The organism is Paraglaciecola sp. L3A3 (genome assembly GCF_009796765.1).
Classification (GTDB): Bacteria; Pseudomonadota; Gammaproteobacteria; order Enterobacterales; family Alteromonadaceae; genus Paraglaciecola.
In genome coordinates this window covers 727,501-785,171 of the sequence record NZ_CP047023.1, presented here as the reverse complement: position 1 = coordinate 785,171, position 57,671 = coordinate 727,501, and the positions used below count along the sequence as shown (strand labels likewise).

General features: G+C 38.6%; 49 protein-coding genes and 3 pseudogenes (1 of these 52 running past the window's edge). 32 read left to right on the top strand and 20 right to left on the bottom strand.

Features of this window, described 5'->3' with window-relative positions; genetic code table 11:
- The 3 genes in view from GQR87_RS03290 to GQR87_RS03280 are tightly spaced (at most 30 nt apart) and all read left to right on the top strand, a layout consistent with a single transcriptional unit that may run on beyond the window.
- Positions 1 to 824, top strand: partial view of an NAD(P)-dependent oxidoreductase gene (locus GQR87_RS03290; protein ID WP_158966517.1) — the 3' portion only. It extends 214 nt beyond the left edge of the window; the window shows 824 of its 1,038 coding nt (coding positions 215-1,038); its start codon lies beyond the left edge, outside the window; its stop codon occupies positions 822 to 824.
- On the top strand, positions 821 to 1,396 hold the full coding sequence (gene rfbC, locus GQR87_RS03285; RefSeq protein ID WP_158966515.1) for a dTDP-4-dehydrorhamnose 3,5-epimerase: 576 nt from the start codon (positions 821 to 823) through the stop codon (positions 1,394 to 1,396). Before GQR87_RS03290 ends, rfbC begins: the two co-directional genes overlap by 4 nt.
- A gap of 30 nt (positions 1,397 to 1,426) precedes the next feature.
- On the top strand, positions 1,427 to 2,065 hold the full coding sequence (locus GQR87_RS03280; protein WP_158966513.1) for a PIG-L deacetylase family protein: 639 nt from the start codon (positions 1,427 to 1,429) through the stop codon (positions 2,063 to 2,065).
- A 1-nt stretch (position 2,066) separates the two neighbouring features.
- Here GQR87_RS03280 and GQR87_RS03275 read toward each other — a convergent pair whose 3' ends face one another.
- Genes GQR87_RS03275 through GQR87_RS03260 form a run of 4 tightly spaced genes read right to left on the bottom strand, consistent with a single transcriptional unit; the run spans position 2,067 to position 6,109 of the window.
- Positions 2,067 to 2,831 carry a sugar phosphate nucleotidyltransferase gene (locus tag GQR87_RS03275; RefSeq protein WP_158966511.1) on the bottom strand — a complete coding sequence of 255 codons (765 nt, stop codon included), beginning with the start codon at positions 2,829 to 2,831 and terminating at the stop codon, positions 2,067 to 2,069.
- Positions 2,832 to 2,880: 49 nt separating this feature from the next.
- The gene (locus tag GQR87_RS03270) at positions 2,881 to 4,191 is read right to left on the bottom strand and encodes a DUF4910 domain-containing protein (protein WP_158966509.1); all 1,311 of its coding nucleotides are present in this window, start codon (positions 4,189 to 4,191) and stop codon (positions 2,881 to 2,883) included.
- A 40-nt stretch (positions 4,192 to 4,231) separates the two neighbouring features.
- A complete protein-coding gene (locus GQR87_RS03265) occupies positions 4,232 to 5,152 on the bottom strand; it encodes an NAD-dependent epimerase/dehydratase family protein (protein WP_158966507.1) in 921 nt (306 codons plus the stop codon).
- Positions 5,153 to 5,206: 54 nt separating this feature from the next.
- The gene (locus GQR87_RS03260; protein WP_158966505.1) at positions 5,207 to 6,109 is read right to left on the bottom strand and encodes a glycosyltransferase family A protein; all 903 of its coding nucleotides are present in this window, start codon (positions 6,107 to 6,109) and stop codon (positions 5,207 to 5,209) included.
- 270 nt (positions 6,110 to 6,379) lie between these two features.
- On the opposite strand from GQR87_RS03260, the gene GQR87_RS03255 reads away from it, so the two are divergent.
- Positions 6,380 to 7,330 carry a glycosyltransferase gene (locus GQR87_RS03255; RefSeq protein ID WP_158966503.1) on the top strand — a complete coding sequence of 317 codons (951 nt, stop codon included), beginning with the start codon at positions 6,380 to 6,382 and terminating at the stop codon, positions 7,328 to 7,330.
- 18 nt (positions 7,331 to 7,348) lie between these two features.
- Here the strand turns inward: GQR87_RS03255 and GQR87_RS03250 are convergent, their stop codons facing one another.
- The 6 genes from GQR87_RS03250 to GQR87_RS03225 form a co-directional block, all read right to left on the bottom strand.
- On the bottom strand, positions 7,349 to 8,164 hold the full coding sequence (locus tag GQR87_RS03250) for a hypothetical protein (protein WP_233267385.1): 816 nt from the start codon (positions 8,162 to 8,164) through the stop codon (positions 7,349 to 7,351).
- A 259-nt stretch (positions 8,165 to 8,423) separates the two neighbouring features.
- Positions 8,424 to 9,278 (bottom strand): prephenate dehydratase, encoded by an 855-nt coding sequence (gene pheA / locus GQR87_RS03245; protein WP_158966500.1) that lies wholly within the window; start codon positions 9,276 to 9,278, stop codon positions 8,424 to 8,426.
- Between the two features lie 233 nt (positions 9,279 to 9,511).
- The gene (locus GQR87_RS03240; protein ID WP_199271682.1) at positions 9,512 to 10,909 is read right to left on the bottom strand and encodes a sulfatase; all 1,398 of its coding nucleotides are present in this window, start codon (positions 10,907 to 10,909) and stop codon (positions 9,512 to 9,514) included.
- A gap of 35 nt (positions 10,910 to 10,944) precedes the next feature.
- Positions 10,945 to 12,765 (bottom strand): right-handed parallel beta-helix repeat-containing protein, encoded by a 1,821-nt coding sequence (locus tag GQR87_RS03235; protein ID WP_233267384.1) that lies wholly within the window; start codon positions 12,763 to 12,765, stop codon positions 10,945 to 10,947.
- A 206-nt stretch (positions 12,766 to 12,971) separates the two neighbouring features.
- A complete protein-coding gene (locus GQR87_RS03230) occupies positions 12,972 to 14,468 on the bottom strand; it encodes a sulfatase (RefSeq protein WP_158966496.1) in 1,497 nt (498 codons plus the stop codon).
- A 194-nt stretch (positions 14,469 to 14,662) separates the two neighbouring features.
- Positions 14,663 to 15,697, bottom strand: coding sequence for a LacI family DNA-binding transcriptional regulator (locus GQR87_RS03225; RefSeq protein WP_158966494.1), 1,035 nt, complete (start codon positions 15,695 to 15,697; stop codon positions 14,663 to 14,665).
- Between the two features lie 189 nt (positions 15,698 to 15,886).
- On the opposite strand from GQR87_RS03225, the pseudogene GQR87_RS03215 reads away from it, so the two are divergent.
- The 3 genes and pseudogenes from GQR87_RS03215 (at position 15,887) to GQR87_RS03205 (ending at position 20,204) form a co-directional block, all read left to right on the top strand.
- Positions 15,887 to 17,245: pseudogene (locus tag GQR87_RS03215) on the top strand (MFS transporter).
- 191 nt (positions 17,246 to 17,436) lie between these two features.
- Positions 17,437 to 18,756 carry a cytochrome c gene (locus GQR87_RS03210; protein WP_158966480.1) on the top strand — a complete coding sequence of 440 codons (1,320 nt, stop codon included), beginning with the start codon at positions 17,437 to 17,439 and terminating at the stop codon, positions 18,754 to 18,756.
- Positions 18,756 to 20,204, top strand: a complete 1,449-nt coding sequence (locus GQR87_RS03205; RefSeq protein ID WP_158966478.1) for a PQQ-dependent sugar dehydrogenase — start codon at positions 18,756 to 18,758, stop codon at positions 20,202 to 20,204. The genes GQR87_RS03210 and GQR87_RS03205 overlap by 1 nt, the downstream gene beginning before the upstream one ends.
- Before the next feature lie 69 nt (positions 20,205 to 20,273).
- On the opposite strand, the gene GQR87_RS03200 is transcribed toward GQR87_RS03205, so the two are convergent.
- The 4 genes from GQR87_RS03200 to GQR87_RS03185 form a co-directional block, all read right to left on the bottom strand.
- Positions 20,274 to 20,552 (bottom strand): hypothetical protein, encoded by a 279-nt coding sequence (locus GQR87_RS03200; RefSeq protein ID WP_158966476.1) that lies wholly within the window; start codon positions 20,550 to 20,552, stop codon positions 20,274 to 20,276.
- Entirely contained in the window at positions 20,549 to 21,034 is a 486-nt protein-coding gene (locus GQR87_RS03195; RefSeq protein WP_158966474.1) for a DUF4405 domain-containing protein, read from the bottom strand. The genes GQR87_RS03200 and GQR87_RS03195 overlap by 4 nt, the downstream gene beginning before the upstream one ends.
- A gap of 81 nt (positions 21,035 to 21,115) precedes the next feature.
- Complete coding sequence (locus tag GQR87_RS03190) at positions 21,116 to 21,844, bottom strand: siderophore-interacting protein (RefSeq protein WP_158966472.1); 729 nt, start codon at positions 21,842 to 21,844, stop codon at positions 21,116 to 21,118.
- 12 nt (positions 21,845 to 21,856) lie between these two features.
- Positions 21,857 to 22,330, bottom strand: a complete 474-nt coding sequence (locus GQR87_RS03185) for a DUF2798 domain-containing protein (protein WP_158966470.1) — start codon at positions 22,328 to 22,330, stop codon at positions 21,857 to 21,859.
- A gap of 101 nt (positions 22,331 to 22,431) precedes the next feature.
- Here GQR87_RS03185 and GQR87_RS03180 point away from each other — a divergent pair, with 101 nt between their 5' ends.
- Entirely contained in the window at positions 22,432 to 22,845 is a 414-nt protein-coding gene (locus GQR87_RS03180) for a MarR family winged helix-turn-helix transcriptional regulator (RefSeq protein WP_158966468.1), read from the top strand.
- Between the two features lie 62 nt (positions 22,846 to 22,907).
- Positions 22,908 to 23,078 (top strand): hypothetical protein, encoded by a 171-nt coding sequence (locus GQR87_RS22130; RefSeq protein WP_199271681.1) that lies wholly within the window; start codon positions 22,908 to 22,910, stop codon positions 23,076 to 23,078.
- Positions 23,079 to 23,831: 753 nt separating this feature from the next.
- Here GQR87_RS22130 and GQR87_RS03175 read toward each other — a convergent pair.
- On the bottom strand, positions 23,832 to 26,006 hold the full coding sequence (locus GQR87_RS03175) for a glutamine synthetase III (protein WP_158966466.1): 2,175 nt from the start codon (positions 26,004 to 26,006) through the stop codon (positions 23,832 to 23,834).
- A gap of 408 nt (positions 26,007 to 26,414) precedes the next feature.
- Here GQR87_RS03175 and GQR87_RS03170 point away from each other — a divergent pair, with 408 nt between their 5' ends.
- The 14 genes from GQR87_RS03170 (at position 26,415) to GQR87_RS03105 (ending at position 42,584) form a co-directional block, all read left to right on the top strand.
- Entirely contained in the window at positions 26,415 to 29,390 is a 2,976-nt protein-coding gene (locus GQR87_RS03170) for a PAS domain S-box protein (RefSeq protein ID WP_158966464.1), read from the top strand.
- 3 nt (positions 29,391 to 29,393) lie between these two features.
- Positions 29,394 to 29,798, top strand: a complete 405-nt coding sequence (locus GQR87_RS03165) for a response regulator (protein ID WP_158966462.1) — start codon at positions 29,394 to 29,396, stop codon at positions 29,796 to 29,798.
- Between the two features lie 35 nt (positions 29,799 to 29,833).
- On the top strand, positions 29,834 to 30,724 hold the full coding sequence (locus tag GQR87_RS03160) for a GGDEF domain-containing response regulator (protein ID WP_158966460.1): 891 nt from the start codon (positions 29,834 to 29,836) through the stop codon (positions 30,722 to 30,724).
- A gap of 78 nt (positions 30,725 to 30,802) precedes the next feature.
- Positions 30,803 to 31,708, top strand: a complete 906-nt coding sequence (locus tag GQR87_RS03155) for a hypothetical protein (protein WP_158966458.1) — start codon at positions 30,803 to 30,805, stop codon at positions 31,706 to 31,708.
- 72 nt (positions 31,709 to 31,780) lie between these two features.
- The gene (locus GQR87_RS03150; RefSeq protein WP_158966456.1) at positions 31,781 to 33,682 is read left to right on the top strand and encodes a tetratricopeptide repeat protein; all 1,902 of its coding nucleotides are present in this window, start codon (positions 31,781 to 31,783) and stop codon (positions 33,680 to 33,682) included.
- A gap of 157 nt (positions 33,683 to 33,839) precedes the next feature.
- Positions 33,840 to 34,310 (top strand): hypothetical protein, encoded by a 471-nt coding sequence (locus tag GQR87_RS03145; protein ID WP_158966454.1) that lies wholly within the window; start codon positions 33,840 to 33,842, stop codon positions 34,308 to 34,310.
- Positions 34,310 to 35,047 (top strand): lytic transglycosylase domain-containing protein, encoded by a 738-nt coding sequence (locus tag GQR87_RS03140; RefSeq protein WP_158966452.1) that lies wholly within the window; start codon positions 34,310 to 34,312, stop codon positions 35,045 to 35,047. Before GQR87_RS03145 ends, GQR87_RS03140 begins: the two co-directional genes overlap by 1 nt.
- Positions 35,048 to 35,127: 80 nt before the next feature.
- Positions 35,128 to 36,690 (top strand): hypothetical protein, encoded by a 1,563-nt coding sequence (locus GQR87_RS03135; protein WP_158966450.1) that lies wholly within the window; start codon positions 35,128 to 35,130, stop codon positions 36,688 to 36,690.
- Complete coding sequence (locus tag GQR87_RS03130; protein WP_158966448.1) at positions 36,683 to 37,225, top strand: hypothetical protein; 543 nt, start codon at positions 36,683 to 36,685, stop codon at positions 37,223 to 37,225. The genes GQR87_RS03135 and GQR87_RS03130 overlap by 8 nt, the downstream gene beginning before the upstream one ends.
- 70 nt (positions 37,226 to 37,295) lie before the next feature.
- Positions 37,296 to 38,459, top strand: a complete 1,164-nt coding sequence (locus GQR87_RS03125) for a hypothetical protein (protein ID WP_158966447.1) — start codon at positions 37,296 to 37,298, stop codon at positions 38,457 to 38,459.
- Positions 38,459 to 40,987: a YdbH domain-containing protein gene (locus GQR87_RS03120; protein WP_158966445.1), complete on the top strand. Its 2,529-nt coding sequence runs from the start codon at positions 38,459 to 38,461 to the stop codon at positions 40,985 to 40,987. Before GQR87_RS03125 ends, GQR87_RS03120 begins: the two co-directional genes overlap by 1 nt.
- A 20-nt stretch (positions 40,988 to 41,007) precedes the next feature.
- Positions 41,008 to 41,166 (top strand): YnbE family lipoprotein, encoded by a 159-nt coding sequence (locus GQR87_RS03115; protein ID WP_158972864.1) that lies wholly within the window; start codon positions 41,008 to 41,010, stop codon positions 41,164 to 41,166.
- Positions 41,167 to 41,186: 20 nt separating this feature from the next.
- Positions 41,187 to 41,513 (top strand): YdbL family protein, encoded by a 327-nt coding sequence (locus GQR87_RS03110; protein WP_158966443.1) that lies wholly within the window; start codon positions 41,187 to 41,189, stop codon positions 41,511 to 41,513.
- A gap of 45 nt (positions 41,514 to 41,558) precedes the next feature.
- Positions 41,559 to 42,584 (top strand): GGDEF domain-containing protein, encoded by a 1,026-nt coding sequence (locus GQR87_RS03105; protein ID WP_199271680.1) that lies wholly within the window; start codon positions 41,559 to 41,561, stop codon positions 42,582 to 42,584.
- Positions 42,585 to 42,630: 46 nt separating this feature from the next.
- Here the strand turns inward: GQR87_RS03105 and GQR87_RS03100 are convergent, their stop codons facing one another.
- Positions 42,631 to 43,062, bottom strand: coding sequence for a YqaA family protein (locus GQR87_RS03100; RefSeq protein ID WP_158972862.1), 432 nt, complete (start codon positions 43,060 to 43,062; stop codon positions 42,631 to 42,633).
- A gap of 159 nt (positions 43,063 to 43,221) precedes the next feature.
- On the opposite strand from GQR87_RS03100, the gene GQR87_RS03095 reads away from it, so the two are divergent.
- From GQR87_RS03095 to GQR87_RS03060, 8 genes are all read left to right on the top strand, one after another.
- Positions 43,222 to 43,779: a hypothetical protein gene (locus GQR87_RS03095; protein WP_158966441.1), complete on the top strand. Its 558-nt coding sequence runs from the start codon at positions 43,222 to 43,224 to the stop codon at positions 43,777 to 43,779.
- 14 nt (positions 43,780 to 43,793) lie between these two features.
- The gene (locus GQR87_RS03090; protein WP_158966439.1) at positions 43,794 to 44,657 is read left to right on the top strand and encodes a hypothetical protein; all 864 of its coding nucleotides are present in this window, start codon (positions 43,794 to 43,796) and stop codon (positions 44,655 to 44,657) included.
- Positions 44,658 to 44,695: 38 nt separating this feature from the next.
- A complete protein-coding gene (locus tag GQR87_RS03085) occupies positions 44,696 to 45,082 on the top strand; it encodes a hypothetical protein (RefSeq protein ID WP_158966437.1) in 387 nt (128 codons plus the stop codon).
- Positions 45,082 to 45,564 (top strand): hypothetical protein, encoded by a 483-nt coding sequence (locus GQR87_RS03080; protein ID WP_158966435.1) that lies wholly within the window; start codon positions 45,082 to 45,084, stop codon positions 45,562 to 45,564. The genes GQR87_RS03085 and GQR87_RS03080 overlap by 1 nt, the downstream gene beginning before the upstream one ends.
- A gap of 3 nt (positions 45,565 to 45,567) precedes the next feature.
- The gene (locus GQR87_RS03075; protein ID WP_158966433.1) at positions 45,568 to 46,074 is read left to right on the top strand and encodes a DUF2730 domain-containing protein; all 507 of its coding nucleotides are present in this window, start codon (positions 45,568 to 45,570) and stop codon (positions 46,072 to 46,074) included.
- Between the two features lie 89 nt (positions 46,075 to 46,163).
- On the top strand, positions 46,164 to 46,826 hold the full coding sequence (locus tag GQR87_RS03070) for a hypothetical protein (RefSeq protein WP_233267383.1): 663 nt from the start codon (positions 46,164 to 46,166) through the stop codon (positions 46,824 to 46,826).
- Positions 46,827 to 46,916: 90 nt separating this feature from the next.
- Entirely contained in the window at positions 46,917 to 47,534 is a 618-nt protein-coding gene (locus GQR87_RS03065) for a hypothetical protein (protein WP_158966429.1), read from the top strand.
- A gap of 56 nt (positions 47,535 to 47,590) precedes the next feature.
- Entirely contained in the window at positions 47,591 to 51,802 is a 4,212-nt protein-coding gene (locus GQR87_RS03060; protein WP_158966427.1) for a thrombospondin type 3 repeat-containing protein, read from the top strand.
- Positions 51,803 to 51,879: 77 nt separating this feature from the next.
- On the opposite strand, the gene GQR87_RS03055 is transcribed toward GQR87_RS03060, so the two are convergent.
- Both GQR87_RS03055 and GQR87_RS03050 read right to left on the bottom strand, forming a co-directional pair.
- Positions 51,880 to 52,857 carry a hypothetical protein gene (locus tag GQR87_RS03055; protein ID WP_158966425.1) on the bottom strand — a complete coding sequence of 326 codons (978 nt, stop codon included), beginning with the start codon at positions 52,855 to 52,857 and terminating at the stop codon, positions 51,880 to 51,882.
- Between the two features lie 477 nt (positions 52,858 to 53,334).
- Positions 53,335 to 53,547 (bottom strand): annotated as a pseudogene (locus GQR87_RS03050) (transposase); the annotation flags it as partial.
- 62 nt (positions 53,548 to 53,609) lie between these two features.
- Here GQR87_RS03050 and GQR87_RS03045 point away from each other — a divergent pair.
- Positions 53,610 to 54,687: pseudogene (locus GQR87_RS03045) on the top strand (IS630 family transposase).
- On the opposite strand, the gene GQR87_RS03040 reads toward GQR87_RS03045, so the two are convergent.
- Positions 54,647 to 55,682 (bottom strand): IS630 family transposase gene (locus GQR87_RS03040; RefSeq protein ID WP_158966423.1). Its coding sequence is split into 2 segments (ribosomal slippage): positions 54,647 to 55,222 and positions 55,224 to 55,682, totalling 1,035 coding nucleotides; the frame shifts between segments, so codons are not numbered across the junction. The pseudogene GQR87_RS03045 and the gene GQR87_RS03040 overlap by 41 nt on opposite strands.
- 445 nt (positions 55,683 to 56,127) lie before the next feature.
- The gene (locus tag GQR87_RS03035; RefSeq protein ID WP_158972858.1) at positions 56,128 to 57,636 is read right to left on the bottom strand and encodes an IS66 family transposase; all 1,509 of its coding nucleotides are present in this window, start codon (positions 57,634 to 57,636) and stop codon (positions 56,128 to 56,130) included.
- Between the last annotated feature and the right edge of the window lie 35 nt (positions 57,637 to 57,671).

Sequence of the window (57,671 nt, the reverse complement as noted above, 5' to 3'; positions counted from 1 at the left end):
TTATTCACCTTGCTGAACTGTCCAACGATCCTCTAGGTGAGCACAACCCAGAAGTCACTTATGAGATAAATCATTTAGGCAGTGTGCACCTTGCTCAAGCAGCACGTAAAGCTGGGGTAAAACGATTTATATATGCATCATCTTGCAGCGTTTATGGTGCGGCGCAAACAGATTTTGTCGATGAATTATCACCTGTTAATCCTCAAACTGCCTACGCCAGATGTAAAACTATGGTTGAAAAAGACCTGATATCTATGGCTAGTAATGACTTTAGTGTAGTTTTTTTACGCAATGCAACGGCTTATGGCCCATCTCCAAGAATGCGATTTGATATAGTACTTAACGACTTATGTGCTTTAGCTTGGACCAAAAAGAAAATTGCCATGTTAAGTGACGGCAGCCCTTGGCGACCTATTGTTCACATTGAAGATATATGCGAAGCAATGAGGTGTGCCTTGATAGCACCGATAACCTCTGTAAATGGCGAAATTTTCAATGTAGGGCACAGCGACGAAAACTATCGAATTCGTGACATCGCAAATATGATTGCATCTGTATTCACCGATTGCCAAGTCACTTCAGGTCCGACGAGCGGAGATAACCGCAGTTATCGCGTTTCATTTGAAAAAATAAAAAATCAATTACCTGGTTTTAAATGTAAATGGCAAGCGAAAGATGGAGTAATAGAGCTAAAGCATTTATTTGAGCGCATTGATATGCACGAAAGTATGTATCAATTTAGAGCATTCACTCGCTTGAACCAACTGACCTACTTACAACAAACAAATCAAGTAGACGAAAAATTATTTTGGTTAAATAAATGAAGATATCAACAACGCCTATCAAAGATTTATTGCTTATCACAAGCGATGCATATATCGATAATAGAGGTTCTTTTTCTCGTGTGTGGTGTGCAGAAGCGTTCGAAAAGCAACAGCTAAAAACACAGTTTGTACAATCTAGTATTTGCCATAATGATAAAAAAGGCACCATACGGGGGCTTCACTTTCAATGGCCACCATCAAACGAAGGTAAACTTGTGCGTTGTGTAAATGGTAGCGTTTATGATGTAGCTGTAGATTTAAGGCCAGATTCAGCTACTTTTACCCAGCACTTTGCTTTGACCTTAAATAGCGCACAAAATAATGCCTTATACATTCCAGCAGGGTTTGCACATGGCTATCAAACCTTAGTCGATAATAGTCTGCTTTTATATATGATGTCAGACACTTACCAACCAAAATTAGCGGGTGGGGTTCACTATAACGATAAAACATTCGCAATAGATTGGCCTCTGCCAATCACCCGTATATCAGAGCGGGATGAGAACAATCTTGATTTCGACATGAATTTCTATATATCCAAGTATAATCAAGCGAATACTCGTGATCTTTAATTAACCCATAACAAAAGTTGTACATAACTGATGTCCATTATCGATATGAAAAACATTAATCAATTGCTTTGTATTGGAGCACACTGTGACGATATAGAAATAGGCGCTGGCGGCACCATAATGCGGTTGATTAAAGAGAATCCTATGCTCAATATTCACTGGGTAATATTGACTGGTGCAGATCCAGTTAGAGCTGAAGAAGCGAAACAATCGGCAGCTCTATTTACTGATAACTGTCACAATGTACAAATAGAAATACTCGGTTTCAAAGATGCATTTTTACCTTCACAAAGCACCGAACTTAAACATGAATTTGAGCGCTTAAAACACTCTTTTTCACCAGATCTAATTTTCACACACTACAGCAATGACAGACATCAGGATCATCGAATTGCCGCCGAACTAACATGGAATACATGGCGCAATCACACTATCCTTGAATACGAAATATTGAAATGGGATGGTGATCTTGGTCAACCAAATATTTTTATGCCAGTAAGCCAAAAACACGTTGATAGTAAAGTTGATAATATATATCAGATATTTAAAACCCAACACGGTCGCCAATGGTTTGAGAAGGAGACGTTTCGTTCCTTAATGAGAGTAAGGGGCGTCGAGTGTAACGCTAAATATGCTGAAGCCTTTTATGCTAGGAAAGTAGTTTGGTAGCCTAACGCCACCATACTCGCCAATATTTTAATTTTTCTGTTACCAGCTTATCAAAAATAATTTTATCTTTTAATGTATCCATACAAGCCCAGAAGCCTGTATGCGGATAAGCTAATAATTTTTGTTTACTAATCAGCCTCTTAAATGGTGCTTCTACCAGTTCTTCGCCCTCTTTAATATAACTAAAGATATTTTCCCTGAGTATAAAAAACCCTCCGTTTATCCAAAAATCTGATTCATTAGCCGGACAAATATCATCGACTAAATTGTTCGCATCCATTGAAACAGCATGGAAACTATTAGTCGGTTTAACACTTGCGAAGCTCGCAATTGCATCATTTTTGTGAAAATAGTCGATATAGTCATTAAGCGGTAAGTCTGACAAGCCGTCGCTGTAATTTGCCATAAAGACACTTTCAGAAGTTAAAAATGGTCGCACTAAACAAAGACGTTGAGCAATATTAGATTCTAGTCCTGTCTCTACCAATCTAATTTGCCAGTCATTACCTTCTTCTTGCTTGAGAGTGACGAGATCCTCACACACTGAACCACCAGCTAGTTGCACTTGGTCAACAAAGTACTGTTTTATGATATGACCTTTGTAGCCTAAGCAAAGTATGAATTCATTATGTCCAAAATGTGCATAATATTGCATCAAATGCCACAGAATAGGTCGGTCACCGATCACCACCATAGACTTAGGTACCGTTTCTGTATATTCACGCAGTCTAGAACCTAATCCTCCGCAGAAAAACACTACTTTCATTTGAAATCCTTATCGGCCTTAATTAATTGTGTCGTTAAACATAAGCTAGTCATATTGCCTCATTAAGCAGACCTTTATCTAACAACACTTGCGCAATCTGCGTGAGTTGCTCAAATAAAATTCCTGACTTTATTGCTATGTCTAATAAACTCTTAGTACCATCAGCAAGGTTGAGTATCCACAAAATGGCCATTTGTGATTCACGACTTTCTTGTAAACCACCGATTGATGAATATAACCCATACTTTGATAACTGGGGTTCACCTTTTGCTTGGGTATTAACGTAGTAGCGATTATTTTCAAGAATATCGATAATATTAATACAGGTTTTCATAGATTTTTCGAGTTGTTGAGCATCCACAAAACTCAAATTATCATTTGAAGTATGATATTCGGCAAAGGTTCCAAACGGACTTCTTGATAAACGTCCCACAGCTAAATCAAAACCAGGTGAACAATATTGTCGCTCATCATAACCATAAGGTGAGAAGTCAAATATTTGATGTGAGGCTTGTTGAGCTAGAACATAGCTGGCAACTTTGTCAATTTCTGCATTATGTTGTCGGCTGCGTTTGTAGGTCAAACCAGCTGAATCGCCTAATCCAGTTAACACTAATCCATGCTTAATATTGGCAACCTGATCCTCGTGTGAGGCTAACCAAGTAATGGCCCCTATGGTGCCAGGAATAAAAAGCACGCGGTAGGAATAATAAAGTGATTGTTCACTTAAAAACTTGGCTAAAAAGGCCGCTACCGATATGCCGGACAAATTATCATTCGCTAAAGAAGGGTGACAAATATGGGTAGAAATTAACACTTCTTGTTTTGACTGCCCCGGAATAAGCAGTTCGCCATAAGTTAATGCGCCCTTTGTCAAACTAGCGTCAATACAAACTTCATATTCACCATCAGGCATTGCATCAAGTTGATTTTGAGTTAAACAAAACCCCCAACTTTCTTTATAATAAGATGTACGATAAGGGATAACATTTGGTTGTTCTGGCAATGTAAAAATATGTTCTTTGAGTTCATCAAGGCTTAACAAACCTGAGAAAGGTATACTGTAATTCAGCACATGTAAGTTAGATTGATGAAAATCTACGATTCGATTTCCATGTATATCTTTTACATAAGCATCGTAAATATTCCACTCCCGAGGCACAGACCAATCCAATACCTGTGTGCCACTTGGTACTTCAATTACCTCAAGATCGATCAATTTATTGATGATCATTAATGTCTGACGTACACCATTACCAGTAATACTTCGACAAATGGGAAATAGCTCCTCCACTAAAGCAAAAAGCTTCTTGCCTAGTCGCTGTTCACTTGTTTGTTCATAGAGCTTTTTTACTAGCATATTTGTTCCATTATTTATTGGCCATTGATTAAACGACAATTCAAGATTGAGAATTTTTATACCAATTGATAGTTTCAATTAAGCCTTGATCAATATTAACTTTGGGTTGCCAGTCTAAAAGCTCATTTGATTCCATCACGTTAGCTAAAACTTGTTGCTCGTTCATTCTGTCAGGAAGATCGCCTATTGATGGCTGAAGATGAGGCGCCGAATGGAGCAATATTTTTTCAACAAGTTCTAACACTGTATGAAATTTTCCAGACCCTATATCTATTGTTTTCCCCAAAATATCAGACGTTGTCCCTAGTTTTAATAGACCGTCAATAACATCATCAACAAAGATCCAATCAATTTTGCGTTTTCCGCTAGTAATTTGTGGTGACTCATTAGCCAATGCACTAAGGATTGTATGGGGTACTAATTTCTTTTTATCATTTTGCCTTGGACCATACACCATAAACACTCGAGCAATCACAACCGGCAAATCATATAGCGAATGAAACATTCGTGAATATGCACTGGCTGCATATTTTGCAGCAGCGTAAGGAGAACAAGGCACTGATTCTTTACTTTCAGATGTAGGTTCTTCTTGGGAGTTAGTCAGCACCAAGCGTTTAAGCGAAGACAATTGGTTAGAGGCTTTTAATATATTGACCGTAGCAATAAGGTTGTTTTCTAACGTTGTTTGGACAAAATCAACCTGACGATTACCATCTACTTTAGCGGCTAAATGAAAAATATACTCGGGTTGCAGAGCTTGAATAACATTTGAGATGGCTGCGGAGTCACTTACATCTAGCTTTACCCAATTAATTTGAATGTCAGCAGGTAAGTTACGCCAATAAGTGCCCGTTATTTCAGCCCCTAACTCAAGCAGCTTAGAACATAAGTGGCTGCCTATAAATCCATTCGCACCGGTAATAAAAACCTTGGCTGATTTGTATAAAATGTCAGATTTCATCTTGCTCATTTAACACATAATTTAGCTTGAGATAATAGAGCATGAACCGGTTCCTTAAGGTCGTATAATACGCTTAATTTTTCTAAATAAGTCATATCGAAGCAATGCAATACGATTTAACAAATATAGATATATTATTAGTTTTTCTTTGGTACTAATAGCTGACTTTCCAGTGCTAACAAACCGATATGTGTGTAAATTCAGTCTCGCGTATAGACTCGGACCCATTTGCATTTTTTTTAGCTTTGCAGTTTCTTTGGTCATTAATAAACTAGCAGTTTGTGCATCATGACGCCGAACAAAGAGGCGTTCTCGAACTTCAAAAAATTTACCTAATAAAGACAACTCAGCCACCATACTTATATCCGAACCAGGGAAATGCCTATGTAAGCTTGTCTGGCGTAAAGCACTCACTCTAATTATGCCATGCATAATATTGTTTAGTTTTTCACGATTTAAGTATTTAATAAATCGATGTGAAGGTCGTTCATCTTCTATATTCAAGTCATCGAAATATTCTATTGCCGATTCAAACCCCATATAATCAGTGGTTAACAAGAAAGCTTGTGGGTAGGCAATAACCACATCTGGTCGACTATCAAGCACCTCTATACACTTTTCAAAAAAGCCAGGCAGACAGAAGTCACTATCCGCAGCCCATTTAAAATATTGCCCTGAAGACAACTCGAAAGCCTTATTAAAGTTTCTAAACACACCAATATTTTGCTGGTTTCTTACGTATTTAACCCGCTTGTCTATTGCAGCAAAATGTTTACATAAAGGCTCAGTTTCGTCATTTGAGGCATTATCTACAATGATTAGCTCAATATCTTGAAAACTTTGTTCCAGCATAGATTCTATTGCATCCACAATCCATCGAGCCCCGTTATATACAGGGAGACCAATACTTAATTGAGGTACATTTTGTGATGCTTTTGATAAAGAGGTGCTTCCCAAGAAACAATCCTTTGTTAGTTCTGTTATTTAATAAATAATAATATTTGAAAGTCACAGAATAATAATAAGTGATCAAAGTAAATAGTAAACAATCTGCTTTATGCATTCAAGTTTACCCAGTTCTATTTTATCTAAGCCCCACAAAACACGAATTATGCCTTCGGACCGTTTTGTTTAATCTTTTTATTTTGTATACTCAAACATAGTTGTTGCTAATTACCTGTAATATTTCAACTAATCGCTATTTCAGAAGCGGAGAACAGACAAGTTATGCCTAAACATATTACTGCAAAGCCTGAATTTACCGTTACCCAAATCGCAAAAACAACTAAAGCCCCTTCATGGCATATTGCCATTTTTGCACACAATGAAGTCACAACAATTGATGCAGCTATGCAAAGTGTTGCATCTGCTACAGCAGGCAAAGATGCAGCTGTTTATGTGCTGGCTAACGGCTGTAAGGACTCTACAGCAAGTTTAGTGAAACAAAATAATGCTCAGTTAGAAAACCTTTACATACTCGAAACATCCGTTGCAGATAAAGCAAATGCTTGGAATTTATTTGTGCATAGACTTTTAACAACCAATCATACACATGAAAACCATACCTACTTTTTTATGGACGGTGATGTTATTTGTAATTCAGATACGTTCTCGCTGTTAGCTGAAGAATTTAATTTAGTTGAACGAGCAGAAGCCGTTGGAGCTATGCCTGCCAATGGCCGAGACCGAGACGCATGGCGACGAAGAATGGTTTCGTCAAATATGTTGGCTGGAAATTGTTATGCGTTACGTGGCCGGCTTGTAAAATATTTACAGCTTGAAAAAATACTTATTCCTATTGGGTTAATAGGCGAGGACTTTTTTGTCTCTTGGCTGGTGCAAAGCAATGTTTGGCGAAAAGAACAATTAGAGAATGAAGGAAACCGTTGCGTATTTCATAACAAAGCGGAATTTTCATTTCGGTCACTTTCGATATTTAAATTATCTGATTACTCTTTGTATATAAGACGCAAATGGCGCTACACCTTAAGAGGTATACAGCATCAAATGTTGCTTTTTTTAATGCATCAACGAGACGCAAAGCTTCCCGAAAATGTGATTCAGTTGTATAACTTGGTTCCCCCACCACCTCGATTAAAATGGCGAGGATTAGATACACCTTTCTGGATTTTAATAGTCGGCAAAATTAAACGATTACATAATTCAATTATCTTGTAGCAGCTTAGCTAAGGCTTTTTATCTGGTTATTATCTGTGTCATTTCACCTTTTTTAAATTGTTTAATTTCAGCTAAATCAGCTTTATACAACAAAGGTGCACTGTTATTTCTATAGGCCTGTAAATAATAACGTGTTGGCCATGCATGAGGTGGAACATCCGCATCTTTAGTTGTTTGTTGTTGTGTCACATCAAAGGTATACGAATTAGCTAAGGCTTGGTTGCTGCCAGGTACAGTGTCTCGGGTATCGATATAGTTATCACTAAAATCCCCACAACTGCCAAAATGCTCTATACCGTAATTCCAAAAGACTCCAGAATAAACAGACACAGGATCTAAATAAGTAGTTTGCACCATAAGCTGTGGATTAACGGATTTTGCTCCTTCACAAATACCTAAAGTAATAAAAGAGCCACAACTATGACCAATAGCGTGAATAGCTTTTAGGCTAGGCATAGTCGCCAAATGTTTACCCATTTCGATGCCTATCTTTTTACCTGCAACCGAGCACATAAACACATTACTTGAGAATTTTTGCCAATCGATACTGTGATTTTGTTGTACAACATTAGCAAGTTGTGAGTAAGGCGAAGTTGCCATCAGCTGTTGTAGTTCATCACTCCAACTGGCTGTGGTGTCGTTCACACCATGGGCTGACAAAGTAATATATTCCACATTTTTGACCAAGGGAAATTCTGTAACAGAAGAAAAGTCCCGAGGCCAATAAACATAAATACTGATAGCTAATGAAATAACTACAAAGGGGATACCTGGCAATACAACCAGCCCCCAGAAAAGTAGGCGGATGAGTTTTTGTTTAGTTAGATAAAACACCAACTGAAGGTATCCAATGAATTGTTAAAGCGACTTAATATTGAACCACAAATAATACCGAAATAAAAAAACTTAACAAGAATGAAGGGATTTGAAGGCAGGTAAACTATCTACTTTTCACAGTTTTAAAATGCTTAGCCTGATATATTCTGCTTCCCTTTGTGCACACAGTGGTGAAATTATTTTGCTCTGATCTTTTGCTTCTTTGCAACTCGAACCTCGTAGCTGTCTTCTTCTGCTATTTCCTATCTACTGCTTTTTAAACTGCCACCGCTTTTACATATACCTTAGCCGCAGGATAAGAGCCCATGTTTTTTACTTTTGCTATTTGATTAATTTCATCAATAGCTTCGGCGACGGCTTTCTCAGCGAAGTGGCCTTGGATATCGATTAAAAAATTATATTGGCCAAATTCAATCTTGGTTGGCCTAGAGATAATAGACGTTAAGTTCACATTTCTGGATGCAAAAGAGGTTAACACCTCGGCTAATAAGCCGGGTCTATCATGATCATCAAATACTACTAAACTGGTTTTCCAATTAGCATTTTGACTAATATCAGCCGTTCTTTTTTCGTTACACAGCACTAAGAAACGAGTTTGATTATTTTTATAATCGTTGACGTTTTCAACCACATGCTTAAAGTCACCCAAGTCAAATGAGCCTGCCGGCACAATAGCTGCGCTATTGCCCCCGTGTTGTAACACCAGGTTCAAAGATTCAATATTACTTTGAGTAGAGATAATGTCTGCTTGAGTTAGAGTGTCGATATACTCTGCGCACTGCCCTTTCGCTACAAATTGCGCAAATAGTTTATCTACGCAGTCAACAGAGTCGGCGTTAGTGACAAAAGAAAAATGAATAGGTAAAACAATTTCAGACACTATAGTCAAATCACTATCAATCAGGTGATCCAGCACCAAAGAAACATAACCTTCTGAAAAATTTTCAATGGGTAATACAGCAATATCACAGCCCTGGCCTACCGAATCCAGTACCTTTTTTATGGTACTTAAATATTCAATTTCGTAGTCTGTGTCACAAGAGTCTATATATTTTAATGCTGCCGATTCAGAATAGGTGCCTTTAGGGCCAAGTGTTGCTAATTTATTCATATTTTTAGAAAAAGATTCCATCTAGTGGGACACAGCAGCCGGATGTTTTAATAGGTATAGAGACATAATTTAATCTCATTGCTTGCTGCTGTAAATGACACTAAAGGCATAATATATCTCACTAACTATATTATTCTGCGACGCCATGGGTAAAGCCAGCACTAAAGCCATGTTTTTTAGCCCAACTCTTTACCCCAACTCTTTACCCCAAAAATACAAAGCCGTAATAAATTTTACTGCACACCTGAATATTGTTGCAGTTGCATGTCTTTTTCCCAAGCCACTAACTTTTTGCTGAGCTTAGCCACTATTCTTGGATGTTGCTTCGACACATCATTTTTTTCGCCAATATCTCGTTTAATGTTGTACAACTTAATGGTACCACTGCGATAGGCCAGTAATTTCCAATCGCCTTCCCTTACCGAGGCATATAAATCTTGATAAGCGCGATAACCGTATAAAGGTTCGCCACGTAGCAATGTATCGTTTTGTTTAATGGTCGTTAACAACGACACACCATCTAGGTTGTGATATTGACTAGGATCACCACCGGCTAGCTCTACTAAAGTCGGAAATAAATCAGTGGATTGCACTAAACTCTTATTGGTAGTGCCCGCTTTTGTCACACCCGGCCAACTGATAATAAAGGGGACTCGCGCACCACCTTCGTATAAGGTGTCGACCATTTTGCCACCATGAAAAGGTTTGTTTTCAAATATGCCGCCTTGGTCTGACAAGAAAATAATCACAGTATTTTTATCCAAACCCTTTTCTGCAAGGGCGGCCCGTACTCTTCCAATCGACTCATCGATACCACTCACCAAAGCGGCGTGTTGTGCGTAGTTACCCGTTAAACCTTTTTGTTCAAAATGCTTGACGAGATCTTTACGGCCTTGAAAGGGTGTATGAATAGCGTAGTACCACATAGACAACATAAAGGGTTTTGCCTGATCATATGTATTGATAAAGGCTACCGCATCATCAGTTAATTGGTCGGTTAGATAACGGTCTTTTACCTCTTTGTACACCTCGGAATGTTTAAAGTAGGGTGGGTAATAAGAATGGGGATGCCCCCAGTTTGATGCTCCAATTTCTTTATCGAAACCTTGATCGATTGGATGATACCCTTCGTGACCTAAATGCCATTTTCCCACAAACATATTGTAGTAGCCTTGTTGTTTCAGGGCCTCTGCGTAAGTGACATATTCGGTATCTAACCAATTCACACTGGGCACTTGTGCAGGATCTTTCGCCCAAAGGTTATGGCTTGTTTCAGTACGGCCGTATTTATCAAAACCAAATTCTTTAGTTTGCGGAATATGCCTAGGCATACCAATACGGGCCGGATGTAGCCCGGTTAACAGTGTAGCGCGACTTGGACTACATGTAGGCGTCGGAATGTAAGCATTTTCAAACTCTAGTCCGTCTAAGGCAATTTTATCGATATTAGGAGTTTCATAAACAGGATCTCTTAAAGTACGAGATGACCAGCCCATATCATCAGCAAAAAACAGCACAATATTTGGTTGGGTCTGTGCTTTGCTTAAGCTGGTCGCGGCTTGACTAACTGAACTTGTTGTCAATGCTAAGGCAATAGCTACTTTAATTAATCTTGTTATATAATTTTTCACATTCTTTCTCTTTTTAAATGGGTGACGCAATTGCATCAATTGGCAATTGAACCGTCATCTTTTAAGGTTTTTTGGCTATGGGCATCTGCTTTGACCGCCATAACCTTATCCCCTTGATAACTATTGTTTTTTAATACTAGGTTATTGCTATGCATAAACTCAAATAATGGACGATTTGGGTGCAACACTGGTTTATCTATTGATTGTTCGATGGTGTTGTTTTGGATCAATAAACCATCCACTCGGTCCGCCCACACAATGCGCGTACCAAAGGTTTTAATAGTGTTATTTTCAAAACGTATGTTCTTATCGAAAACCTCGGTTTGATCAAAGGTTTTGCCTAATCGAGGGGTAATGTATAACACCGCATGCTCAGCCCCAGCATAAGCCACGTCTTCGAACACATTGTTGCGTATGGTCACGTCTTCTACTATGCCTGATTCAAACCAAAAGTAACTTTCACCCCGGAAAAAAATTGACGACATCATGGAAGAGAAGTGATTGTTTTCTATGACCGTTTTTAATGGTGTTTTTAACACTATATTACGCGCTCTATGGTCACGAATAGTCGTCCCGCGCATGGTAAATGTTGGATTCCAGGTTTTGTTTTCTAACAAATCCCCTGGCTTAATTTGTGTCGGTAATGCTTTGGTAAAACTCAGCTCAGTGTATTTTTCGTTAAGCATCCGTACTTTTTCAACCGTTGCTACACTGGCTCGTTTAACACTAGGCTGATGCACAAACCACATTTCATCGCCTACTCCAGCGAACTCAAATCCCATCTGTTCAAAATGGCCAAATTTAACTAACAGAGTTTTGTCATCTACGATTTTATCGACTACGGCATAAGTACCATGCACATTGGTGCCGTCGTCTAACATATTTTCGAAACGGCTATTTTCAATCAATATGTCACCTTTACAATTTGCAAAATGGGTAGCATCTGCGGTAGACGATATTAACCGTTGAGCGCCTTCTCTAAGGTAAACGCCTGAGTTTAGTATTTTGATGTTTTCACTACGCTCGAATAAAAAGCCCATACCTAAAGCGTGATGAATTGTGACATTGTCAAATACCACATTATGTGAGTTTTTCACCTGAAAGGCCGGAGCATAGCGGTCGTTATGGCGATCGCCTTTAGAACTAGTGAGTGAGCCAACAGGGGGATAACGCTTTGATTTTTCGTGAATACGTAAAACTCCCTTACCTAAACTTTCTACTTTAGTCGGCTCGCTGTGTCGATCAAACCCGCCGTGCACAACCCGTTTTTGTTCTTTTTCAAAAGCCAGTGTTGAGCCCAAATAGGGATAATTAAAGCCATCTATATCAGGAAACAGTATTTTACCCTTAGCTAATTTCCAACTATGACTGCCGACCCAAGGTTTCACATCCATATAAGCTTGTTGTTGATTCACCGCCAGTACTTCAGCCACAAAAGTAAAAGGAATATCCCAGTCTATGGTTAGGTTATTCACAGTAACATTTTGGTTGTTATAAAGTTGAAAGGGAGCCGTTTGCCCATGGAAGATAAATTCAGAACCATTGCCTTCGATCTCTATGGATGCAAAACCAGATAAGGGGAATATAATCTTTTTAAGACCATTTCCATGATTCGTTACCGTACTATATCGGCTTAAGGCATATTCGGGAGAAAATTTATAAATACCTTTTTCAAAGACAAGTTTCACTTCATCTTCGGTCACTTTTTCTAAGGCTTGACGAATAACAGGTGTCATGTCATCTGCGCTTGCCGTGAAAACTAAAGTTTGTTTAGCAAACAATGTTGAACTAAAAATACTGCAGATACTGACTGCAAGCATCATTAATAACCGAATTAGACTAGAACTTGATTTCACTTATTTGACTCCTGTAATTATCCTTTCTGTCCAATTATGATTTTATTTGACAGACAAAAAAAGCAAAAAGGGATAACGTTATCCCTTTTGGCCAAAATAGTATCTGCTGAGTTAGCAAAAGTCTACAATTTGCTAACATCTTCACTACATTTCACTTTGGCTTTGGCCGATACAAATGAATAAATAGAGACCTGTCTAAATTGCCTTTATTGAAAGCTTTTACGATACAATTTTTCTATTTTGGTTAAATCTGGATGCTCTGGCCTAGGTAAATATTCTGGCCACTGTAAAGGCTGGTAAACTTGCTCACCGGGTAATTGCAACGTATCTTGATGATTTTTCCGATATTCAATACATTGTTGACTGACACAAGATTTACCCCATAAATCTAAGGTTTCTTTAATGGCAGTCTCAGACTCAGGGTAAGCACCTTTATCATCTGTGGTCACTATCCAGTCTTGCAATAGTTTTCTATGACGCAACAATTCTGAATTAAAATCACTATTCGTTGCTAAATTATTAATTTGATGGGGATCTTTTTGTATATCATATAATTCTTCAACAGGTTTAGTAGCATTAAAATAACGGGCTTGAACAGGGCTTAACTTCCCTTGCTTAAATAATCTAACTAACTCAAGACTAAAGGCTTTACTGTCTCGGTACTGAGGTTGATTACGAGGAATTTCGGGATGAAAATTACGTATATAGCGATATTGCTCTGTACGCACGGCACGTGAACGATCAAAACTAAAATCCATTCTATCTTTGGCTGAAATAACGTACTCACGGCCATTGAAATCATCAGCGAATATATTTCTACCGTCAAAATGTGCAGGAATAGGAATACCCGCAAGGCTTAAACTAGTAGCAGGTATATCTAAACCACTTATGAGATCATCACGCACCTTGCCCTTTTTACGAAGTAGATGGTTTCCAGCAGGCCAGTTCACAATAAAAGGCACCTTAACCCCACCTTCGTAGAGATCTTGCTTATGCCTTAATAAAATCATGCCATGATCCGAAAACCAAAACACAGCCGTATTTTCTAATAAACCGTTTTCATCAAGCTGAGCTAGAATATCTGCTAATTCTTTATCTGATTGTTCTTGAGTGGCATAGTGCTTGGCCCATTCTTTTCTATGTTCAGGAGCATCAGGATAATAAGGTGGCACTGTCATGTTATCTGGATTAATTCTATCGATGGCTTCTTTAGTGACCTTATGTTTACCACCTTTAAGCTGAATTTGGCCAAAAAATGGCTTGTCTTTAAGCGTTTTTGCCCAATCGAATTTTTCACCATCGTACGCCCCTTGCCAACCTTTAATACCTTGCTGAGCGTTATAAAGTTTGCTTCTGTCGTATTTAAAATTGTAATCGTCTTTACCAATATTAAAGGTTTGATAACCCACCTCTACAAATAACTCAGGGACCGTTTTGTATCCTTCAGGTAAAAAAATACCATTATAACGACTGCGGTTTGACCTGTGTTGGTGTAGTCCTAGGGTTGTTTGATACTGGCCTGTAATCAACGCTGAACGGGTCGCTGAACAAACCGGTCCAGGTTGTATCGTATTATTAAAACGCACGCCATTTTCGGCAAACTGTTTAATGGTTGGAGTATTAACTGTGTTATCACCATAAGCATTATTCCAAGCATTTTGATCTTCAATGTAAATCCACAAAATGTTAGGGGGCGTTTTCATTTTTTTTGCTGTTAATTCGTCAAGGGTTTGCTTTGATTGGGAGCAAGCAGTCAACCCTGCGAATACAAGTATAACCATCAATACTCTATACATAACGATACATTCCTTTTTCAAATTGCTACATGGATTGCTATTGATTGATAACGCCGATAAATTACTTTCAGTTAAATCTAGAGGCTGATTTTTTATTTAAATTAGGATAGTGGACTAATATTTTTGACCGATTTTCGTTCGACAAGTGTGGGCATAAACAGGTGGGTACGCTCAAAACTTTCGGGGGCCTCAGAGCTTAGTTGTAACGATAATTTAGTCCCATACTCTGCCATATCTACAATAGGATAACGAATAGTCGTTAAAGCAGGACGGCATATTCTGGCGATGTCTAAATCATCAAAACCAATAACAGATACATCATTTGGCACATTTTTACCCAAGTCAAACAGGGTATTCATTATCCCAATTGCCATTTCATCGTTGTAGGCAATAATGGCAGTAAACTCAGCACCTTTTGCATACAACTCCTTCACTGCGCTGACACAATATTCAAGCATGTTAAAGTTATCTATATGTTCAGGGTGAGGAAACAAAATATTCTGCTCTGGGATGGTAATACCTTTAGCGGCGAACCCTTGCTTAATCCCTTGAATGCGTTGTTCTTGATCTTGATTATTAGAATTAAAACTAACAATGGCTATCTGTGTGTGACCATTTTTATACAAATAATCTGCTGCGATACGCCCACCAGACACATTATCTAACCATACACATCGAGATGCGATACTCGGCATAAAACGATTAATAAAGACTAAGCCTGGAATATCTCTAGTTAATTCAGCAAAGGTTTCTTCATCACCAAATTTCGAATGTACTATGATGTTTTGACAACCATGCTCTTGCAAAGAATGAATTCCGTTGATTTCGGCTTGAGTGTCATTAAGTGAATTAAGAGTCATCACTTTAAAGCTATGCTTATTTGCCTCACGCTCTGCACCATGTGCAATACTGCCAAAAAAAGGTTTATGTAAAGCTGGGCTTACCACACCCACTAGTGCTGAGCGTCGACTTACTAATGCTCGGGCATTGGTATTAGGCCGATAACCCATTTCATCAATGACTTTTTGCACTTTAGCTCTGCACTTTATGCCGACTTTCCCCTGTCCCCGCACCACTCGGGAAACTGTCGAGGGAGAAACCCCTGCAACACGTGCCACATCTTTTATGGTTACCATAACAACTCTTCGCTGTGAGCCATTAAAACATGAGTTTTAGATGGAAATAATTTAGGGTAACGTTATCCCAAATCATCTGGGTATGCAAAATATTGCTAGATAACATTATTGTGAAAAGCCACTTTACGTTAATATATTGTTAATACCTTCTTTGTTATCTCTAAAATAAATAAGTCACGGCCAATCCATATGAAACCTAATAAGTGCGATAACAAGCATAAAGTATTTATCACACATAAATTTATATTAGGTTTAGGTTTTCTAGCGATTTTCTTTTCTCATCAAGGTATTGGTATTCTAGCAATCCCTTACTATCAAATGACCTTAGGCGTGGATCCATTTTTATTATCTATCGCCATCAAAACCCCTGTGCTGATTGCTAGTTTTCTTGCCCCTTGGGTTGGACAAATATCTGATAGATTACAAACCCCCATTGGCCGTAGACGGCCTTTCTTATTTGTTTTCCCTTGGCTGAGCTGTGTACTCTTTGGCCTTATTTAGATGGTACCTAGCGATTGGGATCACGATCAGCAGTTATTTTATTTTTCTGTTATGGCCTTATTATTCTATTTGTTTAGCGTGTGCTGGACAGTGCCCTTGAAATGTTTAGCCTACGAAGCTTCAAGCGATTCCCACGAAAGAACAAAACTGATGGGCTTTGTCACATATTTCTTGAAATTCGCCTCCATTTTTTACCATTGGCTTTTTCCTATTGCACAGCTAAGTATCTTTGGAGGTATAGTTATCGGCATACAATATGTAGGCTGGGGGGTCGCGTTAATCTTTATTGGTTTAATGGCCATGATCCCTGCTATTTTTATAAAAGAACGCCCCTATGCCCCCAGTAAAATCCAACAAAAAATGCCACTTTTGCAAAATATCAAAGGGGTGACAAAAACCAAAAACATGAAAATATTACTGGGTTTATTATTTCTACAACTGACCCTAGGCGGTTTTGCCGCCAGTATGGATTATTACGTATTGGTTTATCACATGAGTGGTGGTGATGTGGGCATAGGCGCAACATGGAAAGGTCTGTTATCAACCTCATATGCCCTAGTTGGCATCATAGCTATTCCTATAGTCATCCATGCATCAAAAAGGTTTGGTAAAGTTAATACCATGAAAAGCATTTATATATTAACTGCTATAGGTGGCGCATTAAAATGGTCTATTTATCAACCTGGTAGTGAATGGTTTTTAGTTGTAGATGCTTTATTTTGTAGCAGCATTTGGGTGGGTATAGGGGTGATAGTATCGGCTATGATTGCTGACCAAATTGATCATGACGAAGATGTGAATAACGTCAGACGAGAAGGAATCTTTGTCTCGTTGCAAAGCTGGATCATTTCTATTGCTGGGGCCATTGCGGTTATCAGTTCAGGCTTCACGCTCAATTTAATTGGTTTTGAAGCACTACAAGGAGCAGCTCAAAAAGACACCTCTATCTTAATGATGCGAATAATATTAGTGGCTGGTACTGTCGTTTCGGCCTTAGCGGGTTATGGGCTAATTAGTCAATATACACAAGTTAAGCGTACTTATTAACAAAAGCGGTTTAGCATTCTAATTCAATATTTGATTGCGTTGCCTCTTCAGTTAAATAAAATAAAGTAAAGACAACAACAAAAACAATCATATTGTCGACAATTAAATTTAGTCATTATAGTGTATAAGTTGCTGGTAATTTACCTTCAGAATAGTCCCAAGTAAAAAATCTAATAATAAAGGAAATACTCTTGAACCTTTTAAACCATAAATTAATCAAGCCAGTGCTTAGTGGCGCTCTATTAAGTTTGATTTTGCAAAGCTCGAATGCACTATCTGCACCGTCAGAAGGCCAACAGTTATTTGAAAGCATGTGTGCAACTTGCCATGCTAAAGACCTATCAGGCGGAGCTGGGTTTAATCTAAAAGATGAAACTTGGGTACATGGCGATCAACCCAGTCAAATTAAAGCTAATATTAAAAAAGGCTTTTCAAATGCGGGTATGCCTGCTTTTGGCGCTATTTATAATGACCAACAAATTAGCAGCATAGTTGACTACATATTATCTAAACGTCAAGGGTTAGCGAATCTCACCTACAAAATCTACCACCTTGATGAAAATGCTCCTGCTTCTTTTGCAATCATCAAAGATTTAAAAGTTCAAAAATCCGGTTCGTTAACTACCAATGTAATGGATTTTGCTTTACCTGAAGCTAAAAACTATATCATCGAATTTGCAGGTGACTTATATGCACCTCAAGAACAAGCAGGGCAAATTTTTGCCATGGTTTACAAAGAGCTTTTTGAGATAGAAATTGACGGCCAGATTATTAAACCTTCAAAGCAAGAATGGCTGCAAGTTGCTTGGCCTATTAAAGCGGGAAAACAACATATTAAAATTCGCTACTCTACCGTAGGAACTAACCCTAACAATAAAAAACAATTCGCATTTTTTGTCAATAACCAAGAACTCACGCAAAAGTTATTTGGCATCAGTATGCCAGGTAAACAATTTTTAAATAGCGCGACGGTTAATATCAAAGCCGATACGCAACCCCAAGTCGTACGCAAGAAAATCGTTAACTTGCCTACATCATCTATTGCCGTAGGTTTCCCAGAAAAAATAAACTATGCCTTTAACAGCAAAAATTGCGCTATCAATGGGGTGTGGACCGGTGATTTACTGAATATAGGTCCTAATATTGAAGGCAGAGGCAGAGACGGTGGGGTGATCCTTGGAGACTGGGTATTCCATTCACCACAAAGCATCTCTCCTGCCCAAGGCCAATGTGTATTTGATAAGTATAATCGCCAAGGCAATCCTAGTTTTGTTTACTACCTTGATAACAATCAGTACGCAGTAAAAGTAACAGCTGAAAGTGCCTCATCTTTAGTGCTCACTTATCAATTAATTAAAGGTAAAAATACTCAATTCACTCTTAATTTACCTGAATTAAAAAATGCAGAATTTACCAGTCAAGACGGTAGCATTGCCAACAATCAATTTAGTACTCAAGCCAAAATAGGTAAAACCTATGCTATTCATTTGACTTTGAAAGGGGGCAAATAATGAAATTTAAACAATCTATTATTACCTATAGTTTGATTGTAGCTGGCCTATTTAATGTCGCTGATGCAGCACAAACGAAATACATACCTAAAGGATATGAAATCAAAACCATAACCACGCCAGTGGATGTACGTTTTCATGCCACGGGTTTAGATGTAAATAAACAAGGCCATGTCTACGTTGCCACCCGCTTTGGTGATGTGTGGAAGTACCAAAACGATAGCTGGACAAAATTCGCCGACGGATTACACGAACCCACAGGTTTAATGTGTGACGGCGATGGCAGCATAGTCGTTGCCCAAAAACCAGAGTTAACCCGTTTAGTCGACTTAGATAAAGATGGTATAGCAGACGATTATATACGCTTAGCTGATGGATGGGAGTTTCATGATAACTACCACGAATTTAACTTTGCCCCAGTAAAAGACCAAGCTGGAAATTATTACGGTACCTTAAATTTAGGTCATGGAGTGCCAGACGCACTCGCCATAGGTGCCATGGACAGTGGTGGCGGTTACCGAGGTTGGGCCTATAAAGTTTCTACAGATGGAGAATTTATTCCTTTTGCTAACGGACTACGTTCACCAGCCGGTATTGGTATCAGTCCAGAGAATGAAATTTTCTATACCGATAACCAAGGTGATTGGGTAGAAACCTCTAAACTACACCTTTTAGAACAAGGAAAATTCTACGGCCATCCGGTATCTTTGCGAGATGACCCTGCTTTTGGTTTAGACAAAATTCGTGATAACAAATACAACTTTAAAATGTTTGACGACATGCGTGAAAAACCAGTGGTTTGGATACCCCATCAAGAAGTGGCTAATTCACCCGGTAACCCAGAGTGGGATGTGACTGAAGGAAAGTTTGGCCCTTTCGCTGGGCAAATATTTATTGGCGATCAAACTCAATCGAATCTATTTCGCGTTATTTTAGATAAAGTAAACGGTCAATACCAAGGCGCGGTGATCAATTTTATCGACGGTTTTCAAAGTGGCAATATAAGAGTGAAATTTGATCCGCAAGGCCAACTTTGGGTGGGGCAAACGGCTCGTGGTTGGTATTCAAAAGGAGGTAAACCTTTTGGCCTGCAAAAAGTGGTCTGGAATGGCGAAATGCCATTTGAATTATTAGATATGAAACTTACTAAAGGTGGTTTTAAATTAACCTTCACTGAGCCATTAAACGATGAAACAGTTATTGCCGAGCACTTTAAAGTACATGAATATAATTATTTATATACCAATAAATACGGTTCTGATAAGCACAATTTAAAAGACTTAACAGTGAGCAAAGTGACATTATCTAAAGATAAAAAATCAGCAGAAATTTCTTTAGATTTAACCGCAGGTAAAGTGGTTGTGATTAATTTTCCTGAATTACGTAATGCCAAAACCGACAAACCTTCTGTCACTACTGTGTATTACACTTTGAATCAGTTGCTGTAAATCAAACACTATTAACAGTACAGAGCATTAACAAAATAGGTGACCCAATTGGTCACCTTTTTTATTTGTTTACTTTTTCTTGGTAAATAACTTGGCTAATATAACGGTAATTAGCATAGGCACACCAATCAAAATAATCTCTTTAACAAAAGGTAATATATACCTTAATACCGCTGGAATACTTCGCCCCTCACCTTCTCCTTCTTCGCCACCATGAGAATAGCCCTGCAGATTAATTTGCTCTGCCCAACTTGATTGATCTAGGGTGATTAACAACAAGCTTATTAGGATAGAAATGGACAAAAGAACAAAAGCACGAGACTTCCAATTATGTTGTAAATATTTCATATTTTAGACTCCACTTCTCCTTTAGACTTGGCTGACATTTTTTTTGTTAGCTTAACAATCCAATCCCAATACAATGCTAAATGGATGCCTAACATAGGCATAATCAAAGTGGCAGAGTCATGATGGATCTTCGACCAAAAGTCTTGGATGTCTAGCCTGATATTCAAGTCTGGTAGTAAAGCCACAGACACTAAAAAACCGCTAACAGTAGCTAATAGCATCATTAAATAGATTACATAATTCCAAATAGCATTAAAACGCGCTCTAGCTGATACCTGTGAGAATAACAACTTAAAGCTACTTTTAATCCAATCCCAATGTAACAATAAATGAATAACAAAAGGGATGATAAAAAATAAACTCATCCACTCATGTAATGGTACCCCAGTCGCTTGAGGTGCAGACACCAACATAAAACTAATGAGCAATAACACATCCATTACATATCGGGTTTTCTGTAAACTTTGTTTCCAATTAGACACAAATAAAACCTCCTATTTATTAATATTCACGTTGGCCGCATTCCAAAGGAAATAACGAATGCTATATAAATCGCTATTATTTTATTTTTTTTGATTCCAATAAGCACTGGCATACAACAACCTTTTGTCATAGTGACAATGCTGATTCAAGTATGACTTTAATTGTCTAACAATACTGGCTTCTGCTGCAATAAAAATGGCTGTGTTATCTAAGTTTTCAGGCTCTGACTGCAAACCGGTTAAAAACTGCTCGGTTAATTTATCACCAGTCACCAACCAGTTTATTTCTATACCTTGGGGCGCAATCAGCGTTTGTATATCTAATGTGTCTGGCACCTGTATCCAAACTCGGCCTTGAGCATTTTCAGGCAATAACTCTAAAGTCGCAGCTATAGCGGGTAAGGCAGTGATATCACCAAAAAATAAATGCCTATCAGCGTGTAAATCAGTATGTTTGGTATCGCCACCAGATCCAGCTATTCCTAAATGATCGCCTGGCTGTGCATTTAGCGCCCAATTACTGGCTAAACCTTGGTGATCATTTACCGCAAAATCTAAGGTTAGTTGTAAGTTTTGCTTATCGAATGCCCTGACTGTATAAGAACGCATCCATTTCTTAAATCCAAAGTACAAACCTAACCTAGGCATTTTATTGACGTCATTAGGATCAGGAAAAATCGCTTTAACATGGGCGCTTTGTTTGCCTTCAGGCAAATCATTTAATGCTTCACCCGTTAAAATAATTCGCCTCATGTGAGGAGAAAGCTCAGTTACAGACAACACCTTTGTCATACGCATTTTAGGCCCCATGCTTTGCTCCTTTTAATTTAATAATTCTGTTTCAGTGGTGGGTGTAGCCAAAAATCGTTCAAGCTTAGGCTGCAGAACAAACGTCATCAAACAAGCAAAAGTTATCCCCACAGGTAATGCAAATAAAAAGCTGTTAATAAATACCGCAACAAACTGCTGAAAAGCTAACTGCTCATGATTAGTCACTGTGGTTACGATAGCCATAATTGACTCCATTACCACCGCCATTAATACACCTTGTAATAATTTTTTTTGCATCTGAGGCAGAGTATAAAATAATCGGTTAACTAATTTATTCATCGCCGCAAATATTAAGCCTCCAGCAGGTAACATCACCACGAAAGCAAAAATAAAAGAAGTTGCCCATGCTGAAACAAAATTTTGCTCAGCAGACAAATTCACATAGGTCATAATCGCGGTAATAGTACCGATTAATGTCAGCATAATCGGTAACATCATGAATAGGTTTTTTAACTTAATTTGCATTATAAAATCCAGTGAATTATAGTTGATAAAGTCCACTATAATTACAGTAGTAGACTTTGTCAACTAAATTTAATTTGTAGTTTATAAATTTTGGAGCAGCAATGGAATTAAGCGAAGTACTTTTTAGTTTATTTCACAACGTACGCAATAATATTAGCCAACAAGTAAAATTATTGGATTTAGATGTATCACCTATGCACATGAAATCTTTAAAAGTCATTTCCACAATTGAAGATTGTACAGGCCAAAAATTAGCCGATTTTATGGGCCGCGATAAAGCCCAAGTTAATCGCTTACTTAAAGAACTAGTAAGCCAAGAGTTAGTGATTAAAACTGAGAATAAAAATGACGGTCGTAGCCAAATATTATCTTTATCTAGCCGTGGCAGAGAATTCATGGGTAAGTTCAAACAAATAGAAAGTCAGGTATTTAATGCAATGGTTAAGGATATTGCTCCTGAAGACATTGAAAACTTTACTAGGCTAGCAAAAATATTTAGACACAATTTACAGTAACTTAATACTTCGCCAGTAGGCTATACTTACTTCTAGTTAAACAGAATAAACAGAGAATTGAGATGACTAGACTTGGAAAAATTTTGATGCTTGCGGCATTAATTTGTTTAGGTATTTTATGCGCCTTTGTGGGTAGTGTAACCGGTGCTATAGCTTTCATCACAATGGGTATTTTAGTAGAAGTCGCATTTTGGGTAGGCATCTTTAAAACAAAAAAACGGCCCTTGACCTAATCACAATAAAGCACCTTTAATAAACAATTAACAACACTTCACTTATACAAGTAATTAGTAAAAATCTGCTGCCTTATCGGCCCCTCCAGATAATACTAATTCAATAGCTTAATCACATTCTTCCAAATCCCCGATCTGAATGCTCACTCGGTGACGAAATTTTTCGTGTATAACAAGGCAATTTGTCGTACGTAATAACGTGTTATTGCTAGACAATCCAACGCCCCTAGGCACAAAAAGAGCGTTATCGAGAGGTTCGACTTATCCAGAACTCAGGTTATTTAACCTGAGTTCTGGATAAGAAGTATCGTCTAATCTAAATTTATCATTACAATTCAATAGCTTAATAACGTTCACCCAAATCACCTTACCTGAATGCTTAGTCGGTGACGAAATTTTTGTGTATAGCAAGGCGGATTGTCGTACGTAATAACGTGTTATTGCTAGACTCTCCTCCAACGCGGCTTGGCAGCCCAACGCCGCTAGGCACAAAAAGAGCGTTATCGACAGGTTCGGCTTATCCAGTATTCAGGTTATTTAGCTTCGGGAACAAATGTGTCGATAGGTCTACCCACGGGCGCTGTAACATCTGGGCATCTTTCACCTAACTGCCACCAAGTTTGATCGTATTCTTCAGGCTTTACTTCAGCTGAAAATTTCCTAAGCAAAACAGTAAGTGAGCATTCTATAGGCAAAAAAAAAGCAAAAGGAGTAAACCTTTTGCTTTTGAAATGTAACTTGGTTTTATTGAAGCTATTTAATAAATAACATCTCTTGATACTTAGGCAATGGCCACAATTCATCAGAAACCACTAATTCTAAAGCATCGGCATGAGTTCGCACTTCTAACATAAGCGGGCAAAGTACCTTAGCACAATGATCCATATGTGCTTCTTCGCTAGCAAAGTCTTCAACCGACATCGCATCTTTCAGTTTACCAACAGCGGCCATCATGGCATCAGTTTCTTCAGCAATTTCAGCCAAACTAAGGTGACTAATTGAAACATTTAGCTTGCTCAAATTATTAGCCGTTTCAGCTAGGCTGTTTAAGTATTGGACTGCAGCAGGATAGATTCTAGTGCTGGCCATACCAATAACTATTTTAGCTTCTACTTCAATAGATAAGACGTATTGCTCTGCGTACACCTCAAAGCGACTCGCTAGTTCAGCTGGCGTTAACACACCCGTTGATGCAAATAATTCAACCACAGAGGCTTCTTTAAATGCCGGTAATGCATCAGCAGTAGTGGGGATATTTTTAAGTCCACGCTCTTCAACTGCAGCTTTATGCCATTCGCTTGAATACCCATCACCACCAAAAATAACGTTACCATGTTCTAACATTAATTCTTGTAGTACGGTAATCACTGCCGCGGTTTTATCTTCACCTTTAACAAGCACTGCTTCTAATTTTTCAGCGATCCAATTTAAAGAATCAGCCAACATAGTATTCATGGCGACTAAAGGACCAGAAACGGATTGAGACGAACCTACCGCTCTAAATTCAAAACGGTTACCCGTGAAAGCAAACGGAGAAGTACGGTTACGATCGCCTGGATCTCTTTCAAATTGTAGAATTTGTGACAGACCTAGATCCATTAAGCCACCTTTTGCTTTTTCTAGTAACTTACCTTCTTTAATGTCGTTAAACACACCTTCTAATTGGTCTCCCAAATAGACTGACAATATAGCCGGAGGCGCTTCATTCGCACCTAAACGATGATCATTTGCAGCAGAAGCAATCACCGCTCTTAGCAACGGACCATATTTATGTACACCACGGATCACTGCCCCACAGAATAGCAAGAAGTTAAGGTTGTCATGAGGAGTGCTTCCAGGATCAAGTAAGTTACCTTGAGTGGCATTACCTACCGACCAGTTAACATGTTTACCAGAACCATTGACACCTGCAAAAGGTTTTTCATGTAATAAACATAAAAAGCCATGTTCTTTAGCTGTGCTTTTCATCAACGTCATTAATAATTGCTGATGATCAGCGGCCACATTGGCGGCTTCATAATAAGGGGCAATTTCAAACTGGCCAGGGGCTACTTCGTTATGATGAGTTTTGGCAGGGATCCCTAAACGGTAAAGTTTATCTTCAAAGTCTTGCATGAAAACTTGTACGCGCGCTGGTATTGCACCAAAATAGTGATCATCAAACTGTTGACCTTTAGCTGGCGGTGCACCAAATAATGTGCGTCCTGCTAATAATAAATCGGGGCGAGCATTAGCAAAATGTTCGTCCACTAAGAAATATTCTTGTTCTGCACCACAACTAGAATTAAGGGTAGCGATTTCTGTTTCGCCCATCAAGCTTAATACTTTCTGTGCGGCTTTATCCATAGCTTTATTCGAGCGTAACAATGGAATTTTTTTATCTAACGCTTCACCTGTCCAAGACATAAATACGCTTGGGATCATCAAGGTTGCGCCATTAGCTGTATGCATCAAATAGGCTGGGCTAGATGGATCCCAAGCCGTATAACCTCGTGCAGCGTTAGTCATACGTAAACTACCATTCGGGAACGAAGATCCGTCTGGTTCACCTTTAATCAGCAAGCTACCGGTAAACTCAGTTATAGCCCCACCATCAGAATTAGTGATAATAAAACCATCATGCTTTTCAGCAGTAATGTTAGTCATAGGGTAAAAGATATGAGAGAAAAATTTAGCGCCTTTCGACATAGCCCAATCTTTCATCGCCGCAGCAACAACATCAGCTGTGCCGGCGTCTAAGGGCTCACCCGTTTGTACTGTTTTTTTAATGGCTTTAAAAGCATTTTTTGATAATGCTTCTTCCATCGCGCCAAGATTGAAAACATCGGTTGCCCAAATCTTGCTCAAAGGGTCAGTCATATTGCACTGTTTTGGTGCGCGATTGGTAATTTCATTTATTGCTTGTTTGCGAGAGGTTAATCCAGTCATATCTTTTCCTAGGCTTATAACTAAAGGGATGAAGGGACTTGCTTATTTTAGGTAAGACAAATCTAATCAGGTCTAAACTTTTACAGAAGCAGCTATTAGGCCAATTCTGTGAAGAAACAGTTTTTTTTATGCTAATGAATACCTTCTGATTATTTTAATTCTTATTATTTAGACAAAAATTATAAAATAAGCAGAAATATTAACGTGCAATGGGTGTTAAACAGTATTTAAAGGTTTACTTCACAATCAAAATTCAGCATAAAATACGAGACAAATTATTAATACATAATTATGCACAATATTTTTATGTTTTTCATTTTATTATCGTTTTAGCTGATTTAGCCGTACCACTTTCCCTACAAGAATGTGCTAAGTTAAATAAAAGTACTTAGATATAGAATTAATCCAGTGAATAAGAAAAATAGTCAGATTGGCAGATTAGAGAATTACACAAAATGTGTCGCTGGATTCACCTTAATCTTTGTCATTATATTTTCGTTTTATACTGCAGAGTTGGTTCACCGGTTCACCGTTATTGAGAACTCATGGCAACAATATCACTCTCGTATGGCAAATATTAATGATGAAATAGCCAAGCTACATGCTGCCATAGGTTATGGAGGACTGATACATCATTTTAAAAACTATGTTATCCGCCAAGATCCTCAATATTTAGAATTTATCGAAACAGATATAACGGCACTAGAATCAACATTAACTCAGTTATCTAAATATTTTCAATTTAAAGACGAACTCAAAGCTTTAAAAACAATTAAACAAACTATTTTCGCCTATCAATCAAAACTAGTTGAATTAAAAAATGCTCCAAAAAATACGATCAAAGAACAAGATTTAATCGCCAAAGTCGATGATACCGATGCACTAGCCGCTATATCGTTATTAAAAACAAGGACATTTGAATTAAATACACAACAAAGGGAAAGTACTAGTTTTGCATTCTCACAAGCCATTCAATGGTTATACGTAGGCAGTTTGTTATTTATTCTAATATTATTGTTTCCGATTCTGCTACTAAAACTCATTAAAAAGTTAAAAACAGCATACTCAGATCTAAGTAGTGCACTAGATGATAGTAACTTATTAATGTTACACGCCCCAGATGCAATGATTAGTGTGACCAAAGACGGAACAATAGTCTGTTGTAATTTAAAAATTGAAGCTTTATTTGGTTATACTCAAGCAGAATTAATTGGCAAAAACCTATCTACATTGTTACCCGCCACTGTTATCAAATCACATTCCCAATATTTGCATGATTATTTTAAATCACCCATTCAACGTTTAATGGGGCAAAGCAACCCAAAGTTACAAGGGTTACATAAAGACCAACGCTTAATTCCAATTGAAGTTAATTTAAGCAGTTCCATGCTAGCCGGAATAAAAATCAGCACAGCGACTATTAGGGATATTAGCGCCAGAATTAACACAGAAAACCAATTAAAAGCCACTATTGCCACTTCAGAAAGTAATTACGAAAAGCTAAAACAAGCACAAGTTAGTCTTGGTGAAACCAAAATGACTAGCCTGATGTTAGACAATTTACCTTTAGGTACTTTGTTGTATAGTTTTGAAGGTAAGATACTCATAGCTAATGATAAATTTATTACTGACTCCAATTATTCTCGACAAGAATTAAGCACTTTAACTTTTAATCAATTTATAGACTTTGAAAAAACTGAAGACCAAATAGTATTTGAAAAAGTGGTAACTTCACAAACCTCTAAAGCGAATATAAAACTATCCATGTTAGCCAAACTTAAGCCTAAACATGATCAATTTATTCCGATTGAATTGGATATATCGACCTATGACTACAATGGTCAAGTGTTCAGAATAGTTACCTATAAAAACCTTAGTGATGTGATGCTGATTCAAAATCGCTTGGTAAAATCACATGAACAATTAGCGAGGGCTGTTGCCGCGACGCAAGATGGTATTTGGGAATGGAATGTAGAACAAAAAATCGCTAATTACTCCCCAAGATTTATGAAAATGATAGGCAAAGAAGATGAACCTACTCCTGAATTTTCAGACTGGTATAACCATATTCATCCCGATTATAAAAACAAGGTTGATGAGGCATTAGCACAACATTTTAAAACCCGCGAACTTTATGAAATTGAATATTTAGGTTTAAATGAATACGGTGAGTATAATTGGTTTGTTAGTATCGGAAATTCAATATTTGATGAAGACAATAATCCTCTAATAATGTCTGGTTCTTTAAGAAATATTCACAAGAGTAAATTATTAGAAATTGAAGCAGAGAATAGTAAACTCTTCCTAGAAAAAATAATTAACTCAGCGATCTGTGGATTATACCTATTTGATTTAAAAGAAAATTTAAACACCACCATAAATACTCGATATACCGAAATCCTTGGCTACGATATTGAAGAATTAAATAGTATTAGTAAATTTGATGAATTTTATCATCCAGACGACCGCCCAAAAATCGAGCAACACTTAACTAAAATTACTCACGCCGTAGACAGTGAAGTATTCTCACTAAAATATCGCTTTAAGCATAAAGACGGTCATTGGGTTTGGTGTTATTCCTTTGATTGTGTTGTTAAGTTTAACCATGAAAATCAACCTGAACTGATGTTAGGGACTTTTGTAGACATAACCGAACACACCTTGTTATTAGAAAAACTACAAAGTTCTAACGAATACTTAGAACGTTTTGCTTTTGTAGCCAGCCACGATTTACAAGAGCCATTACGTAAAATCACCGCATTTTCCTCCTCATTAACCCAAAGGTTACAGCATCAAATTAGTAGCGATGAACATATAAGATTCGAATTTTCTAGGCTAATTGATGCCTCTGAACGTATGCGAACTATGATCAAAGATTTGTTAAAGTTATCACGAATAAATAGCTCAGAAATTGATCTTATCGCAGTACCCTGTTCTGATATTATTGTCGCTAGTCTCGATTTATTAAGCCACCTGATTGCAGAACAACATGCAGTTATCGAGACTACTAATACAGACATATTATTAACGGTCGATAAAGGTTTGTTTATCCAATTGTTCCAAAATTTAATAGCCAATAGTATTAAATTTAAAACGAAAGGCGATGAACCGGTTATTCATATAAGCGTAGTAAGTGAAGCAGACGTAATTCGAATCATCTTTAAAGATAATGGCATCGGAGTTGACCCTAAATTTTCCGAACAAATATTTGACCCATTCAGGCGCTTGCACAGCAAAGATAGTTATCCAGGCAGTGGTATTGGTTTAGCATTGTGCCAACAGATTTTATCAATACATAATGGTTCTATTAGCTGTTCTAGTGAGGTACATAAAGGTGCTGAATTTGAAATTATTTTACCCAAAATAAACATCAAAGGTATATAAAATATGGTTCATATTGTATTAGTAGAAGATGATTTAGATGATGTCTATTTTTTTAAAATGGCCTGCGAGACACTTCCACAAAAACCAGATATCACCATATTAAACGATGGCACTAAACTAATCGAATACCTTGAAACTAATAATGGTGCCAATAAAATTATTTTACTCGATTTAAATATGCCCAAGTTAGGCGGGTTTGAGGTTTTAAAAAAACTGAATGAATTAGGTAAAATAAATCAATTGCTTATTGTCACTTATACCACTTCAGATAATGAAGAGGATATAGAAGCCGCTTACCAGCTTGGGGTGAAGTCGTACCTAACTAAACCAGATAATCTAGAAGAACTATCAGCTTTAGTCTCAACTATTTCGGAATATTGGTTTAAGTACAATACCACCCCAAATTAATCATTCCCTACTGAGGAAGAATTTAAAGGTCTACTATGCCCAATACTCTTACCATATATTTATTAGAAGACTCAGCAGATGACGTTTATTTGTTTAACCAAAGTGTACATTTAGACGACAATTTCCAATACGTTATTGTGGATTTCAGTTCTTTGACTAAACTTCAAGCAGCGATCCATTTTATTACTCCTGATTTGCTTGTCATCGACCTCAACATACCTGAATCTCAAGGTCTGCAAACCCTAGTTGAAGTCAAACATATGGCTAACGACACACCTATTATTGTTCTCACAGGTAATGATGAATCTTTAGGAATTCAAGCCATCCAATTAGGTGCTCAAGATTATTTATTAAAGGAAGAAATCAATTATTCAACGTTAAAAAGAGCAATTCGTTTTGCTAGAGAACGAAGCATGTTATATGCAGCCCTAGAGCAAAGGGCGATAAAAGATAAGTTAACTAAATTATATAACCGTGCAGCCTTTGATCAGCGATTAGCAAATTTTGAAGCTGACTTTATTCGTTATCAACGGCCTTATGCGTTAATTATGTTTGATTTAAACGGTTTTAAAACAATAAACGACGAATATGGGCATCTGGCAGGTGATAAAATTTTACAACATGTCGCCGACCGATTTCAGATGTTCAATCGGGCAAGCGATTTCATTTGCCGCTACGGTGGTGATGAATTTATATTGATCGTACCTAATGTTGAAACTGAAGAGCAATTAGTAAAAATAATTGACAGTAAACGCAACATAATAAATGGAGATTATACTCTACAAATAGCGGACAAAAAATTAATTCATGCACCTATATCAATCGCAATAGGTGGTGCTATTCGTAATATTAAAGATAAAGCCCCGAATGAATTATTGAAACTAGCAGACCAAAATATGTACGCCGATAAATTAAAGTGTCTTTAACTTACAAACCAAAACTGTCCCTAAGTTTTGCATAGCCATGGATAATCGTTTGTTATGGCTAAAAGCAAGGAACCATTCATGAGTGGGTTATCAAAATTTATCTTATTATGTGTCACAGTTGGGGTATTCACATCTTCATATGCAGCAGATAGTCTTAATTTACTGGTGATGATAGAAGATGCCGATCAAGACGCCATTGCCCGGGATAACCGGATCAGTAAACGGGTACATACCAGTATTAGCCAGCAACTCAATCATATTGCAGATATATACGACGAAACCAGCATCACCCTAGATACATTTAAGCAAGGCCGCACACGTCGTACTGATGCAGAATTATTAGATATTGCTCGCTCTATTACTCGCCCGCCTATTGATGTAGTGGTGGTATTTAGCACGTATGCCTCGGTGCAAACTAGCGACTATATAAAAAAAGCCAAAGCCCGGATCGAAGGCCGTATGTTAAACGCTAAATCTGGAAAGTTTTTAGATAGCTTTGAAGTGCAAAGCCCTAACGGCTGGGCCATTCCCTACGCCTGCATCAAACAATCCTGCATCCTAGAAAAAATGGGCGATGAAGCCAAAGTATTAGGTGACGAGTTAGGAGTAGTGTTAGCTGAAAAGCTCAACTGGCTCATCTATGGTGAATCTGCAGAAGATGCCAGTGCAACCGCCACGGTAATATTTAATGACTATTACTTGGAGTTTGATGGCTTCAGTCCAGAAGAGGTAGCCAGTATTGAAGAGTATTTATTAGTTTTTTCTGGCTACGTTTCGCATCGGCCAACCGAACAACGCCACACTCGTAGCACCTTGTTATATCGAACCACTAGTAGCAGTGCAAAACTCAATCGTAATTTAAACAAAGTATTAGCAGAACTGAAGATGCGTGCTACCAGTCATTTTCAAGGTAATGAATTTAGCTTTAAACGTATTACCCTACGAGGCGAAAATACCACAAGAGATATTAGTAAAGGTTGGTGAAACATTGAACTCCATGACCAATGCGTTTTATAGTGAACAAAGCAAATAAACTTAAGCAGCAACCAATCGAACATGGCGCATATATTTAATCGCAACATTCAAAAGCAGCAAATAGGCTATATGTTTGGCCTATTATACCTGTGCATGCAAACTTGTTTCGCAGCCGAGTCTTGGCAAATTATTGTGTTGCCCGACAGAAATTACAGCGCGCCGACTGAACTGCCACCATTAAGCGATTTACATAGTACTATTTCTCAAGGTTTAACCATAGCCCTGAGCAATGCCGACTATGATGTGTTGAATACTCATTACTTGGGTTTACCCAATTGTATTCTCGAAGATTGCGCAAAATTAACCGACCAAACCATTCGCCAAGCCGCCATAAAATCAGGCAAAGAAGTCAACCTAGCTTTGTTATATCAACTCAAAGCATTTCAACAACGCCAAGCCGCATCTCAGCAATGGTATTTTAGTTTAGCCGGTCGTTTGTTAGATTTACAAACCAGTGCCCAACAAGATGCGTTTATGGTTGAAAACCAAGTTCAGCCACCTGCACAAAATTGCATTAGCGAATGTTTAACTGAGTGGCTGAATAACAATTTACGCTTATTAACTCAAGACTTAGGCGCGGTATTAAGCGAAAAGTTAGCGGCTCTACCTAGACGTTTTCACTATCAATTAACCCTGAATAATTTTACGACTCAAGATCTGCAAAAAATCGACCGTCATTTAAAAAAAATTCAAGGTTATGTGGCTGACCAATTAATCACTAATTCACTCAATGAAACTGATAATAAATCAGATAAACTCACCCGTAATTATCAATATATATCTGAACTCAGCGCTTCAGAGTTAAGCATTAAGTTGGAACAATTAAACCAGAAATTATCCCAATCACTCACCTTGCAATACGATAATACTGAGCGCCAGTTCCACTTGATTGCCAACGAGCCAATCGAATCTTGGAAAAATTTCAGCCAATTTATGACGGGGTTATTTTCTAACTTTTCATTGCTAGAAACTCAACAAGAAACTCAGCAAGAGCCAAGACTAGCGATATCCGAAGAAAACGCCAAACAAACAGAAATAGCGGAACCTAGAGAACCAACTGATGAAGAGAATTCCGCCCAAAAAGATCAAAAAATGTGGCAACAAGCACAAACTATCAACACTATTCACAGCTATCAACAATACCTAGCGATATGGCCTCAAGGTCAATTTGTTATTTTGGCCCAAGGGGCAATCAACCGTATTCAAGAGGATAATAACAGATGGCAACAAGCGGCAAATCAAAATAGCAGTCAAGCTTACCAAAGCTACCTAAATATCAAACCTCAAGGCCAATACCGGCAACAAGCCAAACAACAGTTAGCCCGCTTACGAGAGCAACAACAATTACAACAAAAGCAGCAAGAAACCAAAGCCTTGGCCGATAATTATTATCAGAAAAATGATTATCCCGAAGCGTTATATTATTACCAGCAAGCAGCTAAATTAGGCCATGCACAGGCACAATTTTCATTAGCTAAAATGTATCAAGATGGCAAAGGCACAGACCAAAACACTAGCCAAGCCGCCCATTGGTATTTGCAAGCAGCTAAACAAGGCCATGCACAAGCTCAAGCAACCTTAGGCTTTATGTACTCCAAAGGAACGGGCATCAAACAGGATTATGCACAAGCCGTATACTGGTATCACCAAGCTGCAGAACAAGGCTATATGAAAGCCCAATACAACCTCGCCTATTTATATACTGTAGGGCAAGGCACAAGCAAAGATCAGCAAAAAGCCGCGTTCTGGTTTGAAAAAGCCGCCTTGCAAGGCGATGCTGATGCGCAAAATAGCCTAGGTAAACTGTATGAAAGAGGCCTAGGCGTAAACCAAGATATGCTCAAAGCCAAAAACCTTTATCAACAAGCAGCCGATCAAGGTCATCAAATGGCCAGAATTAATCTGCGTATGTTGAAGAACTAAATTTTAGTCTGAGAATATCTGGGGTAGAACAAAGTTTAATAGAATTAGCTTCACACCATTGACTGCCTAGTGCCTTTAAGCTGTTAAGTCTGCGCCACTCTGCTTTATTCTGCTTTTATTCCTCTAACCTTTGCATAACCTCAAGCGGAGGTAATTTATGCATCAATCACATCATGACACTAGTACTCAAGCAATGACCGAGGTGGCGTTGGGTTTATCTATGGCCTTTTTTTCACTGTTGATTTTGGCATTGTTTTCTATTGGTTTACCCGAACAAGCTTTGCAATCTGCAAAGCAGCAACAATCACAAATTATGATGCCGAAAGCTGAGCAATTAAAACTGGCGGCGAATCATGCACAGACTGCTGCTAATAAATCCGCCTCTAAATCTGCAGGTGACGAGCCACAATACGCTTTTTACTTTAATGGCCAATTTTACGATCAACTACTTAAGCCGCTTAGTATTAAAAACCTAAGCAGCTTCAACCTAGATAAACCATTAATTTTAGCGGTTCAAGACAGCCTACCTATGTCGCAAGTCATGGCTATACGTAAACAAATCAATCACCCTAATTTGTCTATCACAATGTTAAATAACAATTGGCAAGATCAGCTGGAGAAAATGTAATGAAACAATCCTTAATAAGCAAAATAGCTGGCATATTAGCCATTTTTGTCTCGCATACAGTGTTGGCGTCTTTTTCTTATGACCCAGAAGAAATCCAGCGCAAAGTAATAGATGAAGCAATTCGCCAAGACCTTGCACCGTCTTTAGCCTTAGCCATTGCCAAAGTAGAATCAAACTTTAATCCACAAGCATTAAGCCATGCGGGCGCAAAAGGGGTAATGCAAATAATGCCTCGCACCGCAGAGTTAGGTTTTGGGGTTAATCGTCAACGATTATATGATCCGACAGTTAATATAGAGGTGGGGGTAAAGTTTATTAAAAAGTTACTTGAACGTTATGATGAACGTTTAGACATAGCTTTGTCTCATTACAACGGCGGTTCTGCGGTAAGAAATGGTTATGGTAAGTTGAGTGTGATCCCCGCTACTCGGGGTTATGTAGATAAAGTGTTGGCCACCCAACAAGAGTTTTTACATCATGACTCTTTACTAGCCGTAACATCTAAAGCATCTTTAGTAATTGATGACGAACCTAACACTCAAAATCCACAAGTAAAAACCTTACGAGCAATACGTTTACATAACATTACCCGTAACTATAAAAATAAAAAGCCAAATAAAGAAACGCCTAACATGGCGGCACAAACTATTAAATTTACAACACCTCTATCGATTCAGGTAGGCATAGATAACAGAATAGCCAAAGTTCGTCAGTGGGAGTCTATTTATCAGAATTAAATCAATATTATAAAGTCTTTGATTGCACTGTGTTTGTTAGTTAAATTAAAGATAAATAACCACCATCCTAGTTAGGCCGAATGAGCAGTATTATTAATTACGGTATTAGCGAAACCTTAAAAGCGCTTTTTGCCCAACTAAAAGAAACGCCAGGGCTTACCGGTTACAAATATCATCATAAAGATGTCGACCAGCTATCCCAAGATATAGTTTGTCGCAACTATGGTTCGGTATGTTACGAATTGAGTTTTTTATGTTGGGCGGTGGTAAACCACCCACAGTTTTCATCTTCGCCCTTACTGAGTTTTTTTTGGTTAGAAGAAAACATTAAACCCAAACGTTTTCGTCAAGCTTTTAGTCATCCTATCCAAATGGAAACAGCTCAGATTTGTATCGACGATAATTATTTACAGCTGCAGATTAACGATACTGAGTTCGCCATCTCCCCTACTCGAATCAGTGTATTGGCTGTAATGTTAGAGTTTATTATTAGTATTGATCCAGTACAATTAACTAGAATAGAACACTCCTTAGCAGGTGCTAACAGCCAAGCCATCAAACAGCTGTCTTCTGAGCTGCAAAAACTAATTTATGCTTACCTCAAAGAGCACATTCCTGAAGCCAGCACCCAAGAACGTTTTCGCGCAGTCAGTAGTTGGTTACAACAACATAAGCTGACTGCCGAAACCTTAACCGATCAAGATGTACTTAACTTTTGGTTAAAGCCACCAGCACAGCCCAGTTATATTAAATTTTCCACGGTGTTAGATGACCTACTGGATGCTATCACTGCCACAGAAATAGTCGAAAACACAGTCAACGTAGATTATGCCCTTAGCCTTGGGAACAATAATGAAGCGGGCGAAATTAATGCCGAATGGGTGCAAGAAACTGTGTTTGCTCAAGCAGAAAGCCATTCAGATTTAACTTGGTTATGCCAATCGCCCAAGTTTTTAACTTTAGCGCAATATCAGCCGATGAAATCGTTATTAAGTCACGGCAAGTTAGCCAGGCAATTACCTTTGTCCTTTTTACGTTTAAACATATTTGCTGGCTGGCAGTCAGTACTGGTACAAGCCAAACGAAAATCCCCTCAGGTGCTGGCAGATAAACTTAATCAATGCCCCGCTCGGCAATACCAAGACTATGTAGCCGAATTAAATGACTCTGAGACACAGTGTAAACAAGTACAACAAGTGATTGCCCACATATTTTATAGTATGGATAACCCGTTATTTATTGGCATTATGCTCAAACAAATGCCAACCGATTTACAACAAACTCTTAAAATATGGATGAGATCACAAATAAGTAATGCCACAGTATCTGAAGAAGACTTTTTTTTGCTCATTCAGCAGTGGTTATCTCAGCACACTAAGGCACAATTTTGGTTATCTGAAGCGGCCAACCTATTTAAAAACAACAATAAGGATGGTTTTAAACAACTGCCATCAGATACAGAGCTAGATGTTTACCAAGATGGCAGCGAAGCTCTCGACTACTGCCAAGAGTTAGTTGCCCGCTATTTGTTAGTCATAGCAAAATTAAATAAACAACATACTCAGTTGGTAGAAATTTATCGCTCTGACCTATGCATATTCAGTAATAAGTTTAAGCAAATTTATGGAGCCGCTCATGGCTAAACATATTAGTCAGCTTCAACAGCAAGTATTTGCTGCGAAAAGTTTGTACCGCGAGATACATACCCCAATTGATAGTAAGAATACGAATACAGTGTTATTTAACGATTTGGTACAACTGGCCAAAGGTAACCTACAGGTTGAACAACAAAAAGTGATGCAACAAGTTAATCAATCACTGCCTTTACGCCGTCAGTATATCCAGCTTTTAGAAACATTAGCTTTTGCTACTAGTCCTGTTCAAGCAGCTGCCAGTTCGGTCGTCACAGAGATAACTAGCCGTAAATCAGCAGAATTTGAGTTGCTGTTTAAGCGCGACAAACAATTTTTGGGGCAGGTGTATGTCATTCTAAAAATTCCTCACCCTATTGAAAAACATCATAATCAAGGGGTTTGTTTGAATGCTTGTTCTGAGAAAGTGATATCTTCTCTTCACTTTCCAGCAATTGAAGATGGTAAAACCCAGTTATTAATGGAAGAATCAGATCAGAAATTTATTAATATGTTTGATGCCGAATTTGCTATATACCTTTCATAACCAAAACTCTCTGACTCGTCTTTGCTGTCAGCCATGCTAATTTCAGACCTTAGTTAGGATCACTAGCAAGATGAAGACTCATATATTTATTGCCACCACTCAAGGTTTAGTGGCAATCCAAAATATCACTGCTATTGATGACCAAGACATCAGTTCAGTGGTGTCGGTCAATGGTACTTCTACTACAGCCAATATCAGCAGCAGCTATCATAACTTTGTGAAAAAGGGTGTAGGTATAATCCATCAAATGTTCGGCGCTTGCAGTTATAGAGTCGATATCAGCGCCCGTATTGACCAAGGTAATAGCTGGCAAGTTGCCATGTATTTAGCCCACTTAGCCCAAGCTCAAGGAATGTTGGGTAATGGCGATATAAAAAGAGGTGATAAGGTCATTTGTGCCACAGGTGAAGTCAATACCTCTAACCTGCATGTGCTGCCAGTGGGTGAAGTAGCCATTAAATATAAACTGGCTCAGCCACAATTAAAACAATGGACAAGATTAGGTGCTACAGTACTATTTTTAGTGCCGTTAGCTAACCGAGCTGAGCTTGCTAAAGATGAAGTTATTCAACTTATTAGCAATCTAGAACAAGCTGCGGCGACTTTGCCTGCTAAAAACACTCAGCCAACGTCAGCCTATAACAACAGTTTACTGAGCAAGGTTAATTTGGCATCCCCCTTAATGTTAAGCGGCTTTATTTTGTTGTTGATCATATTTTATTGGGGTAACACTTTTACTCAAACAAAGCATAATTCCCTGCCGCAAAGTGCCATAGAAAGTAGTTCTGCAAATATTAATACAGATAAAAACACAGAGCTAGTGGCCCATCTTCAACAAGATCAAGACTGCAATCAAACCACTAATCAGCTACTCAATTTAACTCAACAGTCCTTTGCTGAACTTTCACTTAAACAACTATGTGCTTTATCTTTACAAACTGAGCAATCCCAAGTGCAAGTTTTGCTCGTCGCTCAAGATGCATATACAGTATTACCACTAAAAAAGATCGCTCAAGGTTGGCAGGTTCCCCTACCTAAAAATCGCACATCGCACCGCAGTTATTTTTTAGTCACACTAGATAAAAAACTAATCGATGAAAAAGTCGAACAACTCAGGCTATACCGCGAAACAATGGCGCAACCTGATATGTTAACTAGAGCCAAACTGACTACTTGGCTGACAGAACAAGATATTAAATCCACCATATATACACATAAGTTACTCAAGGACTAATGACTCAATTTTTTAGGCAAGTTCAGCTATCTAAAACCTTAAAAGTCACAGTATTGTTGATCACTGTATTTTTGTTGTTCTTTATTTTTCGCCGACCGATTGTCAGCAAAAGCATAGAATATTTTACTCAAGAGCAAGAGTTACATATTAGTTGCCTAGACTTTTCATTTGATTGGCCATTAAAGCTGAATATTCAGCAAGTATGTGTAACATCTCCTATGGCTGAGCTGATTGTCAACCAAGCTATTTGGCAACCTTGGAGCAATGAAATCAATATAGAACAGGTCAAAGTTACACATTTTAAAGCCCCTGTACCCGCCAACAATATTGAAGAAACACAAACTAATGAACTGGCTTTACCAAGTAGCTTGCCATCAGTACAAATAGCTCACTTAGAAATCGACTCTTACTTATTATTACAACCCATATATTTAACCTTGCAGTCTAAGAGCCATAACCAATTAAATATCACTGGCGACTTAAATGCACTTGTCACAATATCGACTAATGCTTTAATGACTAACTTGCACTGGCGATTATCTGATTTAACAAAATATATCCCACAAGCACAGACCTTAGCCCAAGCTAATCATGAGTTATTAAAAGATGCCGCCTTAGAAAAGGCAACAATCAGCAGTCACCTAAGCTATGACGGCAAAACAATACAAGCAGATAACAGCTTAGATATCAGTGGTCGTTTTCACCTATCAAACTGCCCAATTGATCTTGTATTGCAAGGAAATTTATTGATAGATGTCGCTCTGAGCAACCTTGATATGAATATTGATTTAAGCCAACTAACAAACAATTTTTTGGCGCTAGAATGTCCCTTAGTACAAAATTATTTTGTAACAAACGACCAACCACAATTATCCTTTGTTGCCCCCAAACCTATATCAGTCAATAGCAAACAAATTAGTCTGGCAGAATTACAAATAGTTGATGAACAAAACGCCAACCGAGCGATTAGTCTGAATCAGCTGCATTATAAAACTTCAGGCGAATTTGAAAGCCACTACAAATTTTCGATTAAGCAGCCCATACAAAACCCACACTTTACAGCAGAAATGTTTAATCTGCAGGGCTCGGGCAAGCTATTTTTCAATTTAGAAAAGTCGACCAATCAAGCTAGTAACCCCCCCCTTGTTTTTACAATCAGTGATGACAAACAGCAACTGTTAGTGAACAACTTACAGATAGGTGCATTGGCTGTGGCTAAGTTAACTAGTGAATTTTCTTTTAACCAAGCCAGCCAAAATCAACTTACTCTGAGCGGCATGATTAATAGTGAAAAACTACACTTAGAGCAGCTAAATATCACTAAAACAATGAGCAATTTTTCACTTAGCGGAGTAGATTTAGCCGATTTACAATTAAGTGTGAATAGCCAAGTTTTTCATTTACAGCATACAAACTTAAGTCTGCAGTCGATCAGTAATAATATGGATATAAACATCAAAGAATTGGCTGATATACACTTTACTGGCAGCACAAAAATCATTAATTTAGTTGCACAAAACATAGACTTCCAGCCCATATCAGTGAGTCATACAGGACAAACCAATTTAAATAATTCAACTTTATCTAGTGAACATACTATTGAGTTAGAACAAGGGGGGTTAATTTTTTTACAACAGCAACAAAGTGCAGCCAGTATATTTATAGAGCAACAAAATATTGTTAATCTACAAAAAATAATTTCACAATTAGAACCAAAAACATTACTTAAAGAAGGTAAACTTTCAGCCAATGTTAAGTTGACTTTATCTGAAGAAGACCAAGAGTTTATGGCCCAAGGTGAGGTCAAGTTCCACAATGTTTCAGCGAAATATAAAGATTATCTAATCAATAATATAAATTACCAAACGCCGCTTATGTTTAATTCAGCAGGGCTTCAGTTAGCTCAATCTAATCTACTCATAGAATCAATTGATGTGGGTGTAACCATTGAACAAATTGAAACACAGATTATTGCGCAAAATAGCTTATTCACAATGAAACAGCTAAAAGGTGAAATATTCAATGGTCAGTTTTCTTTAGCTAACCTATGGTTAGATGGACGAGATCAGCAATTTAACGTCAATTTCAAAAGTATTGATTTGGCACAAATTATGGCGCTGCAACAACAACCTGGAATAAAAATAACGGGTACTATTGACGGTGATGTACCGATGATTATGGACCAACAAGGGATCAGAGTAGAAGATGGTTGGATGTCGAGTTTATCTGGTGGGAAATTAACTATAGTGGATAACCCATCTTTTGATTCGATTAAAGCCCAACAGCCTGAATTGGCGCTGTTGGAAAACCTAGATTTTACGAAACTAGAAAGTAAGGTGAAATTCACTCCCGATGGTTGGGTATTTTTTGATTTAGCCTTACAAGGCAGCAACCCTGATAAAAAACAGGCAGTTAATTTTAATTATAGTCATGAAGAAAATATATTTTCTTTGTTAGAGTCGATACGATTAGTCAACTCTGTTGAAAACAGAATTGAACAGAAAATAACCCAAGGTGAAAAAAAGTGAAAAGAACCTATTTACTGCTAATGGCCACAGGATTTTTTAGCGCTTGTACACACACAGTGCAAGTGGAAACAAAAGAGCCCATTACAATCAATATCAATGTAAAAATAGATCATGAAATTCGGGTTAAGGTTGATAAAGAACTGGATAATGTATTTAGTGACGACAGTAGCTTGTTTTAAACCAATTTAGGAGTAACCCCATGAAAAATAAAATAATATATAAATCTTTAATCATTCTTAGCCTACTATTTAGTAGTCTTGTTTTTGCCATAGGCTTAGATGAAGCTAAACAAAAAGGCCTAGTAGGTGAAAAAGATAATGGTTATTTAGGCATTGTCGTTGCACAAAGCGATGTACAGAGTTTAGTGAATGATATTAATGCTAAGCGTAAAGCAGTGTATGTAAAACTAGCTGCCAAAAATGGTATTACCGTACAACAAGTTGAAAAATTAGCCGCGCAAAAAGCTTATGAAAAAACCGATAGAGGCCTTTATCTTTGGATAAATGGCAAGTGGGTAAAAAAGTAGTTTTTTAAAGACTCTGTGACAACAGAGCACCAGCCAGAGAATTATATGCTGAATAGTTTGCAACAAAATCTAGAATATCGACGCAGTGTTATGCGAGTATTGTTATTCCTGACCATGGTAGGTGGATTGATATTTGCTGTGATTAATTTTTATCGAGGCCTCTGGTCATTGGCGACAATAGAATTAATGTTTGGTCTTTTTTCATTTTTTTTATGGCGTAGGATTTTACTAACTGAACACTTCCAGCTATGGGTGATGGTTTTCTTATTCCCATTATTTATTACCATGGTATATGCCATGTATATACCCAACTCATCAGTATCGATTTTTGTTTGGATACTAACTATACCTGTGATTTCTTACTTATTAATGGGGCGAAGACAAGGTTTTTTAGCCTCACTATTTTTTATAATCTGTGGAGCAACTGTTTACCATTACCGTTTTTTACAAAGTGATACAGCAGTCAATATCGCTGATTCTCTGAACATCATTTTTAGCGCATGTTTGATGATTTCATTAGCGCATGTTTATGAACTTAATAGAGAGAAAAATGAAGAGCGACTACTTGAATTAGCTGGTACAGATAAATTAACAGGTTTAGCAAATCGCATGAAGTTAATAGAAACCTTTAGACTATATGCTGAATACGCCAAACGCCATAAATCCCCTTTAGCCGTTGTGCTTTTTGATTTAGATTATTTTAAAAATATTAATGACCAATATGGTCACCATGTGGGCGATGCAAGCCTGCGTTATATCGCGAGTTTTATTCAAACTAAAATACGAAAAACTGATTTATTAGCTAGATTTGGGGGCGAAGAATTTGCTTTACTTATTGTTGGCTCTGAAGAAAAAGACTGCTTTAAACTAGTAGACTCAATAAGACAACAACTCAAAGGTTCACCTTTTATTCATGACAATAAAACCATAAAAATTACTGTCAGTGCAGGTATTGCTACTTATGGAAAAGATGGCGAAACTCTCGAAGAGCTACTGTTAAAATCTGATAAACGTTTATATGCAGCGAAAGATAAGGGGCGAAATTGTGTAGTTGACATTAATAATCAATGATTGATAGAAAAGAACAGTAAAAATAAACGACTTACCACTAGCCGTTTTAGCGACTAAACAAGCCAACTGCAAGGACGATAATAGCTAAATACCTCAAGCCTTTACCGATAGTGATCAACAATAAAAAGGTCCTGAATCGTACTTTAAATATGCCGCCAACTACCGTTAGCGGGTCACCAACAATCGGCAACCATGCAAACAACAAACTATACACACCGTATCGGTTAAATTGTTTTTCCGCCTTTTCAAGACCTTGCTCAGTCACTGGAAACCACTTTTTATCTTTAAAACGCAAAACTTGGGTTCCGAGCCAATAATTCACGCAACTACCTAACACGTTTCCCGCAGTAGCCGCACTCCAAATAAGTAATAAATTAATATTACCTTGCAAAATCATGGCACTCAGGACCACCTCAGAAGAGCCTGGCAATAAAGTGGCAGAGATAAAGGCGCTTAAAAATAAAGTTAAGTACAAGATATTTCTCTTATAGGAAGGGCAACTGACTATATTGTAAAGATTAATATTGCCACATCTAGAATACTGCCAACAAACAAAATTTACTTTACATTTTTGTTTCTATAAAAAACTCCTCTAAGGTTTTTATAGCCCCTGTTAGACCAGTAACAGGAGTTATTTATGACTAATTCAGCAATATTCAAACATACCACTCGAATGCTATCGGCCATATTCATGGCGGTGGTTATCAGTGCATGTTCTTCCACCCAATCCAGCGCACCTGTGGTAAAGGTTATCAATCAACAGCCTGACTACTCATATTATCAGTCGATAGATACAGCCTGTGAGCAACAAGCCATAGAGATGGATGGCTATGCTCAACGCTCAGGACAACCTGCCCAATACTTAGCTTCAGCTAAAGCCATGTTGCGTTGCGTGAATGGCATTCAATTTCCAAAAGGTCATCCAGATACAGACAAAGGCTTACGGTTAATGGCCTTATCAGTGATGAATTTTGTCAAAGGAGGTGATATCAATGCGGCCAGTGTCGCACTGAGAAAAACCCAGTCGACATTTCCGGATAGAGATCTATATTTTGCCGATTACAGCTCTTTTATGGATACCGCAAAAGCCTTGTTAAACCAGCAAAAAATGTCTCGCCAACAATTAGCCGCTCTAAATATTAGTCCTGACTTACGGGCTGAAATTGAGCGTAATCAATATTGGCTACGCCACTAATAGGAGCATATAAGATGAAAACGCATCTAGTCATACCCTCGTTAATTCTAGCTATCAGCCTCGGTGCTTCGCAAATAGTATTAGCCAGTGACGGGCGAAACTGGGATCCTGTGGCCAGTGACAAGTTAATCAAACTACCTGCCAACATAATAGAAAAACGTATTCAACAAGACTTTGCAGCGTCGCCCATGGCTTTGCATTTAGTGGATCTTGAACAACAAATGCAAGGCAAACTTTCTCAACTAAAGTCTTTGCAAGCCCTCATGAAAGACAGCGAAGGTGAAGCATTAGTTGACCAACGTTTTCAGTTAGTTCAAGAAAAATCTGCTTATTTAGATTTGATGCAAGAAGCCCAAACATTAAGGCAAGATGCTTTAACCAAGAAACAAGAATTATATGAAAGTGTATTAGGCAAGTTACGCAACAAAAATGGCCGCATATCTCAAGGGGAAGTGTTTCAACTCAAACAAAAACAAGCCGAGGCCCGTGAAAGAATGCAAAACGTGATGGCCCAAGTTGACAGTAGTTTGATGCATACTGGCTTAGATCAGCGCTCTCCTTATGCCAATGAATTTGCAGTGAATTTGGCTAAAGTTGAAAGTCTAAAAAATGCTATTTCACAACACAAAGCCAATGCATCTCCCACTTTAGGTGATGTAGAAGTGACGAGTGAAGAATATGTACGCCAGCTATTAATGGATGCCTCCACACAGCAGTCGCTATTGGACCAAGAATCCCTGATGTTTAGTTATATGGCAAAACTGGTGGCTCTAGATGCACAAGCTTTGGAATACGAAATCAGTTATGGCGATGAGAATATTGACTTAACCCAAGGTAATCGCACTAAAACCGCTGAAGTGGCTGACTTATTTTTATAAAAGATTTTTTGAAGGCCTATTTGAAAAAGGAAAACATTATGAAAACCATACTTACGATTGCCGCTATGACGAGCTTACTGAGTACGCAAGTGGCTGCGAATAGTCTACGAAGTTTAGAAAACTTAGAAAGAGAACGAGCAGCCTTAATAAACACACAACTAAATAGCAAATTAGACCTAAATCAACGACAACAAAAGGTGCAAACTATCTATAGACGTTTAGTGGATATGGAGCGCATGGTGTTACGTGATGACAGAGTCACTGCTAACAGTAGTCAGTTAGCACAGAATGCTTTTAACAAGTATGAGTTAACGTTTTTAGTGCATTCTAGTGCCGAAAAAAAGCTGCCACCTATGTCACACTGGATGTCTGAATTACAGCTAACTTCAGATGCTATTTTAGCCACTAAAGCTGGCTACAGATAATGCTGGCATTTAAAGCGTTACCTACCACCAGTAATGCTATTGGCATATTTGTTGGCACAGGTATCATTTTATTAGCCATTGCCAGTTATCTGACTCAAATGCCGGTATTAGATTTAGTCAGTTGGCTACAAAACGTTTTCAGTTGGAGTTTTGTATTATTTTTTAGCGCCTTGTTTTCAATGGCCGTGGTCGCCGGAGCCTCAATCAAAGCCGGAAAAAATAACGAGTTTTTATATGATGCGGGGCTCCAAGCGGCAAATGGTATTTCAACTTTAGCTCTTACTTATACCTTACTGGGTATCAGTTTAGGCATTGGTACTTTGTCAGATCAGCCCCTTACGCCTAGCTCCGTCAATAACATTATTAGTGAACTCACTAGACAATTTTCTATGGCTTTTATGACCACAGTAGTGGGTCTCCCCAGCTCAGCAATATTACGAGCTTGGGTTAGCTTAAGATATACACGTATAGAAAAGGAATAACAGATGAAAACTCTATTTTTTATCGCAGCCTTAGTTGGCGCAATCTATTTAGTGATGCAAAGTCCAGCAGGCCAATCTTGGTTAGCAGACAACGAGCCTGAACTAACCGCCATTAATGAAACCGCAAATGAGGAACAAGTAAATGTTCAAACACTGGCAACACTAGAAACCAAGATGACAGAACAGGCTCTGCATCTTAATCAGACACAACAAACGCAAATTAAGCAGCTTAAAAGTAGGATTGCAGAACTTGAAAACGAACTGATCATGGGTCGTATTGCGCAACAAAAAACAGACAAAACTATAGTAGATGCTCCCTCTGCAACAGATATTATTGATGCAGAAGAATTTGTTCCTTTAACTAAACCCCAAGATATTCCCTTAGGTGTGCAATTGCGAAATACACAAATGGTCACTAATAACCCAAAAATACAACGAAATCGACAAGCGAGATTACAAGACATCGCCGAAAAAATGGAAATGTCTTCACTACAAGCTCTCGTTAATTAAGCTGAATAAAACTCACGAAAATGTTGCTCTATTCAGTCAACCGTCAGCTAGCTGGTAAGATTTTACGGAGTATATTGGCCGTTGTTTTTATGTCTTGGCTGGCAATGATATTAATTAAATATAATCAGCTAAGTCCGCCAAAAAAGCTAGAAATGGTGGTGCAGCAGTCTGAACCGCATATTTTGTTAGAGCCATTAGTTTTGCCGCCTCCTCCAAACCCCAGTCAAAGCATAAAAGTAGCCACTAAACAGACTGCTCAACCGAAAGTGGCTGCAGCACCAGCAAAAAATGCTCAAACAGTTGAGCTGCTTTATCAACAATTAACTGGTGAAGGTTTAGATATGCAAATTGCCTGGCCAGAAAATACTAAAGAGCGAGAAGGCGCGATACAATTTATGTATCAGTGTGTAGGGTTACAATTTGCAGTATTAAACGGCAACCAAATTACTAAGCTAAATCGAACTAAAGTAACAAATTACAGTGACTGGATACGTGTAGCTCAAGGTGGTTTGTCTAAAAAAGAGCGCCACTTGATAAACGCTTATGCGGTAAAAGGTAAAGCTATACGTTTATTTCCTCGTCTAATTGACTGGCGTCTAGCCCAATATTTGACGGTTGCACTAAGAGGCAAAACACTTACTCATTTTAGAGCAAACTACCAAATTAAAAACCAGCAGCTATTTTTAGGCAATATCTGGTTAAATAAACAAGCAATCACAGATAGTTGGATGCTTTATCACGGGCAGTGTTAAACTTCTCCATGCAGCCTATGGGCATGGTTGGTTTAATACTTGCTTCATACAATTTAATAATACTGCTGTTTTTTATGAATTGAGGAATTTATGACCTGTACTAGTCATTTGCTAAGGCAATACATAGGAATAAAGGGGCAAGTCATCGCCGTTTTTTTCACAGTTTTAACTTTATTGACGGTTTCTTTGCCTACACAAGCGCTAGAACTTGGCGTCAATGCACAGCAAGGGACTGAATATGAAACCCAAGGTTTTTCAATTGTTGTTAGCGACAATTTCTCTCGTAGAAGTCCATTCTACTGGAATTTAGGGTTTAGCCGTTACGATGAAATATTCGTTGAGTGGAACAATAGTGATTTAAGGTTTCCCATAAACAGCGCCGAAGTTTCCTTTTCTTATCGTCCGCCGCCCTCATCGCGAAATCCTACAATGAGACGCATAAGCATGGAGTATCAATTAGGTGTCGCCGCTTCTTTAACTGACAACAAATTTACTTGGACCGAATTAAATGAAGAAAAATATTTTTCAGAAACCGGCGACCTTAATGGATTTGTCGCCATTTCTGCAAACTATAAAATATCTCCTAAAATGTCAGCCAATCTAGGATTAAAGCATTATCCCAAGTTGTCTGAATTTGGCAGTTTCAGTTCTGTATTTTTAGGTATTAAGTTTAATTTAGATTTTAGTCCAACTTATTACGGCCGCTAAGCTAATTAAGACATATAGAAGCACCCCAGAAAATAAGCCAAGAATGAGTATTGTTAATGTATAAAATAAAAACACAAAGCAGCGCAACGTCTTGGCCCAACAGACTAAGATTGCAGATTTTTAGCTTTAACTTAATCCTGATCATTGCTTTATCTTGGCCGCAACAAAGTTATTCTCAAGTTGTCACTTGCTCTGGTCCTCCCCCCTTAACTACCGCAGATACAGATAGTGATGGCTATGATGACAGTATTGATCTTTTTCCCACGGATCCTTCCCGCCACTATGATTATGATCTAGATGGGATCAGTAACTTAGATGACGTTGACGACGACGGCGACGGGGTATTAGATGCTTTTGACAATAACCTCGATGCTGACCCTGTTATCAATATTTATGACCCCTTTCCGGAAGATCCACTTGAATGGTTGGATACAGACGGAGATTGTTTAGGTAACAATGCCGATTTAGATGATGACAATGATGGAGTGGTAGATTTAAACGATCCCTTTCCTTTAGATAATTCAGAATGGGAAGACACTGACAGCGACCTGATTGGTAATAATGCTGATTCAGATGACGATAACGATGGGGTCATAGATTTTTATGACGATTTACCCACAGACCCAAATGAACAAGTCGATACTGATAATGACGGTATTGGCGACAACACAGATGCTGACGACGATAACGATGGCGTTGAAGATGTTGATGACGCTTTTCCTTTACTGGCCTCAGAAACCTTAGACTCAGACAATGATGGTATTGGTGACAATGCTGATCCAGACAGAGATGGTGATGGCATAGTCGATATCAATGATGTTTGGCCCGACGATCCCAGCGAATGGTTTGACAATGACGGCGACATGATTGGCGACAATGAAGACACAGATGATGACAATGATGGTTTTGCCGATGGGGTTGATGCCTTCAGAACGGATCCAGCTGAAAACCTTGATACCGATGCCGATGGTGTGGGAAATAACGCTGATAGTGATGATGACGGCGATGGCGTAGTTGATAGCGATGATGTATTTCCACTAGATGCAACCGAATATATTGATACCGACAATGACGGTATAGGCAACAATACAGATACTGATGATGATGCTGATGGCGTAGACGATGGTTCAGATGCATTTCCGCTAGATAATACAGAATATTTAGACACAGATGGTGATGGCATTGGCAACAATGCTGACTCTGATGACGATGGTGATGGCGTGCCAGATGCTGTAGATCCCGCTCCTTTAGATATGGCTGAAAACACCGATACAGATGGCGACGGTATCGGTAACAATGCAGATTCTGATGACGATAACGACGGAGTAGACGATGCTCTTGATGCTTTTCCGTTAAATCCTGATGAATGGGACGATACTGACGGCGATGGCTTAGGTAATAACCTGAGTGATGCCGATGATGATAATGATGGCATAGTTGATAGTGAGGATGCATTTCCTTTGGATAGCTCAGAATGGCTGGATACTGATATCGACGGTATAGGCAATAATTCAGACACAGATGATGATGGTGACGGCACTCCAGACAGTGAAGATGCTTTTCGATTGAATGCTAGCGAATCTAAAGACACAGATGGTGATGGTGTGGGCAACAACGCTGACAGTGATGACGACAATGATTCATTTGTCGACACAGAAGATGCTTTTCCACTCGACCTATTAGAATGGTTAGACACAGACAATGACGGTGTGGGTAATAATGCCGATCAAGATGACGATAATGATGGAGTAGATGATGCCTTAGATATTTTTCCTTTGAATAACGCCGAATGGTTAGACACAGATGCTGATGGCACAGGCAACAATGCTGACAGCGATGACGACAACGATGGTAGAGTCGATACTGATGATGCTTTCCCTCTAGATGTATCTGAATGGCTTGATACCGATGGCGACGGTATAGGTAATAATTTAGATACTGACGATGATGGGGATGGCGTATTAGATAACGTCGATGTTTTTCCGTTAAACAGTGCTGAATGGTTAGACACAGATGCCGATGGTACAGGCAACAATGCTGATAGTGATGACGATAACGATGGGGTCAGAGACATAGACGACGCCTTTCCGCTAGACCCTGTTGAAACAACCGATACCGACAATGACGGCTTAGGTAATGTATTTGATAACGACGATGATGGTGACGGCTTTGTAGATTCAGCCGAACCCTTTCCGTTAGATCCCAACGAATGGCTTGATTCTGACAATGACACTATAGGCAACAATGCCGACGTAGATGACGATAATGATGGCGTTGTAGATACTGATGATGCCTTTCCGTTAAATCCAACTGAATGGCTTGACACTGATAATGACGGTACAGGCAATAATAAAGATCTAGACGATGACGGTGATGGGGTCTTAGATTACCTAGATGACTTACCATTAGATGCAGCGGAAACAACCGATAGCGATAATGACGGCTTGGGTAATAACGCTGATCTAGACGATGACAATGATGGTATGAGTGATCAATTTGAAAACACTTACGGATTTAATCCTTTAGATCCTGCCGATGCACTACTAGACAGTGATTCTGATGGCGCAATTAACGGTGATGAAGCACAGGATAATAAAAATCCATTAATTGATGATTATCCGCCGATAATTAATATTCCTCCTGCATTACATTTAAATGCCGAGCATATTTTCACCACGCTAACCAAAACGGCATTAGTGGAGGCTACCAATATTTCTGCTAATGACGGCTTAGATGGAGACAATTGTTGCAGTTTAACACCACTAGGTTTTGAGTCTGGAGATCAAGTATTAAAGTCTGGTCGTTATCCCATTACTTGGCAGGCAATTGATAAAGCAGGCAACATTGCCTATGCAGAACAAATTATTAATATTTACCCATTAGTCAATTTTGAGCCTGACCAAACCCTTGCTGAAGGAGATACCAGCGAAGTCAAAATTGTATTATCAGGTACCGCACCCCGTTATCCCTTTAACATACCAGTTGCTGTGGTCGGAAATGTAGACACCTTAGACTATGAATTAGATGAAAAATTTGTGGTATTCGAACAGGGAACTGTGGCTTATATCAATATTACGTTAAACCAAGATTTTCAAGTAGAAGGCGATGAACTACTGGTGATGGAGTTTGGTGACGGTATCAACCAAGGTTCACAACCTACCCATACTATAACTATCACTGAAGAAAACCTCGCACCTAAGCTCACGGTAACAGTCACTCAACAAAATGTGGGGTTATCAAATGTAGCTAAAGACGATGGTGATATCATTATCACCATAGAAATTGATGATTCTAACACCAGTGATACCCATATTATTGAATGGAATATCCCCACTGAATATCAAGGGCAAGTGAGTGCCAATCAGTTAGTAACAGTAATCGACCCAGACGACCTGAGCTTACCCATTACGAATAGGGAAATTTTGTCTTTATCAGTAAAAGTAACAGACAGTGGCACTGGTTCATTAAATGTCACAGAAGTAGTGAATATCCCTATTTTAGCAACCCAACCAGCATTATCCTCAACGGATGTTGATCGTGATGGATTATCAGATATAGCAGAAGGTTTTGTCGATGAAGATCTTGATGGATTGCCTGCCTTTATGGATATTTCTGACATCACTTATGTGCAACCTATACATGTTAATTCTGCTATCACTCAATTCGTTGAAACTGAGCCAGGTTTAAATCTTACACTAGGAAAGTACGCTAGGTTGCAACAATCAGATGGGATCATGCTGTCAGCGCAAGAAATCAAAGCCACAGGCTTAATTAATGCTGATGATATTGGCCATCAAAATGAATATTACGATTTTATCATTAGTGATATTTTACCTGTTGGCCGTTCGGTAAAAATTGTGCTGCCATTACAAAATAGTATTCCTAAATATGGCACTTATCGAAAATATGCGGATAGCCAAGACTGGCAAGATTTTGTCGAAGACGCCAATAACAGCTTAGCTTCCACTAAAGCAGTTAACGGTGTTTGTCCAGCCCCAGAAAGCTCAGCTTATACTGCTGGCTTAACTGAAGGAGATATCTGCCTGAGACTCACTATTGAAGACGGCGGCCCTAATGATGCTGATGGCATAGCTAATGGTACAATTGATGATCCGGGTGGAGTAGCGGTACAAACAAATGATGAAATAATAAAAAATCTTGATCCTGTTACTACAAGTAGTGGTGGAAGCTTGGCTTTAAACATTGGTTTACTTATTATTTTGTTGGGCTGGCGTGGCTTTGTTTTTTATGCAAAAGATCGTATGTAGTAAACTTATTACAGGAACAAAAAAACGGCTAAGTTAATCGAAGATTTAGCCGTTTTGTTTTTATTCATTGCTCAGCTTTATTGTTTTGTAGCAGAAAGCTTAATGCCACCATTAGGGTTAATTGTAGTACCTGTATTTCCTACAACAAAAGCTTTCCAGAAATCATCTATAGTATGTAAGCCAGATAAACTAAGAATAAACCATACTTCAGATGTATCAGAAAAATCGACCCCACCATGATGAAGCGCCGACCATTCTTCTTGAAAACCTTCGGGGTGATATTTCCAAATCACCTCATCAGCTTTATTCCATAAAGCATTAGCTTTAGGCAGCGGAGAGTTCTTAGCTGCTGGTATAAAAGTATTGTCTTTTTCTTGATAGCCAGGGGTACTGTAATCACTACGATCGCCCCATTCAGTTATACCGTATGATGCATTACCGTCATCAATTCGCACATACCAAGACTTTTCCATAACATAAGCTAAATCTTCTGGGGTCGTTTCTTTTTCATTCCAATCGCTATGTTGAACTACTATCACCTTTTTCTTGATGGTTGCTGCAGACATTCCATCAGCAATAAGTGCAGCAATCCAATCTGCAGTCACATCTGACTGCCCAGCTTCCGCCACCCAAACATAACCTCCGGCATTGATAATTTCTTGAACTTTATTTTTAAGACGAATAACAGACCCTTTATTGTCGGTGTGTCTGTCAGTCCATTTTATATTTTTTTCACCGAATGCCAGAGTAAATAAGTCCGGTGAATGCATAAACTTTCCGCCCTGCTTACCATAAGCCCCAGACACAGCATAATATTTGATATCCTGGAAATCTGGGTGGGCCAAAATACTAGCTGTAGCAGCAATAGCATGAATATCATCAGGATCAGGCTTACTGTCGTATTGCAGTAATAGCAAATCCTTAGAACGATCAAATTGTAGTTTTTCGTCAGCCTTAACAATTGTATTATTAGCCGTTGAAGCTATAGCTGATTGCTGCACTCCTGCTAACGATAACAACGCACAGCAAATTGATATGCTTATTTTTTTTCTCATAAATCCTCGTTATTAATAACTAAATAAAATTCTTTAACCTGCTAAATTACGATAAATAACCTGAACTCAGGATAAGCCGAGCCTCTCAATAACGCTCTTTTTGCGCCTAGCGGCATTTGATTTTCTAACAACAGCCAGCTATTGCGTACAAAATCAGCTTTGCTATCCACGAAAAATTTGACCATCGAGTTAGCGTTGATGTAAACCAAAATGAATGTATATTTTTAACCTGTTGAATTTTAGGTATTTATTAAATTTACATGACATTTGTTAATCTGAGTTCAGGTTAGATAGACTAAGTGAGTTTGTCTAAAATTTCAATTGTATTACAATAATATTTTGTATGTCACATGAAATACAAAATATTATAGTAATACCTAACTCCAGAATAGGTTTAAGCAACGACCATCGAATTTCTCTCAACGTCAATATTATCAGGGATGGCTTATCTTTCTTTAAGCAATAAGCCACCCATCATGCGAGTAAACTGAGCATAAATCCATTCATACTGCGGAGCCTTGAGTGTTCAATGAACGAAATGTTCTTTAGTTGGTCATTTATTGTCCCAATAATAAAGCGTTTTAAAAGCATGGCCCTATCCCACAATGACATGGCTTTTGCTTTCATATTTTTACGAACTATGGTGATTAGCATGACGCCTTTATCTGATAAATTCGCCTCTAAAGCCTTATACCAATTAGTTTAAATTTATGATCTAATTACATTAATATTTACTCACCCTTTATACGATTTTGAAACTTGATACTTCACAACATTTACTCTCACTGTCTAGTGCTGAAACCAATGCTCGTAAACGACTTCGATTATTGGCGGTTTCTCACTTTGTTGATGGTAAAAACCGAACAGAAATAGCACGTATAGGTCAGCCGTCGGAGTGTCAATTGTTGGGTTGCCGCCTATTTATCCCTTGGTGTAGCAGGGCTTGAAGCTAAAAAAGAAAAGGAACGTGATTACTATCTATCACAAAAACAACGGCAGCAGTTGTCAGATTATATAAAAGCGCAAAGTCTAAATACAAAGGGCGGTCGTTTAACTGGACAAGATATACGTGCTTACATTTCTGAAAATTTTCAGGTCGATTATCATCCCAATGCCATATATAAACTTCTTCATGGGTTGGGATTTAGCTGGATAACGAAACGAGTCGCTCAAGGCACCCTAAACAATCCCAAGAAGCTCAAGACGAGTTTAAAAAAACTACAGATTGAAATGATCAATAGGATCCCAGGCCATATGGCCCTCAATAAGGTCAATTTTTGGTTTCAGGATGAAGCCCGCTTCGGCCAACAGAATACCACCACACGCTTATGGGCAGAACGGGAACACGACCAAGAGCGGTCAAACAACAACAATTTGAGTATGCCTACTTATTTGGTTCGGTTTGTCCTAGCAAAGGTGTTGGAGAAGCAATGGTAGTGCCTTGGGTGAACAAGGAGATCATGCATGAACATTTGAAGCAAATATCAGAAGTGACCGAGATAGGGCGACATGCAGTGGTGATCATGGATGGCGCGAGTTGGCATACAAATGACATTGCCAAAGATATCGACAATATGAGTATTATTAAATTACCACCCTATTCACCGGAACTTAAACCCAACTGAACAAGTATGGAGTTGGCTGAGACAACACTATTTATGCAATCAGAGTTTTAGAGATTATGAGGACATTGTTTCAAAAGTATGTGCAGCTTGGAATCAATTTTTAAACTGTACAAAAAGAGTCACAAAAATGTGCTCTAGAGAGTGGCTTATACCAATCACGATAATTAATTTCCCACCTGTGCCCAATTTCTGGCGCACAATTTGATAACCTTTTCTTTATCGCTGATAAAGTTATTCCATGCCCGACTGCATTGTATGACAATATCCTCATAGCTATCAAAGCATTGATTGGCCAACTCATTTTGCCTAAGCCATTGCCATACCTGCTCGATTGGGTTTAGCTCTGGAGAATAGGGCGGAAGCTTGATGATACTCACGTTATCTAGGTCATGCGCAATATCGTCTGTATGCCAACCCGCACCATCCATAATCACTACTGCATAGCGATCCAGTTGTGTGCGATTTGATATTAATTGTAAATGTTGTCTCATAATGTCTTTGTTCACCACAGGGGTTATCAAGGCTTCTGTTTCACCTGTCGCTGGGCATACAGCCCCAAATAAATGCGCATACTCAAACTGTTGTTGCTTGACCGCTCTAGGGCGACTACCTTTGTTTGCCCATAAACGTGTAGTGGTGTTCTGTTGACCTATTCTAGCCTCATATTGAAACCAAATATCGACTTTATCCAGTGTGACATGGCCTGGGATCAATTTGATCGTTTCAATCTGCAGTTTTTTTAAACTCGTCTTGAGCTTCTTGGGACTGCTTAGGGTGCTTAGAGCGACTGGTTATCCAAGAAAACCCTAGCTGATGCAGTAGACGATATATGTTAGTCAGGCCATAGGTAATACCAAATTCTTGCTTCACATAGTCAATGATGAGTGTGCCTTTGAGCCTTCCACCATCAGGTTTTATGGCATGAGACTCAATGTAAATTTTCAACGTCTGCAGTTGCTCAGCTGATAAAGCACAAGGCCGACCAGAGCGCGGCTTTTCCTTTAATCCGTCCAAACCATCTTGGTTGAAGCGCTTCACCCACTCATTCACCATTCTACGGCTGACGTGCAGATACCGAGCCGCTTGCGTGCGATTAACGCCTTGTTGAATATGTGAAAGGGCCATTAATCTGACTCGCATCCGAGCATTTTTTTCCTTCGCTATGAGTGTCGAAAAATCGATATTTTTTAAGCTATGCATGAGAAGAATTAAGATAAGAATACATAACTCAATTAGATCACAAACTTAGTGAAAATGGTATTAATATGATCACAAATTAAGATGGATTGGTATTAATTGGGAGTCTGGATGAAGGCAGTCTCTTTAGGCGCATGTGCCGTCTGCCTGAATGGCTTGCCAAGGATGGCAAGACCGGGTGCATATCATCAAGGACGTGTATTTGACTACTTTAAATTTATCAATGTTCCAAAACGCAAAAAGCCACCTCAATGAGGTGGCTTAGTACTTAAATAGGAGTCTGGCAGTGTGCTACTCTCGCATGGGGGTGGAAGCGGAGTCTTTTAGGAACGCAGTTCCTGCCGCTGGAACGAGCTAAGCTACGCTTAGGTCCGGGAATCCACTTCGTGAAGGATGACCGCGGGGTAGAACAGCTTGCTGTTCATTAGTAAGCGTCCGGTGATCCCACCTAGTTGTTATTGGTATTCCATGGTAATAGGTTTTCGATGTCGTAATCCGGTTGGCTGATATGCTCTAACAGATGATTTAGGTAATCGAAGGGCGTGAGGCCGTTGGCTTTGGCAGTTTCGATAATTGAGTAGAGAACTGCGCTGGCCTTTGCGCCCTTGGCTGTTTGACTAAACAACCAGTTTTTTCTGCCTATCACGAAGGTCTTTATGGCTCGCTCAGCACGGTTGTTATCGATGCTTAATCTGCCATCTTTGCGGTAAACGGTTAATTTTTCCCATTGATTTAAGCAGTAGGTAATTGCTTCGCCCAGTTTAGTTTTGGGCAGTACTTGTTGTTCTGACTTTATCAGCCATTGTTCAAATTGCTTAAGTAACGGTAGGCTTTTTTCTTGCCGTGTTTGGTAGCGTTCATCAATAGACTTGTCTTTTATACTGGTTTCAATTCGATACAGCTTTTGAATGTGATTCAGGGCCCAGTCGGCTTTGCCGCTTGGCTTCTTGCCTTGCGCAGTTTTGGCTTCTACGAATTTACGTCTCGCATGAGCCCAACAGCCTGCAAGTGTGGCTTGGGTTTTATGATAACCCGCATAACCATCTACTTGCAGATAGCCTGAGTACGCCCCTAAAAAGTCTACTGCGCATTGGCCACTTCGGCTGTTATGGTAATCAAACAGCACGATATTGGGTATGTCTGCATTGACTAATTTTCCTTCTGGCGAGTCGGCGCCTGTGGCATATAACCACATATAACTGGTCGCTTTGTCTTCGTTTACCACTTTTAACGTGGTTTCATCGGCCTGAATAACAGATTGCTGTAATAAGGTTTGCCTGAGCTTGTCATACAGTACTTGCAGGATGTCAGCACTTTTTATCACCCAATCGGCCATGGTTTTACGGCTTAGTTCAATCCCGTATTGTTTGAACATGGCTTCTTGGCGATACAGTGGCAAACCATATTGATATTTACTGCTGATGATTTGGGACAGTAAACTTGGAGTAGCGTAGCCTTTAGGGATAACAGAATTCGGTACCAGGGCTTGTTTGATGTGATTGCTTATCCCATCTTTTTCACAGGCCCTGCAGCTATATTTGGGACGGATATGTTCAATCACTTTGACTTGGGCTGGGATGAATTCCAACTTTTCACTTTTATCTTCGCTTATCTTGTGTAATTCACCATGACAACAAGCGCAGACTTTATCTTCATCAGCAATATCGTGCACTACAACTTCACGAGGTAAGTTGTTTGGTAACGGTTTACGCTTAGGTTTATTGCGGGCGTAGCTGATGTTTTCTTGCTCTGGCTCAACTTCGGATTGTTCAACCAGCTCTTCCGCTTCATTAAACAATTCACCTTGACCAGGATAGCCTTCGCTACTGGCACCAAACTGTTTTTGTTGAGCCAAGCGGAACTGCTCTTCTAAGAACTGGTTACGGGCAACAACTTCAGACAACAGCTTTTTGAGTGCTGCTGGATCATCTGGGAGAGAGGTGATATCAATAGGCATACCGTTATTATCTCTCAATAACCCATTGATAACCT

Coding starts and splice junctions, on each gene's coding strand:
- rfbC (WP_158966515.1), top strand. CDS start 821: ATGAAGATATCAACAACGCCTATCAAAGATTTATTGCTTATCACAAGC.
- GQR87_RS03280 (WP_158966513.1), top strand. CDS start 1,427: ATGTCCATTATCGATATGAAAAACATTAATCAATTGCTTTGTATTGGA.
- GQR87_RS03275 (WP_158966511.1), bottom strand. CDS start 2,831: ATGAAAGTAGTGTTTTTCTGCGGAGGATTAGGTTCTAGACTGCGTGAA.
- GQR87_RS03270 (WP_158966509.1), bottom strand. CDS start 4,191: ATGCTAGTAAAAAAGCTCTATGAACAAACAAGTGAACAGCGACTAGGC.
- GQR87_RS03265 (WP_158966507.1), bottom strand. CDS start 5,152: ATGAAATCTGACATTTTATACAAATCAGCCAAGGTTTTTATTACCGGT.
- GQR87_RS03255 (WP_158966503.1), top strand. CDS start 6,380: ATGCCTAAACATATTACTGCAAAGCCTGAATTTACCGTTACCCAAATC.
- pheA (WP_158966500.1), bottom strand. CDS start 9,278: ATGAATAAATTAGCAACACTTGGCCCTAAAGGCACCTATTCTGAATCG.
- GQR87_RS03230 (WP_158966496.1), bottom strand. CDS start 14,468: ATGAAAACGCCCCCTAACATTTTGTGGATTTACATTGAAGATCAAAAT.
- GQR87_RS03225 (WP_158966494.1), bottom strand. CDS start 15,697: ATGGTAACCATAAAAGATGTGGCACGTGTTGCAGGGGTTTCTCCCTCG.
- GQR87_RS03205 (WP_158966478.1), top strand. CDS start 18,756: ATGAAATTTAAACAATCTATTATTACCTATAGTTTGATTGTAGCTGGC.
- GQR87_RS03200 (WP_158966476.1), bottom strand. CDS start 20,552: ATGAAATATTTACAACATAATTGGAAGTCTCGTGCTTTTGTTCTTTTG.
- GQR87_RS03190 (WP_158966472.1), bottom strand. CDS start 21,844: ATGGGGCCTAAAATGCGTATGACAAAGGTGTTGTCTGTAACTGAGCTT.
- GQR87_RS03185 (WP_158966470.1), bottom strand. CDS start 22,330: ATGCAAATTAAGTTAAAAAACCTATTCATGATGTTACCGATTATGCTG.
- GQR87_RS03180 (WP_158966468.1), top strand. CDS start 22,432: ATGGAATTAAGCGAAGTACTTTTTAGTTTATTTCACAACGTACGCAAT.
- GQR87_RS22130 (WP_199271681.1), top strand. CDS start 22,908: ATGACTAGACTTGGAAAAATTTTGATGCTTGCGGCATTAATTTGTTTA.
- GQR87_RS03175 (WP_158966466.1), bottom strand. CDS start 26,006: ATGACTGGATTAACCTCTCGCAAACAAGCAATAAATGAAATTACCAAT.
- GQR87_RS03165 (WP_158966462.1), top strand. CDS start 29,394: ATGGTTCATATTGTATTAGTAGAAGATGATTTAGATGATGTCTATTTT.
- GQR87_RS03160 (WP_158966460.1), top strand. CDS start 29,834: ATGCCCAATACTCTTACCATATATTTATTAGAAGACTCAGCAGATGAC.
- GQR87_RS03155 (WP_158966458.1), top strand. CDS start 30,803: ATGAGTGGGTTATCAAAATTTATCTTATTATGTGTCACAGTTGGGGTA.
- GQR87_RS03150 (WP_158966456.1), top strand. CDS start 31,781: ATGGCGCATATATTTAATCGCAACATTCAAAAGCAGCAAATAGGCTAT.
- GQR87_RS03145 (WP_158966454.1), top strand. CDS start 33,840: ATGCATCAATCACATCATGACACTAGTACTCAAGCAATGACCGAGGTG.
- GQR87_RS03140 (WP_158966452.1), top strand. CDS start 34,310: ATGAAACAATCCTTAATAAGCAAAATAGCTGGCATATTAGCCATTTTT.
- GQR87_RS03135 (WP_158966450.1), top strand. CDS start 35,128: ATGAGCAGTATTATTAATTACGGTATTAGCGAAACCTTAAAAGCGCTT.
- GQR87_RS03130 (WP_158966448.1), top strand. CDS start 36,683: ATGGCTAAACATATTAGTCAGCTTCAACAGCAAGTATTTGCTGCGAAA.
- GQR87_RS03125 (WP_158966447.1), top strand. CDS start 37,296: ATGAAGACTCATATATTTATTGCCACCACTCAAGGTTTAGTGGCAATC.
- GQR87_RS03120 (WP_158966445.1), top strand. CDS start 38,459: ATGACTCAATTTTTTAGGCAAGTTCAGCTATCTAAAACCTTAAAAGTC.
- GQR87_RS03115 (WP_158972864.1), top strand. CDS start 41,008: ATGGCCACAGGATTTTTTAGCGCTTGTACACACACAGTGCAAGTGGAA.
- GQR87_RS03110 (WP_158966443.1), top strand. CDS start 41,187: ATGAAAAATAAAATAATATATAAATCTTTAATCATTCTTAGCCTACTA.
- GQR87_RS03105 (WP_199271680.1), top strand. CDS start 41,559: ATGCTGAATAGTTTGCAACAAAATCTAGAATATCGACGCAGTGTTATG.
- GQR87_RS03095 (WP_158966441.1), top strand. CDS start 43,222: ATGACTAATTCAGCAATATTCAAACATACCACTCGAATGCTATCGGCC.
- GQR87_RS03090 (WP_158966439.1), top strand. CDS start 43,794: ATGAAAACGCATCTAGTCATACCCTCGTTAATTCTAGCTATCAGCCTC.
- GQR87_RS03085 (WP_158966437.1), top strand. CDS start 44,696: ATGAAAACCATACTTACGATTGCCGCTATGACGAGCTTACTGAGTACG.
- GQR87_RS03080 (WP_158966435.1), top strand. CDS start 45,082: ATGCTGGCATTTAAAGCGTTACCTACCACCAGTAATGCTATTGGCATA.
- GQR87_RS03075 (WP_158966433.1), top strand. CDS start 45,568: ATGAAAACTCTATTTTTTATCGCAGCCTTAGTTGGCGCAATCTATTTA.
- GQR87_RS03070 (WP_233267383.1), top strand. CDS start 46,164: ATGTCTTGGCTGGCAATGATATTAATTAAATATAATCAGCTAAGTCCG.
- GQR87_RS03065 (WP_158966429.1), top strand. CDS start 46,917: ATGACCTGTACTAGTCATTTGCTAAGGCAATACATAGGAATAAAGGGG.
- GQR87_RS03060 (WP_158966427.1), top strand. CDS start 47,591: ATGTATAAAATAAAAACACAAAGCAGCGCAACGTCTTGGCCCAACAGA.
- GQR87_RS03055 (WP_158966425.1), bottom strand. CDS start 52,857: ATGAGAAAAAAAATAAGCATATCAATTTGCTGTGCGTTGTTATCGTTA.
- GQR87_RS03035 (WP_158972858.1), bottom strand. CDS start 57,636: ATGCCTATTGATATCACCTCTCTCCCAGATGATCCAGCAGCACTCAAA.